The 54,615-nt window shown below is 64.8% G+C and carries 55 protein-coding genes (1 of these 55 only partly in view); 24 read left to right on the forward strand and 31 right to left on the reverse strand.

Annotation, left to right across the window (positions count from 1 at the left end):
• Positions 1–33 carry the 5' end (the start) of a DUF4164 domain-containing protein gene (locus tag GPJ75_RS03320; RefSeq protein WP_159587569.1) on the reverse strand. Its footprint begins 240 nt before the window's first position, so only the first 33 of its 273 coding nucleotides appear in the window; the start codon lies at positions 31–33; its stop codon lies beyond the left edge, outside the window.
• Between the two features lie 263 nt (positions 34–296).
• Here GPJ75_RS03320 and tkt point away from each other — a divergent pair, with 263 nt between their 5' ends.
• The 5 genes from tkt (at position 297) to GPJ75_RS03345 (ending at position 7,813) form a co-directional block, all read left to right on the forward strand.
• Positions 297–2,288 carry a transketolase gene (tkt, locus tag GPJ75_RS03325; protein ID WP_163265133.1) on the forward strand — a complete coding sequence of 664 codons (1,992 nt, stop codon included), beginning with the start codon at positions 297–299 and terminating at the stop codon, positions 2,286–2,288.
• A 132-nt stretch (positions 2,289–2,420) separates the two neighbouring features.
• Positions 2,421–3,434, forward strand: coding sequence for a type I glyceraldehyde-3-phosphate dehydrogenase (gene gap, locus GPJ75_RS03330; protein WP_163265135.1), 1,014 nt, complete (start codon positions 2,421–2,423; stop codon positions 3,432–3,434).
• 123 nt (positions 3,435–3,557) lie between these two features.
• Positions 3,558–5,411 carry a potassium/proton antiporter gene (locus GPJ75_RS03335; protein ID WP_163265137.1) on the forward strand — a complete coding sequence of 618 codons (1,854 nt, stop codon included), beginning with the start codon at positions 3,558–3,560 and terminating at the stop codon, positions 5,409–5,411.
• Positions 5,412–5,484: 73 nt separating this feature from the next.
• On the forward strand, positions 5,485–6,681 hold the full coding sequence (locus GPJ75_RS03340; protein ID WP_163265139.1) for a phosphoglycerate kinase: 1,197 nt from the start codon (positions 5,485–5,487) through the stop codon (positions 6,679–6,681).
• A gap of 106 nt (positions 6,682–6,787) precedes the next feature.
• The gene (locus GPJ75_RS03345; protein ID WP_163265141.1) at positions 6,788–7,813 is read left to right on the forward strand and encodes a class I fructose-bisphosphate aldolase; all 1,026 of its coding nucleotides are present in this window, start codon (positions 6,788–6,790) and stop codon (positions 7,811–7,813) included.
• A gap of 12 nt (positions 7,814–7,825) precedes the next feature.
• Here the strand turns inward: GPJ75_RS03345 and GPJ75_RS03350 are convergent, their stop codons facing one another.
• On the reverse strand, positions 7,826–7,990 hold the full coding sequence (locus GPJ75_RS03350) for a hypothetical protein (protein WP_163265143.1): 165 nt from the start codon (positions 7,988–7,990) through the stop codon (positions 7,826–7,828).
• A 156-nt stretch (positions 7,991–8,146) separates the two neighbouring features.
• Between GPJ75_RS03350 and GPJ75_RS03355 the strand changes: the two genes are divergently transcribed.
• The 5 genes from GPJ75_RS03355 (at position 8,147) to GPJ75_RS03375 (ending at position 10,984) form a co-directional block, all read left to right on the forward strand.
• A complete protein-coding gene (locus GPJ75_RS03355) occupies positions 8,147–8,938 on the forward strand; it encodes an SDR family NAD(P)-dependent oxidoreductase (protein WP_163265145.1) in 792 nt (263 codons plus the stop codon).
• 84 nt (positions 8,939–9,022) lie between these two features.
• Complete coding sequence (locus tag GPJ75_RS03360; protein ID WP_163265147.1) at positions 9,023–9,187, forward strand: hypothetical protein; 165 nt, start codon at positions 9,023–9,025, stop codon at positions 9,185–9,187.
• Between the two features lie 28 nt (positions 9,188–9,215).
• On the forward strand, positions 9,216–9,803 hold the full coding sequence (locus GPJ75_RS03365; RefSeq protein ID WP_163265149.1) for a DJ-1/PfpI family protein: 588 nt from the start codon (positions 9,216–9,218) through the stop codon (positions 9,801–9,803).
• A 95-nt stretch (positions 9,804–9,898) separates the two neighbouring features.
• Positions 9,899–10,267 carry a VOC family protein gene (locus tag GPJ75_RS03370; RefSeq protein WP_163265151.1) on the forward strand — a complete coding sequence of 123 codons (369 nt, stop codon included), beginning with the start codon at positions 9,899–9,901 and terminating at the stop codon, positions 10,265–10,267.
• 12 nt (positions 10,268–10,279) lie between these two features.
• Complete coding sequence (locus GPJ75_RS03375) at positions 10,280–10,984, forward strand: helix-turn-helix transcriptional regulator (RefSeq protein ID WP_159587579.1); 705 nt, start codon at positions 10,280–10,282, stop codon at positions 10,982–10,984.
• A gap of 35 nt (positions 10,985–11,019) precedes the next feature.
• Here GPJ75_RS03375 and GPJ75_RS03380 read toward each other — a convergent pair whose 3' ends face one another.
• From GPJ75_RS03380 to GPJ75_RS03395, 4 genes are all read right to left on the reverse strand, one after another.
• A complete protein-coding gene (locus GPJ75_RS03380; RefSeq protein ID WP_163265153.1) occupies positions 11,020–12,240 on the reverse strand; it encodes an argininosuccinate synthase in 1,221 nt (406 codons plus the stop codon).
• A gap of 149 nt (positions 12,241–12,389) precedes the next feature.
• Complete coding sequence (locus GPJ75_RS03385; RefSeq protein ID WP_163265155.1) at positions 12,390–12,890, reverse strand: invasion associated locus B family protein; 501 nt, start codon at positions 12,888–12,890, stop codon at positions 12,390–12,392.
• Positions 12,891–13,137: 247 nt separating this feature from the next.
• Positions 13,138–13,506: a YkvA family protein gene (locus GPJ75_RS03390; protein ID WP_163265157.1), complete on the reverse strand. Its 369-nt coding sequence runs from the start codon at positions 13,504–13,506 to the stop codon at positions 13,138–13,140.
• Between the two features lie 67 nt (positions 13,507–13,573).
• The gene (locus GPJ75_RS03395; protein WP_163265159.1) at positions 13,574–13,870 is read right to left on the reverse strand and encodes a 4a-hydroxytetrahydrobiopterin dehydratase; all 297 of its coding nucleotides are present in this window, start codon (positions 13,868–13,870) and stop codon (positions 13,574–13,576) included.
• A gap of 29 nt (positions 13,871–13,899) precedes the next feature.
• On the opposite strand from GPJ75_RS03395, the gene GPJ75_RS03400 reads away from it, so the two are divergent.
• Positions 13,900–14,442 carry a low molecular weight protein-tyrosine-phosphatase gene (locus tag GPJ75_RS03400; protein WP_163265161.1) on the forward strand — a complete coding sequence of 181 codons (543 nt, stop codon included), beginning with the start codon at positions 13,900–13,902 and terminating at the stop codon, positions 14,440–14,442.
• Here GPJ75_RS03400 and thpR read toward each other — a convergent pair.
• Together thpR and GPJ75_RS03410 are read right to left on the reverse strand one after the other, a co-directional pair.
• A complete protein-coding gene (gene thpR / locus GPJ75_RS03405; RefSeq protein ID WP_163265163.1) occupies positions 14,343–14,942 on the reverse strand; it encodes an RNA 2',3'-cyclic phosphodiesterase in 600 nt (199 codons plus the stop codon). The two genes, GPJ75_RS03400 and thpR, sit on opposite strands and share 100 nt — an antisense overlap.
• Positions 14,943–15,024: 82 nt before the next feature.
• Entirely contained in the window at positions 15,025–15,705 is a 681-nt protein-coding gene (locus GPJ75_RS03410; RefSeq protein WP_205602458.1) for an arylesterase, read from the reverse strand.
• Positions 15,706–15,768: 63 nt separating this feature from the next.
• On the opposite strand from GPJ75_RS03410, the gene GPJ75_RS03415 reads away from it, so the two are divergent.
• The 4 genes from GPJ75_RS03415 to GPJ75_RS03430 all read left to right on the forward strand — a co-directional run bounded on the left by GPJ75_RS03415 (position 15,769) and on the right by GPJ75_RS03430 (position 20,661).
• On the forward strand, positions 15,769–16,467 hold the full coding sequence (locus GPJ75_RS03415; protein WP_163265165.1) for an ABC transporter ATP-binding protein: 699 nt from the start codon (positions 15,769–15,771) through the stop codon (positions 16,465–16,467).
• A 105-nt stretch (positions 16,468–16,572) separates the two neighbouring features.
• Positions 16,573–19,092 carry an ABC transporter permease gene (locus GPJ75_RS03420; protein WP_246248912.1) on the forward strand — a complete coding sequence of 840 codons (2,520 nt, stop codon included), beginning with the start codon at positions 16,573–16,575 and terminating at the stop codon, positions 19,090–19,092.
• A 165-nt stretch (positions 19,093–19,257) separates the two neighbouring features.
• Positions 19,258–19,989 (forward strand): Bax inhibitor-1/YccA family protein, encoded by a 732-nt coding sequence (locus tag GPJ75_RS03425; RefSeq protein ID WP_163265169.1) that lies wholly within the window; start codon positions 19,258–19,260, stop codon positions 19,987–19,989.
• 102 nt (positions 19,990–20,091) lie between these two features.
• A complete protein-coding gene (locus GPJ75_RS03430) occupies positions 20,092–20,661 on the forward strand; it encodes a GNAT family N-acetyltransferase (protein ID WP_163265171.1) in 570 nt (189 codons plus the stop codon).
• 104 nt (positions 20,662–20,765) lie between these two features.
• Here GPJ75_RS03430 and GPJ75_RS03435 read toward each other — a convergent pair whose 3' ends face one another.
• From GPJ75_RS03435 to tesB, 8 genes are all read right to left on the reverse strand, one after another.
• Positions 20,766–21,152, reverse strand: a complete 387-nt coding sequence (locus tag GPJ75_RS03435) for a DUF2794 domain-containing protein (protein ID WP_163265173.1) — start codon at positions 21,150–21,152, stop codon at positions 20,766–20,768.
• Between the two features lie 390 nt (positions 21,153–21,542).
• Complete coding sequence (locus GPJ75_RS03440) at positions 21,543–22,307, reverse strand: DUF1223 domain-containing protein (RefSeq protein WP_163265175.1); 765 nt, start codon at positions 22,305–22,307, stop codon at positions 21,543–21,545.
• Between the two features lie 135 nt (positions 22,308–22,442).
• Positions 22,443–23,243, reverse strand: coding sequence for an exodeoxyribonuclease III (gene xth, locus GPJ75_RS03445; RefSeq protein ID WP_163265177.1), 801 nt, complete (start codon positions 23,241–23,243; stop codon positions 22,443–22,445).
• 180 nt (positions 23,244–23,423) lie between these two features.
• The gene (locus GPJ75_RS03450; protein ID WP_163265179.1) at positions 23,424–24,074 is read right to left on the reverse strand and encodes an outer membrane lipoprotein carrier protein LolA; all 651 of its coding nucleotides are present in this window, start codon (positions 24,072–24,074) and stop codon (positions 23,424–23,426) included.
• Between the two features lie 111 nt (positions 24,075–24,185).
• Positions 24,186–26,675: a DNA translocase FtsK gene (locus tag GPJ75_RS03455; RefSeq protein ID WP_163265181.1), complete on the reverse strand. Its 2,490-nt coding sequence runs from the start codon at positions 26,673–26,675 to the stop codon at positions 24,186–24,188.
• 240 nt (positions 26,676–26,915) lie between these two features.
• Positions 26,916–28,280 (reverse strand): ammonium transporter, encoded by a 1,365-nt coding sequence (locus GPJ75_RS03460; RefSeq protein WP_163265183.1) that lies wholly within the window; start codon positions 28,278–28,280, stop codon positions 26,916–26,918.
• A 29-nt stretch (positions 28,281–28,309) separates the two neighbouring features.
• Positions 28,310–28,648 (reverse strand): P-II family nitrogen regulator, encoded by a 339-nt coding sequence (locus GPJ75_RS03465; RefSeq protein WP_159587595.1) that lies wholly within the window; start codon positions 28,646–28,648, stop codon positions 28,310–28,312.
• Between the two features lie 219 nt (positions 28,649–28,867).
• Positions 28,868–29,734, reverse strand: a complete 867-nt coding sequence (gene tesB / locus GPJ75_RS03470) for an acyl-CoA thioesterase II (RefSeq protein WP_163265185.1) — start codon at positions 29,732–29,734, stop codon at positions 28,868–28,870.
• 94 nt (positions 29,735–29,828) lie between these two features.
• On the opposite strand from tesB, the gene GPJ75_RS03475 reads away from it, so the two are divergent.
• The 3 genes from GPJ75_RS03475 (at position 29,829) to GPJ75_RS03485 (ending at position 32,900) form a co-directional block, all read left to right on the forward strand.
• Positions 29,829–31,076, forward strand: a complete 1,248-nt coding sequence (locus GPJ75_RS03475; RefSeq protein ID WP_163265187.1) for a ubiquinone biosynthesis hydroxylase — start codon at positions 29,829–29,831, stop codon at positions 31,074–31,076.
• Between the two features lie 23 nt (positions 31,077–31,099).
• Positions 31,100–31,537, forward strand: a complete 438-nt coding sequence (locus GPJ75_RS03480; protein ID WP_163265189.1) for an OsmC family protein — start codon at positions 31,100–31,102, stop codon at positions 31,535–31,537.
• Between the two features lie 241 nt (positions 31,538–31,778).
• The gene (locus GPJ75_RS03485; RefSeq protein WP_163265191.1) at positions 31,779–32,900 is read left to right on the forward strand and encodes a Leu/Phe/Val dehydrogenase; all 1,122 of its coding nucleotides are present in this window, start codon (positions 31,779–31,781) and stop codon (positions 32,898–32,900) included.
• Between the two features lie 2 nt (positions 32,901–32,902).
• Here the strand turns inward: GPJ75_RS03485 and GPJ75_RS03490 are convergent, their stop codons facing one another.
• The 9 genes from GPJ75_RS03490 to GPJ75_RS03530 all read right to left on the reverse strand — a co-directional run bounded on the left by GPJ75_RS03490 (position 32,903) and on the right by GPJ75_RS03530 (position 38,752).
• On the reverse strand, positions 32,903–33,160 hold the full coding sequence (locus GPJ75_RS03490; protein ID WP_163265831.1) for a DUF302 domain-containing protein: 258 nt from the start codon (positions 33,158–33,160) through the stop codon (positions 32,903–32,905).
• Positions 33,133–33,336 (reverse strand): DUF302 domain-containing protein, encoded by a 204-nt coding sequence (locus GPJ75_RS03495; protein WP_163265193.1) that lies wholly within the window; start codon positions 33,334–33,336, stop codon positions 33,133–33,135. The genes GPJ75_RS03490 and GPJ75_RS03495 overlap by 28 nt, the downstream gene beginning before the upstream one ends.
• Positions 33,337–33,390: 54 nt before the next feature.
• Positions 33,391–34,026, reverse strand: coding sequence for a peptide-methionine (S)-S-oxide reductase MsrA (gene msrA / locus GPJ75_RS03500; RefSeq protein ID WP_163265195.1), 636 nt, complete (start codon positions 34,024–34,026; stop codon positions 33,391–33,393).
• 88 nt (positions 34,027–34,114) lie between these two features.
• Entirely contained in the window at positions 34,115–34,894 is a 780-nt protein-coding gene (locus GPJ75_RS03505) for a succinate dehydrogenase iron-sulfur subunit (protein WP_163265197.1), read from the reverse strand.
• A gap of 12 nt (positions 34,895–34,906) precedes the next feature.
• Positions 34,907–36,739 (reverse strand): succinate dehydrogenase flavoprotein subunit, encoded by a 1,833-nt coding sequence (sdhA, locus tag GPJ75_RS03510; RefSeq protein WP_163265200.1) that lies wholly within the window; start codon positions 36,737–36,739, stop codon positions 34,907–34,909.
• Positions 36,740–36,746: 7 nt separating this feature from the next.
• Entirely contained in the window at positions 36,747–37,130 is a 384-nt protein-coding gene (gene sdhD, locus GPJ75_RS03515; RefSeq protein WP_163265202.1) for a succinate dehydrogenase, hydrophobic membrane anchor protein, read from the reverse strand.
• A gap of 1 nt (position 37,131) precedes the next feature.
• Positions 37,132–37,539 carry a succinate dehydrogenase, cytochrome b556 subunit gene (gene sdhC / locus GPJ75_RS03520; RefSeq protein ID WP_163265204.1) on the reverse strand — a complete coding sequence of 136 codons (408 nt, stop codon included), beginning with the start codon at positions 37,537–37,539 and terminating at the stop codon, positions 37,132–37,134.
• Between the two features lie 163 nt (positions 37,540–37,702).
• Positions 37,703–38,140, reverse strand: a complete 438-nt coding sequence (locus GPJ75_RS03525; protein WP_163265206.1) for a DoxX family protein — start codon at positions 38,138–38,140, stop codon at positions 37,703–37,705.
• 150 nt (positions 38,141–38,290) lie between these two features.
• Entirely contained in the window at positions 38,291–38,752 is a 462-nt protein-coding gene (locus GPJ75_RS03530; protein ID WP_163265208.1) for a GNAT family N-acetyltransferase, read from the reverse strand.
• A 154-nt stretch (positions 38,753–38,906) separates the two neighbouring features.
• On the opposite strand from GPJ75_RS03530, the gene GPJ75_RS03535 reads away from it, so the two are divergent.
• The 3 genes from GPJ75_RS03535 (at position 38,907) to GPJ75_RS03545 (ending at position 40,461) form a co-directional block, all read left to right on the forward strand.
• A complete protein-coding gene (locus GPJ75_RS03535; protein ID WP_163265210.1) occupies positions 38,907–39,254 on the forward strand; it encodes a hypothetical protein in 348 nt (115 codons plus the stop codon).
• 6 nt (positions 39,255–39,260) lie between these two features.
• Positions 39,261–40,091 carry a COG3904 family protein gene (locus tag GPJ75_RS03540; protein ID WP_163265212.1) on the forward strand — a complete coding sequence of 277 codons (831 nt, stop codon included), beginning with the start codon at positions 39,261–39,263 and terminating at the stop codon, positions 40,089–40,091.
• Between the two features lie 64 nt (positions 40,092–40,155).
• Complete coding sequence (locus GPJ75_RS03545) at positions 40,156–40,461, forward strand: hypothetical protein (protein WP_163265214.1); 306 nt, start codon at positions 40,156–40,158, stop codon at positions 40,459–40,461.
• Between the two features lie 4 nt (positions 40,462–40,465).
• Here the strand turns inward: GPJ75_RS03545 and GPJ75_RS03550 are convergent, their stop codons facing one another.
• Both GPJ75_RS03550 and GPJ75_RS03555 read right to left on the reverse strand, forming a co-directional pair.
• Positions 40,466–40,921 (reverse strand): cyclic nucleotide-binding domain-containing protein, encoded by a 456-nt coding sequence (locus tag GPJ75_RS03550; RefSeq protein ID WP_163265215.1) that lies wholly within the window; start codon positions 40,919–40,921, stop codon positions 40,466–40,468.
• 56 nt (positions 40,922–40,977) lie between these two features.
• Positions 40,978–41,661: a response regulator transcription factor gene (locus GPJ75_RS03555; RefSeq protein WP_163265216.1), complete on the reverse strand. Its 684-nt coding sequence runs from the start codon at positions 41,659–41,661 to the stop codon at positions 40,978–40,980.
• Positions 41,662–41,730: 69 nt separating this feature from the next.
• Here GPJ75_RS03555 and GPJ75_RS03560 point away from each other — a divergent pair, with 69 nt between their 5' ends.
• The 3 genes from GPJ75_RS03560 to GPJ75_RS03570 all read left to right on the forward strand — a co-directional run bounded on the left by GPJ75_RS03560 (position 41,731) and on the right by GPJ75_RS03570 (position 48,719).
• Positions 41,731–42,363: a L,D-transpeptidase family protein gene (locus tag GPJ75_RS03560; RefSeq protein WP_163265217.1), complete on the forward strand. Its 633-nt coding sequence runs from the start codon at positions 41,731–41,733 to the stop codon at positions 42,361–42,363.
• Positions 42,364–42,537: 174 nt separating this feature from the next.
• Entirely contained in the window at positions 42,538–47,325 is a 4,788-nt protein-coding gene (locus tag GPJ75_RS03565; RefSeq protein ID WP_163265218.1) for an NAD-glutamate dehydrogenase, read from the forward strand.
• Positions 47,326–47,342: 17 nt separating this feature from the next.
• On the forward strand, positions 47,343–48,719 hold the full coding sequence (locus tag GPJ75_RS03570; protein ID WP_163265219.1) for an MFS transporter: 1,377 nt from the start codon (positions 47,343–47,345) through the stop codon (positions 48,717–48,719).
• Positions 48,720–48,723: 4 nt separating this feature from the next.
• Here GPJ75_RS03570 and purH read toward each other — a convergent pair whose 3' ends face one another.
• The 4 genes from purH to htpX all read right to left on the reverse strand — a co-directional run bounded on the left by purH (position 48,724) and on the right by htpX (position 54,547).
• Entirely contained in the window at positions 48,724–50,337 is a 1,614-nt protein-coding gene (purH, locus tag GPJ75_RS03575) for a bifunctional phosphoribosylaminoimidazolecarboxamide formyltransferase/IMP cyclohydrolase (protein WP_163265221.1), read from the reverse strand.
• Between the two features lie 78 nt (positions 50,338–50,415).
• Positions 50,416–52,128 (reverse strand): heparinase II/III family protein, encoded by a 1,713-nt coding sequence (locus GPJ75_RS03580; RefSeq protein ID WP_205602465.1) that lies wholly within the window; start codon positions 52,126–52,128, stop codon positions 50,416–50,418.
• An 83-nt stretch (positions 52,129–52,211) separates the two neighbouring features.
• Positions 52,212–53,597: an RsmB/NOP family class I SAM-dependent RNA methyltransferase gene (locus GPJ75_RS03585; RefSeq protein ID WP_425483110.1), complete on the reverse strand. Its 1,386-nt coding sequence runs from the start codon at positions 53,595–53,597 to the stop codon at positions 52,212–52,214.
• Complete coding sequence (htpX, locus tag GPJ75_RS03590) at positions 53,588–54,547, reverse strand: zinc metalloprotease HtpX (protein ID WP_163265225.1); 960 nt, start codon at positions 54,545–54,547, stop codon at positions 53,588–53,590. Before htpX ends, GPJ75_RS03585 begins: the two co-directional genes overlap by 10 nt.
• Between the last annotated feature and the right edge of the window lie 68 nt (positions 54,548–54,615).

A 54,615-nucleotide genomic window follows, 5' to 3' on the forward strand; every position in this document is an offset into this window, starting at 1 on the left:
GATTACTTCTCTGAGTGTGGTATCACCGTTCATTGCAACCCATTCCCAGCCCGCCCGCCTGCGAATTGTGCGCAATCATAAGATTTTACCCTTGAAAGATTACGCGGCGGATGAACCCGGCGTCAACACACTTGGCGGCTATCCCCCGATTTGCTTTTGCTTGTCGAACGGCGGCTGAACTTTCCGGCCTTGCCGCCGTTTATTGACTTGGGCAGCGCACCTGCTATGTGTCGCCTGCTTTCTCGGGCGACACCGCCCAATGCCTGAAAATGCCGGCAGCCGATCAGCGAGCAAAGATGATTTCACGCGAAAAACACGACCGGATGGCGAACGCGATCCGCTTTTTGTCCATGGACGCCGTCGAAAAGGCGAAGTCCGGCCATCCCGGCCTGCCGATGGGTGCGGCGGATATCGCCACGGTGCTCTTTACGCGCTTCATGACGCACGACCCGAAGAACCCGCACTGGGCGGACCGCGACCGTTTCGTGCTGTCGGCGGGCCATGGGTCGATGCTGCTCTACTCGTTGCTTTACCTGCTCGGCTACGAAGACATCACCATCGACGAGATCAAGAATTTCCGCCAGCTCGGCTCGCGCACGGCCGGCCATCCCGAATATGGCGAGGCAGCGGGCATCGAGACGACCACCGGGCCGCTCGGCCAGGGCTTTGCCAATGCGGTGGGCATGGCGCTTGCCGAACGGCTGCTCAACGCCCGTTTCGGCGACGACCTCGTGGACCACTACACCTATGCGCTCGTGGGCGACGGGTGCCTGATGGAAGGCATCAGTCAGGAGGCGCTGGCGCTTGCCGGGCATCTGAGGCTCAGCAAGCTGATCGTGCTGTTCGACGACAACCAGATTTCCATCGATGGGCCGGTCTCGCTTGCCGATTCCACCGACCAGTGCGCGCGTTTCGAGGCGTCGGGCTGGAACACGATGCGGGTGGACGGGCACGACCCGGACGCCATCACAGCTGCCATCGAAGAGGCGCGCGGGTCCGACCGGCCAACGATGATCGCCTTCCGGACCACCATCGGCTGGGGTGCGCCGACCAAGGCGGGCACCAACAAGGCGCACGGCTCGCCGCTGGGTGCCGACGAGATCGCCAAGACGCGTGAGGCGCTCGGCTGGGACGCCGACCCCTTCGTCGTGCCATCGGATATCCTGGACGATTGGCGGCTTGCAGGCCTGCGCTCGGCCAAGGAGCGCAAGGCGTGGGAGACGCGGCTGGCGGCAACGGATGCGGAGACGCGCGGCGAGTTCGAGCGGCGCATGCGCGGCGACCTGCCGGAGGCGCTGCCATCGGCGATCGCCGAGTACAAGAAGAAGCTGGCGCGGGAAAACCCCAAGGTTGCCACGCGCAACGCCTCGGAGATGGCGCTCGATGTCATCAATGACTGCGTGGTGGAGACCATTGGCGGGTCGGCGGACCTGACCGGCTCCAACAATACCAAGACAAGCCAGACGGTGGATGTGACGCCGGGCGACTATTCCGGCCGCTATATCCGTTACGGCATCCGTGAGCATGGCATGGCGGCGGCGATGAACGGCATTGCGCTGCATGGCGGCCTCATTCCTTATGGCGGCACGTTCCTCACCTTTTCCGACTATGCGCGGCCGGCCATGCGGCTTGCCTCGCTGATGGGCATCCGCACCATCTTCGTCATGACGCACGATTCCATCGGGCTGGGCGAGGATGGGCCGACGCACCAGCCGGTGGAGCATCTGGCGGCGCTCAGGGCGATCCCGAACCACCGCGTCTTCCGCCCGGCCGACCCGGTGGAGACCGTCGAATGCTGGCAGCTTGCCCTCGAATCGAAGAAGGCGCCCTCCACCCTGGCACTGACGCGGCAGAAGCTGGAGCCGGTGCGCCACGAGTACCGGGAGGAGAACCTGTGCGCGCGCGGTGCCTATGAGCTCTTGCCCGCCGGCGACGAGGCGAAGGTGACGCTTTTCGCCAGCGGTTCGGAAGTCGAGATCGCGGTCGCCGCGAAGGCGCTTCTGGAAGAGCGAGGGCACCCGACGCGCGTCGTCTCGGTGCCTTGCTTCGAGCTGTTCGAGGCGCAGGACGAAGATTATCGCGAGGCGATCATCGGCAAGGCGCCGGTGCGCGTCGCCGTGGAGGCCGGCATCCGCCAAGGCTGGGATCGTTTCATCGGCTCCGACGGCGCCTTCATCGGCATGACCGGCTTCGGCGCCAGTGCGCCGGCGCCGGATCTCTACAAGCATTTCGGGATTACGGCAGAGGCCGTAGTGGCGGCGGCGGAAGCACGCTTAGCCACCACTTAAGAATTTTTAAGGCGCGACGCTGGACCACACTTTGGTGTCGGCAAAGCCTGTTATTCTGTGTCGGGCGTCGCTATTAAGCGGCGTCTTCCCGCCGTGCCTTTGGGCACGCATCACGTTCGCCGGAGGTAGTTCATGACCGTTAAAGTAGCCGTCAACGGATTTGGCCGCATCGGCCGCAACATCGTGCGCGCCATCTATGAGTCCGGCCGCAAGGATATCGACATCGTCGCCGTCAACGATCTCGGTCCGGTGGAGACCAATGCGCATCTTCTGCGCTATGACAGCGTGCACGGCCGTTTCCCCGGCGATGTGAAGGTTGAGGGCGATACGATCGTTGTCGGCTCCGACTCCTTCAAGGTGCTGGCCGAGCGGGATCCCACGAAGCTGCCGTGGAAGGATCTCGATATCGACATCGTGCTCGAATGCACGGGCATCTTCACCTCCAAGGAAAAGGCTTCCGCGCATCTGACGGCCGGTGCCAAGCGCGTGCTCGTCTCCGCACCCTCGGACGGCGCAGACCTCACGGTGGTCTACGGTGTCAACCACGACAAGATCACCGCCGAGCACCGCGTTATTTCCAACGCCTCCTGCACCACCAACTGCCTGGCCCCGGTCGCCAAGGTGCTGAACGATGCCTTCGGCATCGAGAGGGGTTTCATGACCACGATCCATGCCTATACGGGCGACCAGCCGACGCTGGATACCATGCACAAGGATCTCTACCGCGCCCGCGCGGCGGCCATGTCCATGATCCCCACGTCCACGGGTGCGGCCCGTGCCGTGGGCCTGGTGCTGCCGGAACTCAACGGCAAGCTCGACGGCGTATCGATCCGCGTGCCGACGCCCAACGTCTCCGTCATCGACTTCAAGTTCGTGCCGAAGAAGAAGGTGACGGTCGAAGAGGTGAACCAGGCGCTGGTGGCGGCGACCAAGGATGGGCCGCTCAAGGGCATTCTCGCCTATACGGACGAGAAGCTGGTCTCCGTGGACCTCAACCATAACGACGCTTCCTCGACCTTTGCACTCGATCAGACCAAGGTGATCGAGGGCGAATTGGTCAGGGTGATGTCCTGGTACGACAACGAGTGGGGCTTCTCCAACCGTATGGCCGACACGGCGGTGGCCTTCGGCAAGACGATCGGCTGATTAAGCCTTCTTTCCGGTTTTCTGCCATAACGCCCGGCCAAGCGGCCGGGCGTTTTTCTTTGGCTCTTGCCTATACTGCCCATTCACCGCAATTTGGCCTCGAATCGCATTTCAGAGAGGGTAATGGATCAAGGCATCTACCTGATAACGCTCATCGGCACCGCACTAGTGCTGTTTGCTGCGTTCTCCAGCCTGATCGCCTTTCGCTTCGGCGCGCCATTGCTGCTCGTCTTCCTCGGCATTGGCCTTGCCGCGGGCACGGACGGGCTGGGGCTCGACTTCGACAACGCCTCGGTGGCTTTTTTCATCGGCTCGCTGGCGCTGGCGGTGATCCTGTTCGATTCCGGTTTCGGCACGTCCTTCGCCAGCTTTCGCGCCGCGGCACTCCCCGCCATCATCCTTGCCACGTTCGGCGTTCTCTTGACGGCGGGGCTGGTGGGGGTTGCCACCCACTACGTGGTGGGCTTCGATTGGCTGGAATCCTTCCTGCTCGGCGCCGCCGTCGCCTCCACCGACGCGGCCGCCGTCTTCTTCCTGCTGCGCGTCGGCAATATCTTCGTGCGCGACCGCGTGCGCTCGACCCTGGAGGTGGAGTCGGGATCGAACGACCCGATGGCGATCTTCCTCACCCTTTCCCTCGTCAGCCTGATCGCCGCCGGCGCGCCGCTGGAGCCGGGCCAGCTTGCCGGCGACGTGGCGCTCGGCTTCCTGCTGCAGATGGGCATTGGGCTTGCCGCCGGGCTTGCCGGCGGCTACCTGATCGTGCGGCTGGTCATGCGGCTCAAGCTCGAGCAGGGGCTCGTGCCCATCTTCGTGCTCGCGCTGTCGCTCCTGGTCTTCGCCCTTACCGGCGCGCTCGGCGGCTCCGGGTTTCTCGCCGTCTACGTGGCGGGGCTCGTGGCCGGCAATGCGCAGATGCGCTCGACGGGGATGCTGAAGCGGTTCCAGGATGGGGTGACGTGGCTGGCGCAGATCATCATGTTCCTGGTGCTGGGGCTTTTCGCCACACCCTCGCAGTTCGCCGAGATCGCGCTGCCGGCGCTGTTCATCGGGCTGTTCCTCATCTTCATCGCCCGGCCGGTGGCCGTCGCGCTGTGCCTAGCGCCGTTCCGCTTCTCGCGCGCCGAGACGGCCTTCATCTCATGGGTGGGGCTGCGTGGCGCCGTCTCCATCCTGCTCGCCATCACGCCGCTCATCGATGAGCTGGAAGGCGGCCGCAGCCTGTTCAACATCGTCTTCATCATCGTGCTCGTTTCGCTGCTGGTGCAAGGCTGGAGCGTCGGGCCACTCGCCCACCGGCTCGGGCTGGTCGTGCCGACACGCACCGGGCCGGTGGACAAGGTGGAGCTGGAACTGCCGGGCTCGGCGCATCACGAGCTCTTGGCCTATCGCGTCGTCGCCGGCAGCCCGGTCGAACGCGGTGAGCGCATCCCCCGCTGGGCGCGTCCCTCTCTCGTGGTGCGCGACGGTCGCTCGATGGGCTTTCACTATGCCGGCAGGCTGCAGGCGGGCGACCGCATCTATATCTTCGTGCCCGACCGCTATCCCAGACTGCTCGACCGGCTTTTCGCAAGTCCGGCGAGGGTGGATCCGGAGGATGCTGAGTTCTTCGGCGCCTTCGCGGTGGACCCGGAGCGCCCCGCCGCCGACATCGAGGCCGCCTATGCACTCGGCCTCGATGCGGAGGATCAGGCGCTTTCCATCGCCGAATTCGTGCGCAAACGGTTGGGCGGACGGGCGGAGTATGGCGACCGCGTGCCACTCGGCAGTATCGAGTTGATCGTGCGCGAGGTGAACGAGGAAGGCCGTATCGTCGGCATCGGGCTGTCCGTCGACCCGCCCGCGCAGCCCGCCAAGGTGCCGGTCTTTATGAGCGTCGGCGAGGCGGCGGAGCGGCTTTGGGTATTCTTCCGGCGCTGGTGGAAAGACCGGCGCCGGCGCGCGCCGACGGAGACGGCCGAGCTGCCGGACGAGTGATAGCGGTCTTGCCTCGCGCGCCGTGGCCTGTATGTTCGCCAGCGCAATCACCACATTTCGAGGCAGCAGATCGATGGCCGACTTCAGAACCCTGGACGACCTCAAGGATATCGCCGGCAAGCGCGTGCTTGTGCGTGTCGACTTGAATGTGCCGATGAAGGAAGGCGCGGTGACCGATGCGACGCGCATCGAGCGGATCGCCCCGACCATCATCGGGCTTTCCGACCGCGGGGCAAAGGTCATCCTGCTCGCTCATTTCGGGCGGCCGAAGGGGAAACCGGCCGCGGAGTTCTCGCTCAAACCGGTGGCCAACGCCGTTGAAGCCACGCTCGACCGTCGCATCTATTTTACCGCCGACTGCGTGGGCGAGGCCGCCAAGGAGGCCGTAGACGAGATGAGCGATGGCGACATCCTGCTTCTCGAGAACACGCGCTTTCACCCCGGCGAGGAGAAGAACGACACGGACTTCGCCAAGGCGCTCGCAGAGAACGGCGATATCTATGTGAACGACGCCTTCTCCGCCGCCCACCGCGCGCATGCTTCCACTGAAGGCCTTGCGCATCTCCTGCCGGCCTATGCCGGGCGTACCATGCAAGCGGAACTGGAGGCGCTGGAGAAGGGGCTGGGCCAGCCGAAGCGGCCGGTGCTGGCGATCGTCGGCGGCGCCAAGGTCTCCACCAAGATCGACCTGCTCCTGAACCTTGTAAAGAAGGTGGACGGGCTGGTGATCGGCGGCGGCATGGCCAATACCTTCCTCGCCGCGCGCGGCACGAAGGTCGGCAAATCGCTGTGCGAGCATGATCTCGCCGAAACGGCCAAGCAGATCATGATCGACGCGGCCACCGCCGGCTGTGCGCTTATCCTGCCGGTGGATGCAGTGGTGGCGAAGAAGTTCGAGGCGGGGGCGGAGAGCGAGGTGGTCGACGTGTCCGCCGTGCCCGAGGATGCGATGATCCTCGATGTCGGGCCGAAGAGCATCGAAGCGGTCAACGAATGGCTCGACCGGGCCGACACTGTGGTGTGGAACGGGCCGTTGGGCGCATTCGAGATCAAACCGTTCGACAAGGCGACCGTGGCCGCCGCGCGCCATGCGGCGGAGCGCACGCGCGAGGGGCTTCTCGTTTCAGTCGCCGGAGGCGGAGATACGGTGGCCGCCCTCAATCAGGCTGGCGTGGCCGACGATTTCACCTATGTGTCGACGGCAGGCGGCGCTTTCCTGGAGTGGATGGAGGGCAAGATGCTGCCCGGTGTGGCGGCGCTATCGAAATAAGGCAAAGTTTCTTTTTATTTCAATCGATTAGGGGACTTCGACCCGCATTCCGTTTTGTCCTTTCATCTGGTAACGGCTTCTAGAGCGTGTATAGGAGGCATGGAAGATGAGCGAACGGCTTGAAGACATCGCCGCCAGGATGACAGCTGGCGGCAAGGGTATTCTGGCGGCGGACGAAAGCACAGGAACCATCAAGAAGCGTCTCGATTCGATCGGTGTGGAATCCACCGCCGAGACGCGCCGCGACTATCGGGAAATGCTGTTTTCCGCCGAAGAGGCGATGAGGAACCACATCTCCGGCGTCATCCTCTATGACGAGACGGTCCGCCAGCAGGCGAGGGACGGGACGCCGCTGGTGGAGATCATCGCCAGCTCGGGCGCTGTCCCCGGCATCAAGGTGGACAAGGGCGCGAAGCCTCTGGCGGGGCTCCCGGACGAGAAGATCACCGAGGGGCTGGACGGCTTGCGCGAGCGGCTTGCCGAATACTACGAACTCGGCGCGCGCTTCGCCAAGTGGCGAGGCGTCATCGCCATTTCCGACGATTTGCCGATATGGGGCGCGGTGAAGCAGAACGCCCAGGCATTGGCGCGCTATGCGGCGCTTTGCCAGGAGGCGGGGATCGTGCCTATCGTCGAGCCGGAAGTGCTGATGGACGGGGCGCCCGGCGACCATTCCATCGACCGCTGCTACACGGTCACCGAATGGGTGCTGAAGACGGTGTTCCAGGAGCTCTACGACGCCCGCGTCTCGCTGGAAGGCATGGTGCTGAAGCCGAACATGGTCATCGACGGCAAGAACGCCCGCAAGGCGAGCCGCGAGGAAGTGGCAGAGAAGACGGTGCGTTGCCTGAAGGCCACCGTGCCGGCGGCCGTGCCCGGCATCGCGTTTCTCTCCGGCGGCCAGTCGGACGAGGAGGCGACGGCGCACCTGTCCGCCATGAACGCCGGATACGACGTGCCATGGACGCTGACCTTCTCCTATGGCCGTGCGCTGCAGGCGGCGGCGCTGAAGGCTTGGGGCGGCAGGCAGGAGAACGTCGCCGCCGGTCAGCGCGCCTTCGCCCACCGCGCAAAGATGAACGGGCTTGCCGCACGCGGCGATTGGAAAGAAGAGCTGGAGAAGGCTGCCTGAGCCAAGTCGCGCTCAGCCGCGGCCGTGGCTGAGCGCGACTGTGAGCATGATGGCGGCGAGCGCCACGATGGCGAGCTTCCAGAAATCGCTGCGTTTTTTCAGGCCGGGAAGGCCGAGCGGCCGGATGATATGCAGGATCATCATGGCCACGATCAGAAGCGAGAGGATTTTTGTCATCGGGCGCCCGGCACTGGGTGAAGGTTCGCCCTTGTGCCCTCCTTTCGACCGCCGTGTCAAAAGCGGTTGCCGCGCTCAACGCTTCACCAGAAGCAGCTTGACCTGGCGCCGGCGGCGCCGCAGGTTCCGGCCGAATGAAACGATCGAGGTGAGACCATGGCACTGGACGGAAAGACGGCAATCGTGACGGGCGCTGCCGGCGGCATCGGCTATGCCATCGCCGAGCGCTTCCTGCGCGAGGGTGTGCGGGTGGTGATCGCGGATGTCGACGCCGAGAAGGGCGCCAAGGCGATCAAGGATCTGGAGAAGCTCGGCGAGGTCGATTTCGTCAAGACAGACGTGGGGAAGAGCCTCGACGTGCACAATCTCGTCGCCTCGACCATCGATTCGCTGGGCGATATCGATATCCTGGTCAACAATGCCGGCGTCGTGCACGGTGCGGATTTCCTCGATCTCAAGGAAGAGGACTTCGACCGGGTGTTGCGGATAAACCTGAAAGGCGCCTTCCTGGTGGGCCAAGCGGTCGCCCGCTATATGGTCGACAAGGTAAAAGGTGGTGGGGCGCCCGGTGTCGTCATCAATATGTCGTCGGTCAATGCTGTCTTCGCCATTGCCAACCAGGTGCCTTATTCCGTCTCCAAGGGCGGCATGAACCAGCTCACCAAGGTCATGGCGCTGTCGCTCGCCCCGCACGGCATCCGCGTCAACGCCATCGGGCCAGGCTCCATTATGACGGAGATGCTGGCAAGCGTGAATGCCGACCCGGCGGCTCGCGACCGTATCCTCTCCCGCACGCCCCTGGGGCGCATCGGCGATCCGCGGGAAATCGCCTCCATCGCCGCGTTCCTCGCCTCCGACGATGCCAGCTACATAACCGGCCAGACCATCTACGCCGACGGTGGGCGGCTGCCGCTCAACTACACAGTCGAGGTGCAGCCGCAGGAGTAGGCGACCCTGCAAGGCTCCTGACAAAACGCTGGCAGTACGGCCGTGCGATACTCCTCCGGCAATCACGTTGGAGGATGAGAGGCCATGACCGCTACACGCTATTCGATCTCGCGCACCGTTCACCGCTGGGCCAGCGCCTATCAGAGGCGCAGGCGCCGCAAGCTCACCGAACGGATCATGAACGACTTGCCGCCCAGCCTGCAGAGGGATATCGGTTGGCAACCGTCGGGGCCGACGCGGCAGCGCTGAACCCCGTCGAGCCGAAGAGGAGGGTGCCATGGAACAGTCGAAGACAGTCGGTCTCGTTTTCATCGAGAACTTCGCCGATTGGGAATTTGGCCTCCTGGCTGCTTCCGCTGTCGAGTGGTTCGGCGCACGCGCCGTCGCGCTTACGCCCGAAGCAGGCTCCGTGCGCTCCATCGCCGGCTTCCAGCTTGCCGGCGAGCGTGGGTTGGCGCCGCAGGAGAATAAGGATCTCGACGCCGTGGCGCTGATCGGTTCGGACAACTGGGCGTCTCCGGATGCGCCTGACGTGACGCCGCTTCTCAAGGCGGTCGCCGGGCGCGGCGGGGTCGTCGGCGGCATATGCGCCGGCACGCTGGGGCTGGCGCGCGCCGGCCTTTTCGAGGGCCGGCACCACACCAGCAACGGCCGCGAATGGATCGACAGGCACGCGCCGGGCTATGCAGGCGCGGAAGCCTATCAGGACGTGCCGCACGCGGTGAGTGACGGCAGTATCGTCAGTGCGCCGGGTTCGGCACCCGGCACCTTCGCCGCCATCTTCCTGGAGGCGCTTTTTCCCGAACGCGCCGAGACGGTTGGCGAGATGCGCAAGCTGTTCGCGCGCGAGCACGCCGCGGCCTGATCGCGTCATCCTTATCCCGCCCGCTGACAGGCTCCTGACGGGATGTTGTCAGGAGGGGTGTGCCACTCTGGCGGCATACCGAAGAGGAGAGATCGATGACACCGTTTTTGCCCGCCCACGCGGCCGTTTGGTTTGAAATCCCGGTGAGCGATATAGGCCGCGCCAGAGAGTTCTATGGCGCAGTGCTTCAAAACGAGCTGACGGACATGGAAGGGCCAAACCCGATGGCTCGTTTCGCGGCAAAGGAGGAAAACTCCGTCGCTGGCCATCTTTACCCCGGAAAACCTGCTTCCGAGGGCACCGGCATCACCATCCATCTGGCCGTTTCCGCGCCTCTGGAAGAAGCCATGGAGCGGGTGACGGCGAATGGCGGCAAGGTAGTTTCCCCCGTCGTCACTATTCCTGCGGGCCGTTTCGTGTATTGTCTCGATCCGGACGGCAATAGCTTCGGGCTGTTTACGTAAGGAGCGGCCTTCATGCGGCGTGCGGACCGGCTCTTTCAGATCGTTCAACATTTGCGCGGCGGACGGCTTGTGACGGCGCGTCTTCTCTCGGAGCGGCTAGAGGTCTCCGAGCGCACCATCTACCGCGACATTGCCGACCTGCAGTCGACGGGCGTGCCCATCGACGGCGAGGCCGGCGTCGGCTACCTGATGCGCGAAGGCTTCGAGCTGCCGCCGCTGATGTTCACGCGCGATGAGATCGTGGCGCTGGTGGCCGGCGCGCGCATGGTGCGCGCCTTCGGCGGCGCTGCCATGGCGCGCGCGGCAGAGGAAGCACTGATCAAGATCAGCACAGTGCTACCGGAAAACGAGCGGGAGCGCATTTCGCGCACCGAGATCCACACACCCAACTGGGTGATCAGCGACGCCGAGCGCCAGGCCATCGATGCGCTGGAGCACGCGGTGGAGAGCCGGCGCGTACTTCGCCTCGACTACCGCGACGAGGCTGGGCGCATGAGCCAGCGCGACGTGCGGCCGCTCGGCCTGTGGTTCTGGGGCAAGGTATGGACGCTGGTCGGCTGGTGCGAGCTGCGGGACGATTTCCGTGCTTTCCGCATCGACCGCATCGTCGTCATGCAAGAGGCCGGGCGCGGCTTCAAGCCGGAGCGCGGCAAGCAGCTCGGGGATTTTTATCGGCAACTGGAGCTGCGCGAATGCTCAGGCAACGGGCATGCGTGAAGCATGCCCTTCCTTCCGCAAGGGCAAGGAAGCGGTTAGCCCCGCTTCCTTGCCGCGAGCGTCCTCAACCGCAGAGCATTGAGGCGGATGAAGCCTTCGGCGTCCTTTTGATCGTAGGCGCCGCGGTCGTCCTCGAAGGTCACCAGGGCGTCGGAATAGAGCGACTTGTCGGACTTGCGGCCGGTGACGATGACGTTGCCCTTGTACAGCTTCAGCCGCACCTCGCCCTCGACGTCTTCCTGGCTCTTGTCGATCGCCGCCTGCAGCATCTCGCGCTCGGGTGAGAACCAGAAGCCGTTGTAGATGAGTTCCGCATAGCGCGGCATCAGCTCATCCTTGAGGTGCGCCGCACCCCGGTCGAGGGTGATCGATTCCATGGCGCGGTGGGCGGCAAGAAGGATCGTGCCCCCCGGCGTCTCGTAGACTCCGCGCGACTTCATGCCGACGAAGCGGTTCTCCACTAGGTCTATGCGGCCGATGCCGTTGTCGCGGCCGAGATCGTTGAGGGCGGCGAGCAACGTGGCCGGCGACATGGCTTTCCCGTTGAGCGCGACCGGATCACCGAACTTGAACCGCAGCGTGATCTCCATGACCTTGTCCGGTGCCTCCATGGGCGAGATGGTGCGCTGGTGGACGAATTCCGGGGGTTCGCTCCACGGATCCTCCAGCACCTTGCCCTCCGACGATGAGTGCAGGAGGTTGGCGTCGACCGAGAATGGGGCCTCGCCCTTTTTGTCCTTCGGCACCGGAATCTGGTGCTGCTCGGCGAAATTCATGAGGTCGGTGCGCGACTTGAACGCCCAGTCGCGCCAGGGCGCGATGACCTTGATGTCGGGGTTCAACGCGTAGGCTGAAAGCTCGTAGCGTACCTGGTCGTTGCCCTTGCCGGTTGAGCCATGGGCGACCGCATCGGCGCCGGTCTCGGCGGCAATCTCGACAAGGTGCTTGGCGATCAACGGCCGCGCGATCGAGGTGCCGAGCAGGTAGATGCCTTCATAGACCGCGTTGGCGCGAAACATCGGGAAGACGAAGTCGCGGACGAACTCTTCGCGAACGTCTACAATCCGGATGTCCTTGATGCCGAGCATCTCGGCCTTCTTGCGCGCCGGCTCAAGCTCGTCGCCCTGGCCGAGATCGGCGGTGAAGGTTACGACCTCCGCGCCGAGCTCCGTTTGCAACCATTTGAGGATGATGGAGGTGTCGAGGCCGCCCGAATAGGCCAGAACGACCTTCTTTACGTCTGTGTGCTTCGCCATGGTCTTTTCCGGTGATTGGGATGCCCGGCGCGCCCTGGGCCGGTTTGCGCGGGCACTATTATCAGGAAAAGACAAAGGGGCAAGCCGCCCCCGCAAGAGCGACCTTTCCGCGAACCCACGATTGGAGGCTGCAGGCGCGGCCGCGCCGCCTACTGGCAGTTCTGGATCGAATCGAGCGCTGCCGTCATGCCCAGAAGCGAGAAGGTGTAGCGGGTGTCGTTGCCGCGGCCGGACTTTGCCGCCACCGTCATGTCGGAGCCGGACTTCATGGCGGCGATGAGCTGTGGTTCCTCCGCGGCGTTCTCCAGCCACGCCGACTTTTCCTGCGTGAACATGCTGAACGACCGGCCGCCCACCGTCACCGTGACCTTCGAGCCTTCCTGGAGACTATAACCGGCGATGAATTGCGGTTCGTAGGCGACGTTCTGGCCCGGCTTCTGGCTGACGAAGAAGAAGATGTCGCCGTGATCCAGGCTTGACGGTTCCTTCTGCTTCGGCACGCTCATCACATAGCAGACCTTACCGTTACCAGACTGGTAGCTATAGGTGCCCCAGTCGCGGTGCTGCCCGACGGCTGTCGCCTGCGCGAAGGCCGGTCCTGCGGCCGCGACCGCGCAAAACAGAAAGAGCGACGAAAAAATCCCACGCATTGTCCCTGACCGTATCTTTGTCTGCCGTGTGTTTGTAAAGCACATCAGAGGCTTACGCCCGATGGCTTCATTTTTATTTAATCTGGGTTACCAAAGAGTGAAGCTGCATGAAATATCGCCCACCTCTTCTCAAAAGAGTTCACCGAGCGATCCTGCCGGCCGCTTCACACCCCACGTAGAAGTTTGAATCGGATGAAAAAGGCGAGAGTTTGACCCCGGCAGCGCGGCGTCGGATGCCCGCCGTCCTTCATTCGGCATCTTCGAGGGCGCGCTTGGCAGCCAGCCGGTGGGCGGGGGTGATGTGCGAGCGCACGGCGCCGAGCGCTGCTGCCAGAACAGCCATATCATCCGTGAAGCCGAAACCGGCGAGGAAGTCGGGCACCATGTCGAGGGGCAAGACGAAATAAGCGAGTGCGGCGAGCAGGATGCCGCGCACGCGCGGCGGCGTTTCGCGGTCAAGCGCGCAATAGTAGCCGGCGATCACATCTTCCATGAACGGCACCTGGCGGGCCGCTTTCTTGGCAGTGCGCCAAAATTTACGGCGAACATCCTCTTCGCGGCTGCGCTCGTCGGCGCTGCCGGGAACAAGGATCTCGCCGATTTTCACGTCGTCCATGACTGTCGCTCCTTGCCGGGATGATGTGGGAAGGCCGGCGCCCGGATGCAATGCCATATGGGGCCGGCTATCGGGCGGCGAAGGCGTTCATCCTCTTCGCCAGCTTGACGTCCAGCTCGGTCAGGCCGCCGGCGTCGTGGGTGGTGAGGATGACGTCGACGGTCTTGTAGACGTTCGACCACTCGGGATGATGGTCGAGCTTCTCGGCGGCCAGCGCTGCCCGCGTCATGAAGCCGAAGGCTTCGTTGAAATTGGCGAAGACGAAGCGCCGCTTAATGGCCGCGCCGTCGCGCGCGAGGCTCCAGCCTTCGAGTTCCGCCAGTGCCTCTTCCACCTGCTTGTTCCCGAGTTTCTCCCTTGCCATGAAACCTCTCCGTGCTATCGCGTAGTGGCATGAAGGATAATACACCTCGCGCCGGCGAACAGGCCCGCACAGCCATCCTTTTCGTTTGCCTCGGCAATATTTGCCGTTCGCCGCTGGCGGAAGGCATCTTTCGTGCCGTCGTTTCCGAGCGTGGCCTGGAGCATGCTTTCCATCTCGATTCGGCCGGCACCGGCGCCTGGCACGCGGGCTCGCCGCCGGATCCACGGTCGGTGGCTACCGCGCGCCGCTTCGGCCTCGACATTTCCGGGCAAAGGGCGCGCCAGGTGGAGCCCGAGGATTTTTCCCGCTTCGATATCATACTGGCCATGGACCGCGCCAACGTCGGCGCGCTGCGCCAGCGGGCGCCGAAGGAGGCGCATGAGCGCATCCATCTATTCCTCGACTATGCGCTCGGCAGGCCGGAGGAAATACCGGATCCCTATTACGGCGGGGATGACGGCTTCGCCGCAGTCTACCGCACGATCCGCGAAGCTTCCGATGCGCTGGTGGCGAGGCTTGCCGAGCGCGACGGCTCCGCCCGCATCAGCGGCCAGGCTTCCTCGACGATATAGGGTCCGCCGCCGACCGAATCGCGCGCCGACATCAGGACGAAACGCCCGACCCGGAACGGCACCGTAGCGAAATTGCCCCGCGCCGACAGATAGGCAGCGACTTCGTGGGGGCTCGTGCTTTTCAGCCGTGCGAGCGTTACATGCGGTGTGAACTTGCGCGGATCCGGGGCGAGGCCGAGCCGCTGGCAGATGCGCTCGATTTCGCCTTGCAAGGCATAGAGGTCCGGCGAAGCGGCTACACCCGCCCATACCGCGTGCGGCTTCTTCTGGCCGAAGGCGCCGACGCCGGAAAGCGTGAGCGAGAAGGCCGGCCGCCGCACCCGGTCGAGGGCGTTGGCGACCTCGTCGGCCACGTGGCCTTCGACATCGCCGATGAAACGCAGGGTGAGGTGGTAGTTCTCGACATCGACCCACCGGGCTCCCGGCAGGCCGCCGCGCAGAAGCGAAAGGGACAGCGCCGCATCGCGCGGAATCTCGAGGGCGGTGAAAAGTCGCGGCATGGCAACCTCCTCGAATCTCTATGTCTATCGTCAGCGAATCATCGATTGAGCACCGGGGCAAGCGCTTTCTGGCGCCTGCGGCTCACATCTTGGGCTTTTCCCCTTCGACGAGGGCCTCGACACGGGGGAGTATGCGCTCCACCATCAGGTCCACACCCTTTGCGTTGGGATGCATACCGTCCTCGAGCAGCAGCGAGCCGTTGGCCGCTACGCCGTCAAGGAAGAACGGGACCAGCGGCAGGTCGTGTTTTTCCGCCAGTCGCGGGTAGATGGCGTTGAACGCCTCTTGGTAGTCCGGCCCCAGATTAGGCGCGGCGTACATGCCGACGAGCAGCACGTCGATGCCGCGCTGGCGAAGCCGGGTAACGATCTCGTCCAGGTTTTTTTCCGTGGCGGCAGGGGAGAGACCGCGCAGCATGTCGTTGGCGCCGAGCTCCAGGATCACAAGGTCCGTACCTTCGGGGACCGACCAGTCGAGCCGTGACAGGCCGCCGCTGGTGGTATCGCCGGAGACGCCGGCATTCGCCACGGTGACGTCGTTGCCGTTGTCACGCATCGCGGTCTCCAGCTTCTCCGGAAAGGCTTCTCCCGGTGCCAGTTGGTAACCGGCCATCAAACTATCGCCGAAGCCGACGATGTCGAAGGCCTCGGCCCACGCCGGCCGCGCACCGGGCATCAGCAGAAGGACGAGGATGAGCGCCGATGACATTTTCGTGAGCGACACGATAGCACCGGAAATCTTGTCCAAAGGTTTGAATAGCATGAAACTCAACCCATATCTGCCGAAGCCGCGCCCGCGACATCTCTCATATAGGACGCCCCGCCCGTGACCAAACCCGTCATCGATCTGGATAACGTTTCCCTGACGCTCGGTGAGGGTGCATCCTCCGTCCACGTGCTCAAGGGCGTCAGCCTGGCAGTCGAACATGGCCAATCCACGGCCATTGTCGGCCCTTCCGGCTCCGGCAAGTCGACATTGCTGATGGTGATCGCCGGGCTGGAGAAGGTGGACAGCGGCACGGTGCGCGTTGCCGACCGGACGCTCAACGGCTTGAGCGAGGATGCGGTTGCAGCCTTCCGCGGCCGCACCATCGGCATCGTCTTCCAGTCTTTTCACCTCATCCCCAACATGACGGCGCTGGAGAACGTCGCCGTCCCGCTGGAACTCGCCGGCCATGACGATCCCTTCGGTCTCGCCGAGAAGGAGCTTGAAGCGGTGGGGCTGAAGGACCGTTTGACCCACTATCCGGGCGAGCTTTCCGGCGGTGAGCAACAGCGCGTGGCGATTGCCCGCGCGCTGGCGCCGGAGCCGGCCATCATGATTGCAGATGAGCCCACGGGCAATCTTGACCAGGCGACGGGGCGGCAGATCGTCGATCTGTTGTTCGAGACGGCGCGCGAGCGCGGCACGACACTGGCACTGGTGACCCACGATCCCGCACTCGCCGCGCGCTGCGACCGGCAGGTGGCGATGCGCTCCGGCCGGATCGAGGAGGCCGCGCCCGAACCCGCTTCGGCCGGCTGAGGCGCCCCCATGTTTCGCTCCGACGCCACGGCCATCGACGGGAAAACGGACAGCCTCTCCGCCGGGCGCGCCGAGAGGCGTGGCGGGGCCGGGCCTCAACTGGCGATGCGCTTCGCCCTGCGCGAGATGCGCGGTGGGCTTTCCGGCTTTTTCATCTTTCTTGCCTGTATTGCGCTGGGAGTGGCGGCTATCGGCGGGGTAAACTCCGTCGCTCGCGCCATCAGCGCGGGTGTCGCCTCGCAGGGCCAGGAATTGCTCGGCGCCGACATCCGCTTCGAGCTCAACCAGCGCCGCGTCGACGCGGCCGAACACGCCTGGCTGGCGGGTCTCGGGCGGCTTGCCGAAAGCGCCAATATGCGCTCCATGGCCCGTCTTACCGATGGTTCCGATCAGGCGCTGGTCGAGGTGAAGGCGGTGGACGAGGCCTATCCGCTCTACGGGGCGCTTGTCACCGAGCCAGCACTTTCCCACGATGCGCTCTTCGGCCTCGCGGATGGCGCCTACGGCGCGGCCGCGCCTTCGCTTCTTTTCGACCGGCTGGGGCTTTCCATCGGTGACCGGCTGATGCTCGGCGGGCAGGCGTTCGAGCTGCGCGCCGAGCTTGTCACCGAGCCGGATGCCGTTTCCGATGGCTTCGGCTTCGCTCCACGCCTGATGGTCTCGCTGGAGGGGCTCGGTGCCGCCGGTCTCGTGCAGCCCGGCAGCCTGGTGGAGCACGCCTACAAGCTGCGCCTTGACGGCAATCCCGGCAATGCGGAGTTGCGCGCCCTGCGCGAGGAGGCGAGCGAGCGCTTCCCCGAGGCGGGGTGGAGCGTCCGTACGCGGCTTAACGCTGCCCCGTCGCTGTCGGCCAATGTCGAGCGCTTCTCACAGTTCCTCACCCTTGTCGGGCTGACCGCGCTGGTGGTCGGGGGCGTCGGCGTGGCCAACGCGGTGCGCGCCTATCTCGACGGAAAACGCGCCGTCATCGCTACCTTCAAGAGCCTCGGCGCGTCGGGCGGCTTCGTTTTCTCGGTTTATCTCATGCAGGTCCTCATCATCGCCCTGATGGGGATCGGCGCCGGCCTGGTGCTCGCCGCGCTGATGCCTTTTGCGGCGGGTGCTGCGCTTGCCTCGGTCCTGCCGGTGCCGAGCGAGGGCGGCATCTATCCTTCCGCGCTCGGGCTTGCCGCGCTGTTCGGCGTGCTGACGACGCTTGCCTTTGCACTGCTGCCGCTCGGCCGGGCGCGCGACGTGCCGGCGACGGCGCTGTTCCGCGAGATGGGGATCGACGCCAAGGGCTGGCCGCGTCTCTTCTACGTGGTGCTGGCAGTTGCTATCGCTGCGATACTTGCCCTTCTCGCCATCCTTTATTCCGAGGAGCGGCGCATCGCCGCGATTTTCGTCGCCGCCGCCATTGCCGCCTTCCTGGTGCTGCGCGGCGTGGGCTGGGCGGTGCAGGCCGTCGCCCGCCGCGCCCCACGCGTGCGCTCGACCGCCCTCAGGCTTGCTGTCGGCAATATCCATCGTCCCGGTGCGCTGACGCCGTCGGTCGTGCTGGCGCTCGGCCTCGGCCTCACCCTCATCGCCACCCTTACGCTGATCGACGGCAATCTGAGGCGGCAGATCGCCGGCAACCTGCCGGAGGTGGCGCCGAACTTTTTCTTCGTCGATATCCAGGCGGACCAGGTGGAGGATTTCGCTTCGCTGGTCGAGGCGCAGGCGCCGGACGGCAAGCTCATCCGCGTGCCGATGCTGCGCGGGCGCATCATCGCGCTCAACGACGTCAGTGTGCGCGACATCGAGGTGCCGCCGGAAGGCGGCTGGGTGCTTCGCGGCGACCGCGGCATCACCTACTCCGACAACAAGCCGGAAAACGCCACGCTGACGCAGGGCGAATGGTGGCCGGCCGGCTATGAAGGAGAGCCGCTCGTCTCGTTCACCGCGGAGGAGGGCGCCGCGCTCGGCCTGCGGCTCGGCGACACCCTGACGGTGAATGTGCTCGGCCGCAATGTCACCGCGCGCATTGCCAGCTTCCGCCAGGTGGAGTGGGAGACGCTGGCCATGAACTTCGTCATGGTCTTCTCTCCCAACACCTTTACGGGCGCGCCCCACGCCTGGCTGGCGACGCTGACCGACGCCAGCGCCACGAGTGCCGACGAATCGCGCCTTCTGAACGCCGTCACGCGCAGCTTTCCCACCATCACCACTGTTCGCGTGAAGGATGCGCTTGACGTTGTGAACCGGCTCGTCGGGCAACTTGCCACCGCCATAAGGGCGGCGGCGGCGGTGGCGCTCATCGCTTCGGTGCTCGTTCTCTCCGGAGCACTCGCGGCGGGCAACCGCGCCCGCGTGCACGACGCTGTGGTTCTGAAGACGCTGGGGGCGACGCGGCGTACGCTGATTGCCGCCTTCGCGCTGGAATACCTCCTGATCGGCCTTGCCACAGCACTCTTCGCGCTGGCCGCCGGCGGTGTGGCGGCCTGGTATGTGGTGACCCGCATCATGACGCTTCCCTGGAGCTTCCTGCCAGAGGTGGCGTTGTCGACCGTCGTCATTGCCTTGGTGTTGACGGTTGGCTTCGGGCTCGTCGGCACATGGCGCGTGCTCGGCCACAAGGCTGCGCCGGTGTTGCGGAACCTGTGAGATAGAAAGGGGTCGGCCTTCTGCAGCGTGCGCTTTTCCGCTGCTGAAGGTCTTGCTCTTGTCGCGAACAGACATCATATTTGAACGACGCATGCTGGACTCCCGCCAGCGGCGAGCGGCTGTGTGGCCGACACCCGACGGGAGAGTAGCGAGAAAGAGGAAACAATGGCTGACCTTCGCAATTACCAGGCCCGCGTGGCGACCGGCGCACGCGCGGACGCGGCCATCGACGAGGGCCTGCGCGCCTATATGATCCGGGTTTACAACCTCATGGCTCTCGGGCTGGGCATCACCGGTCTTGCGGCATGGGGCACCGCACAAATGGCGATGACGAACCCGGCGTTCGCACAGGTGATGTATGGAAGTCCGCTGCGCTGGGTGGTCATGCTCGCTCCGCTAGGCCTCGTTTTCTTCCTGAGTGCGCGCATCCACAAGATGAGCGTATCTGCGGCACAGACGAGCTTCTGGGTCTTCGCGGCCCTCATGGGCCTTTCGTTGTCATCGATCTTCCTCGTCTTCACCGGCGAGAGCATCGTGCGGACTTTCTTCATCACGGCCGCCTCCTTCGGCGCGCTGTCGCTGTGGGGCTACACGACGAAGCGTGATCTTTCCGGCATGGGCTCCTTCCTCTTCATGGGGCTCGTCGGCATCATCATCGCCATGATCGTCAATATCTTCTTGGCATCTTCGGCACTGCAGTTCGCCATCTCGGTGATCGGCGTGCTGATCTTTGCGGGTCTGACGGCCTACGACACGCAGCAGATCAAGGAAATGTATTACGAGGGCGACGACCAGCTTGTGGCCGGCCGCAAGGCCATCATGGGCGCGCTCAGGCTCTACCTCGATTTCATCAACCTGTTCATGTTCCTGCTGCAGTTCCTCGGCAATCGCGAGTAACGGATAGAACTGGAACGATCAAGAAAAGGCGGCTTTCGAGCCGCCTTTTCTTTTGCCCGGTATCCTGCCATGAAGATGGAAACCACACCGAACGAACCGCCGATGACCGCTATCACCATTCGCCCTTCGGTATCCGCCGACATTCCCGCCATCACACAGATCTACGCCCACGCCGTTGAAAGCGGCACGGCGAGCTACGAGCTGGAGCCGCCGGGAGAGGAGGAGATGGCCTCGCGGCACGAGGCGCTGGTCTCCCGCGGCTATCCCTATCTGGTGGCAGAGGTGGAAGGACGGGTGCTCGGCTATGCCTATGCCGGGCCGTTTCGTCCGCGCCGCGCCTATCGCTTCATGGTCGAGGATTCCGTCTATATCGCGCCGCAGGCACAGGGACGCGGCATCGGCCGGCAGTTGGTAAAGGCGCTGATCGAGGAATGCCGGAAACTGGGTTTCAGGCAGATTGCCGCCGTCATCGGCGACGGCTCACCGGAGAGCGCATCCGTACGGCTGCATGAGGCCCTTGGCTTCCGCCATGCCGGCGTTCTGGAAGGCAGCGGCTACAAACATGGCCGCTGGCTGGACACAGTCTTCATGCAGCTCGAACTCAACGGCGGCGCGACAAGACCGCCGGATGCTGAATCTCTACCCGAGAGGCTGTTCCGAGAAGGGCGTTAGATCGCATCATCGATTCCGTGAAACGATGATCCGATCAACCTTGGCTGGCCGCATTCCGGAGGGAAGCCGGTTTCCACTTTTCCTGGAATTGCTCCAGGTATCGCTCACGCCCGCACGAGTTTGAGCTTGCGGTCGAACACCGTCAGCACTCGGCTCAACTCATGTCCGCGTTTCAGAATGGCGCCGGTGGTGGCGATGACACTGTAGGCACCCTGTTTGCGGGCGAGTTTGGGTGTTTTGACGATCTGGAACAGCGGCACCTCGCTGGTGCGGCGGAAGACGGAGAATACCGCTCTGTCTCTCAGGTGGTCGATGGCGTAATCACGCCACTCGCCGGTGGCCACCATCTGCCCGTAGAGGCGCAGTATCTGGTCCAGCTCGCGACGCTCGAAGGTCACCGGCAGTTCAAGCCGTGCCCGCCGCGCCTCGCTGAGCCGGACGAGAACTCCGGAATCGTCGCCGTCCTCCCCGGCGCTTGCAAAGTCAGTCATGTTCAGTTCGCACCCTCATGACGGTTTATGACAAGAAAGTTGGCGCGCCGCGCCGGGAAATGCAACCCCGTTTGCCCGGGATGGTGCGCCATCTTTCTTTCACGAACACAAAACGCCCTGTCGGATTTGGTGATCGTCTGCCTTATTCTCGCCGTCTTCTTTCCAAGCTCCCGCCTGATTTTGAAGCCAGCATTCCTGTGTTGCCTGAGACGGTTCGATCCGGAGGCGGCGCCGTACCCCAAGCCCCCCCGCCCACGGTGTCGTAGCCGGATCGAACCAACTCTGGTGCTCTTGCGCCAATCTCGCAAAGGCAACGATCCCGAACTGGATCAGCGCCGGTACAGGCTAGCGCCGTACCGGCGTTTTTTCCTTGCAGGAACGTGTGGGCGATTACCAGCTTTCGGCGGCATCTGCGGCACCCAAAATTGCGCCGGGCCGCCCTTCGGCATCGAAGGTTTGAAGCAGCACCGCGCAGCGGCCGCCATTCTTCATGATCTCGCTCTTCGGCAACTCGAGGCGCATGGAACGTCCGTGCCACATGCCGATGGTCTGGAAGCTGGTGACGATGTTGCGGTAGTCGATCGATTGCCCGCGGTTCTCGCCGCCGCCGATCGAAACCACTTGACGTGGCTGGTAGTAGACGATGACGATGTGCGCGTCGGCCGGGGCCGCTTTCGCCGCGGTGCCGACATCGACAAAGACGCTCCCGTCGCTGGAGGAGATGTCGACATCGACACTCAGCGCCGCGGCATCTTCCGATCCCTTGTCGATAGCTGCATAAACATCCTTACGGTGCGAGCCGACGATATCCCGCCGCCCGTTGACAACTGCCTGCGGGGTGTAGACCGAGCGGTCGAACGTCTCTCCGTAGGCGCGCTGCCGGGCGGTATTTTCCGGTGTGGCCAGTTCGTCCTTCCAGCCAAGATAGTCCCAATAGTCGACGTGGTAGGCAAGCGCCACCACATCATCCCGCTCAGCCAGCTCCGCCAGCAGCGCGTCCGCAGGCGGGCAAGAGCTGCAGCCCTGGCTGGTGAAAAGCTCGACCACTCCCGCAGGCCTCTCCGCAGCCTGCACGTGGAACGGCGCTATAAGCGCCAGAAGGAGGATGATCAGCTTCATCGCGCTCACATGGATGCGCGCGGGAGAGGTTCGCATATCCTTTTCGCCTGTCGGTCCGTGTCTACCCCAGTCGCACGGCAAGGTGCCGGCTCCGCCGTCTTTCAGCATTCATGCAGCGTAGCGGCTGCCGGGCTTCCTTGGGAAGTCACGTTGCGGTGAGGCTCTGGTGCTTCAGCCTAGCTCGGCGATCACCGGTACGTGATCGGAAGGGCGCTCCCAGCTGCGCGCCTCGCGCAGGACCTCGATGCGCCGCAGCGCCGGCGCGAGGTTGGCGGAGGCCCAGATATGATCGAGCCGTCGTCCGCGGTCGGATTGGTCCCAGTCCTTGGCGCGGTAGCTCCACCAGGTAAAGAGCTTTTCCTCCGGCGGGACATGCGTGCGCACGAGGTCGATCCAGCCTCCCTTGTCACGCAGATTGTCCAGCCCCTCGGTCTCAACCGGCGTGTGGCTCACGACGTTCAGGAGTTGCTTGTGTGACCACACGTCCGTCTCCAGCGGGGCGATATTGAGGTCGCCTACCAGAACCGTCGCCGTATCGGCGTCCTCGGCGGGGCGCACCGCGTGCATTTCCTCGATGAAGTCGAGCTTGTGGCGGAACTTGGTGTTGATCTCAGGGTCCGGCTCGTCGCCGCCAGCCGGGACGTAGAAATTGTGCAAGAGGATGCGCCTTCCCTCCACATCCAGCATGGTCGAGACGTGCCGGCTGTCAACGATGCCGCAGAAGCCGCGCTTTTCCACTAGCCGCATGGGCCGGCGCGAGATTGTCGCCACGCCGTGATAGCCCTTCTGGCCATGGATCTCGATGTGCCCGTAACCGAGCTTGCGGAAGGCGGCCAGCGGGAACTGGTCGTCCGGGCACTTGGTCTCCTGCAGGCACAGGACGTCCGGCTGCTGTTCTTCCAGAAAGCGCTGCACCAGCGGCAGGCGCAGGCGAACGGAATTGATGTTCCAGGTGGCGATCTTGAGGGGCATTCGGCGCTCGGCTTGCAGCTTCTTCGGACAGAGCGGCAATAGCGCAATTCCAGGAAAAGTGGAAACCGGTTTTCCCTCCGAAATTGCGACAAGCAAAAGCCTAGATCGGATAATCGATTCCCTGAACCGATGATCCGGTCTAGCGCGCCGGACGAGCCGATGGCAAGCGCGGTGCTGTCATCAACGGCCGCGGTTCAGCTCGTTGACACGGCGGTAATCGATCTCAAACACGCTGGGATCGAAGGTGACGCCCGCTTGCACGTTATAGATCATCACCGTCGTATCCTTGCCCTGGGCATCGGTGATGGTCCACTGGCGCAGCTCGTAGGAACCGGCATCGAACATCATGGTGATGGTCGAGCTGCCGAACAACTTCCGGTCGGCCAGCCTGATGGTCGTCAGATCCTCGTCCTCCTGGACGCTCTGCACCTTTTCGCCGGAAAGATCGATACGCTCGTCGAGGAGCAGCTTTAAAGGCGTTTGCGACAGCGGATAGACGTCCGCGGTGTTCATCCTCTTGTTCCGTACCACCACGGTTGTTCCGTCGGAGACAACCCGAAAACCAGCCGAACCCTCATAGTCGAAGCGGAGCTTTCCAGGCCGCTCGATGTAGAACTTGCCGCCGGTCTGTTCGCCACGGGGACCGAACTGCACGAATTCGCCGGTCATCGTACGCACGCTGGAGAAATGCGCGGCTATGCGCTCGGCTGAATCCGCCGCTGCCTGCGCCGCGCCGGCCGTCAGAACACCCAGGGCAAGAGCGAGGAGGGCGGCCAAGGGGCGAGACCTCGGGCGGGGGGCGGCGGTGTTGCGCTTGGCTGGAATGGCCATGCTTTCTGCACTCCGAAACGATTTGTCATTTGACGAGACGCTATCGCCTCAACTGGGCCGAAATTGGGCTCCGGGCCTGAACGTCCCGGCGTCGCGCGCAGCCTTCGGCTCTCAGACGTCCTCTTCTTCCGTCGGCACGAGGATCTCGCGCTTGCCGGCGTGGTTGGCCGGGCCGACGATGCCTTCCTGCTCCATACGCTCGATGATGGAGGCGGCGCGGTTGTAGCCGATGCCCAACCGCCGCTGGATATAGCTCGTCGAAGCCTTGCCGTCGCGCAGGACCACGGCGACCGCCTGGTCGTACGGGTCTTCCGAATCGCCCAGATTGCCGACATCGCCACCGCTGCCCCCGGGGGGATCGTCGCCGTCGTCTTCCGTCACGGCATCAAGATAGTCCGGCGCGCCCTGGGTTTTCAGATGTGCGACGATCTGCTCCACTTCCGTGTCCGAGACGAAGGGGCCGTGCACGCGCTGGATGCGCCCGCCACCGGCCATATAGAGCATATCACCCATGCCCAGGAGCTGCTCAGCGCCCTGCTCACCCAGGATGGTGCGACTGTCGATCTTGGAGGTGACCTGGAAGGAGATGCGGGTCGGGAAATTGGCCTTGATGGTGCCCGTGATCACGTCGACCGACGGGCGCTGGGTGGCCATGATGACGTGGATGCCGGCAGCGCGCGCCATCTGCGCCAGGCGCTGCACCGCGCCCTCGATATCCTTGCCGGCGACCATCATGAGATCCGCCATCTCGTCGATGATGACGACGATGAAGGGCATCGGGTCCAGATCCAGGTCCTCGGTCTCGTAGATCGCCTCGCCGGTCTCGCGGTCGAACCCGGTCTGCACCGTGCGGGTGATCGTCTGGCCCTTCTTCTGGGCCTGGGCGACGCGCTGGTTGAAACCCTCGATGTTGCGCACGCCCACCTTGGACATCTTGCGGTAGCGGTCCTCCATCTCCCGCACTGTCCATTTCAGCGCCACCACCGCCTTCTTCGGGTCGGTGACGACGGGGGTGAGAAGATGCGGGATGCCGTCATAGACGGAAAGCTCGAGCATCTTCGGGTCGATCATGATCAGGCGGCATTCCTCCGGCGTCATGCGGTAGAGCAGCGACAGGATCATCGTGTTGATGGCGACCGACTTGCCCGAGCCGGTGGTACCGGCGACGAGCAGGTGCGGCATCTTGGCGAGGTCGGCGATCACGGCGCTGCCGTTGATGGTCTTGCCCAGGCCTAGCGCCAGCTTCGTCTTGGTGGTCTCGAACTCGCGACTGGCCAGAAGCTCGCGCAGGAACACCATCTCGCGGGTCGCGTTGGGCAATTCGATGCCGATGGCGTTGCGCCCAGGCACCACGGCAACGCGCGCGGCGATCGCGCTCATCGAGCGGGCGATGTCATCGGCAAGGCCGATAACGCGCGAGGACTTGATGCCCGGTGCAGGTTCCAGCTCGTAGAGCGTGACGACGGGGCCGGGCCGGACATGGATGATCTCACCCTTGACGCCGAAATCTTCCAGGACCCCTTCCAGAAGCCGCGCATTCTGCTCCAGCGCTTCCTTGGAGAGGGTCGCGTCCTTGGCCGCGGCCTTGGGTTCGGCCAGAAGATGCAGGGCGGGAAGCGTGAACTCGCCAGAATCGAGAAACGAGGGCTGTGCCTCGCGGCGCACGCGCGCGCCGGGTGCCGGGCGGGGCGCGGGGTTGCCCACGCGCGCCGCGGGCTGCTGCGCTGACGGGCCTGTCGGCTCGGGCGCGATGGAAAGACCGTCGAACGGTTCGGCGCCGAAGCCGCCAGCGTCGAAATCGGGCTCGATGCGCGCATCGTCCATCGCTGCCGGCTTGGGCATCGGAGTGTCGAACTCCGGCGCCAGGGGGTCGACATGCACGGCAAAGCGGCGACGCCAGAAGGCGCGCACCGACAGCCACCAGTGCACAAGCACACCGAGCGCGACGAAGCCGCCATCCTCCTCGTCTTCGTCGATGTCGTCGAAGGTGTCGACCTCCGGCTCGGCGGCGGGTGCGGGGGGCGCGGAGCGGCCGAAGATGCCGGCGCCGTAAAGGGTCAGCCATACGGCGGGCGCGGCGAGCAGCCCCGCCACCACGATGCCGAACCAGCCCTGCGGATAAGCACCGCTGAGCATGGCGGGGGCGGCCAGAACCACATCGCCGAAAACGCCGCCGAGCCCGGTGGGCAGCGGCCACGTCTCCGGCGGAGTCATGCAGCCGGCCACGCCGGCAGCCAACACGCTGCCGCCAAACCAGGCGGCGGAGCGTCGCCAGGGCCTGTCGATGCCGCGCGCAGCAAAGAGGAAGATGCCCCAGAAGACAGCCGGCACGAGGCCCGCCACCGACGCGAGGCCGAAAAACTGCATGGCGATGTCGGAGTAGACCGCGCCAGGATAGCCCATGGCGTTGGTCACCGGGTTATCAGTCGCATAGCTGAAGCTCGGATCGGCGACGTTCCACGTGGCAAGGCTCGCCAGGCAGAAGGCAACGAGCGCCAACGTCAACAGCCCAAGCCCGCGCGCCGCTTGCCTCCGTAAGAAGCCGTGCACCCCGAAACCGCCGTCATGCATGGCAAACGCCGCGGAAGAACCGGAACTCATTCGCATTTCCCCGTCCACAGTCATAGATGACGCGCTCGCGCGCGCTCCGACACCGGGCCTAACCTAGACGGGGGAAGGTTAAGGCTGCATTAACCATGGGAGTGGCGAGGAAATGGGAGAATACAGGAGCAAGGCAGCGGGGTGGCACTCCGACCGCCTTACAGTCTTGGTCCCCTAAAAAAATGAGGCCCGGCTTGCGCCGGGCCTTGTGGCATCTCGGGAAGGAAGATGCAGCCGGAACTACGTGGTGTAGTGGTAGGCCGCCTCGCCGTGCGAGGTGAGGTCGAGACCCTGGGTCTCGGCTTCTGGCGTTGGGCGCAGGCCGACGATAGCATCGACGACCTTGTAGAGGATCGCCGAGATGATGCCGCACCACAGGACGGTCACGAGGACGGCGACAAACTGCACCCACACCTGCGAGGCGATGGAGAAGTCCTCGCCACCCGTACCGCCGAGCCACGGCGCGGTGAAGATGCCCGTGCCGAGCGCGCCGACGATGCCGCCGATGCCGTGGATGCCGAACACATCCAGGCTGTCGTCATAGCCAAACTTGTTCTTCACGACCGCCACGAAGAAGTAGCAGACGGCGCTGGCAATCGCGCCGAGCACGATGGCGCCGACCGGGCCAACCGTGCCGCACGCCGGCGTGACTGCAACCAGACCCGCCACCAGACCCGAGACTGCGCCCAGCATGGAAGCTTTGCCGCGATGCAGCGCCTCGATCACGCTCCAGCCGACAATCGCGCCTGCCGTCGCCGTGAAAGTGTTGATCATCGCAAGCGCCGCGCCGCCATTGGCTTCCAGATTGGAGCCGGCATTGAAGCCGAACCAGCCGACCCACAGGATCGAGCCGCCCACCATGGTGAGCGTCATGGAGTGCGGGGCCAGGATCTCTTTGCCATAGCCGTTGCGCCTGCCGACCAGGATGCAGCCGACCAGGGCCGCGATGCCCGCATTGATGTGGACGACCGTGCCGCCGGCGAAATCGAGCGCGCCAAGGTTGAAGAGATAGCCGCTGCCGTCCCACACCATGTGTGCGATCGGGAAATAGACGAAGGTCACCCACAAGATGGTGAACAGCATCACCGCCGAGAACTTGATGCGTTCGGCGAAGGCACCGACGATCAGCGCCGGCGTGATGACGGCGAAGGTCATCTGGAAGACGATGAACACATATTCGGGGATGACCACGCCGTCGGTGAAGGTGGCCGCCTCCGAATCAGCGGTGACACCGGCCAGGAACAGCTTGCCGAATCCGCCCCAGAACGGGCTGGTGCCGCCGCCGAAGGCGAAGGAGTAGCCCCACAGCACCCACACGACCATCACCACGGCGGCGATCATGGTGCACTGCATGAGGACGGAAAGCGCGTTCTTGGTGCGCACGAGGCCGCCATAGAATAGTGCCAGGCCCGGCATGGTCATGAAGAGCACGAGCAGGCTTGCCGTCATCATCCAGGCAACGTCGCCCTTGTCCATGACGGTTGCCGCTTCGGCAGCTTCCTCGGCCGCCTCCTGCGCCAAAGCCGGCAGGGCCGCAAAGGCTGCCAGTGCAAGCGCGCCCGCCCCGGACGCGCATCTTGCGAAAGCGTTGTTCGGAAATCTCATTTTACTCTCCCTGAAAAGGCCGGAGTCGCTCACAGCGCGTCGGCGTCGGTCTCGCCGGTGCGGATGCGCACGGCTTTCTCGATGTTGTGGACGAAGATCTTGCCGTCGCCGATCTGGCCGGTCTTGGCGGCGGTCGTGATGGCATCGACGGCCTTGTCGGCCGTATCGTCGTCCACCGCCACCTCCACCTTGACCTTCGGCAGGAAGCTCACCGCATATTCGGCGCCGCGATAGATTTCCGTGTGCCCCTTCTGCCGCCCGTAGCCCTTAACCTCGGTGACGGTCAGCCCCTGAATGCCAAGCTCGGTCAGCGCTTCACGCACCGCCTCCAGCTTGAACGGCTTTATGATTGCCATGACGAGTTTCATCAGGTTTCACCCCTGCCTCTGCGGATGGACCGCGTTGCATGTGCCGCCGACGCGCCAAAAGGCAGCCGACAGTGGCAAAGGTGATTCAAGTGCCGTGCCAATTGCGTGACATCGCACTCAAACCTCTTAAATCGTTGAGGAAAATCGGCCGTGACAGAAGCGGCAGGTGGTCTATTCACAGAGGAGCAGGTCAAAAACTAGGCAAAAACTCAAAATTGCCTATTTTTTGCGCAGACGCACGAGTCCCTCTTGGGCCACGGAAGCGATAAGCGTGCCTTCACGCGAGTAGATGCTGCCGCGAGAAAACCCCCGGGCGCCACCCGAAGAAGGACTGTCCTGGGTGTAGAGCAGCCAATCGTCGAGCGGATGCGGCCGGTGGAACCACATAGCATGATCGAGACTGGCCATCTGCAGCTCGGGATCGAAGACCGAACGTCCGTGAGCGAAGGTGGAGGTGTCGAGCAACGTCATGTCGGACAGATAGGCGAGCACTGCCGCCTGGATGGCGCGGTCCTCGGGCACCGGGCCCGTCGCCCGCAGCCACACATCCTGGAAGGGCGGCAGCTTATCGTGCGTCGTGTAGTGCTTAATATGGACGGGGCGGATCTCCACCGGGCGCTCGCGCTCCCAATAGCGGCGGATGTTTTCCGGCACTTGGTCGCCGAAGGTTGCGAGGAACTCCCGCTGCGGGCGCAGCGTCTCTGGCGCGGGAACCTCTTCCGGCATCGGCAGTTGATGCTCCAGCCCCGCCTCGTCGACCTGGAAGGAGGCGGAAAGCGAGAAGATGGCATGGCCATGCTGGATGGCGACGACGCGTCTTGTGGCGAAACTGCCGCCGTCGCGGATCCGGTCCACCTCGTATATGATGGGCACTGCCGGGTCCCCCGGACGCATGAAATAGCAATGCAGGGAATGCACGTGGCGGTTCTCGGCCACGGTGCGCTGCGCGGCAACCAGTGCTTGGCCGATCACCTGCCCGCCGAATACACGCTGCCAGCCCACTTGCGGGCTGCGACCGCGAAACAGGTTGTGTTCGAGCGCCTCGAGATTAAGTATGTCGAGGAGCGCCTGCATGGCCGACGACATGTGGACTGGACCCCTCTGGTAGCGTTGCGGTAGCGGTGACAAACCGAAGGGCGAGGCGCAAGTCAAGGCAGCAATGTACCACGGAGGAAAACCCATGGCCGGCAAAAACAAGGGCGAGCGCTTCTCCGACCGCCTCGATGTGGTGATTGCAGGTGCCGGCTATGTGGGGCTGGCTATCGCCGTTTCGCTCGTCCAGGCGCGGCCGGGCTTGAAGGTACTGGTCGTCGATGCCGCGCCCGAGGGCGTTTGGCAGCGTGACGGCCGTGCCTCGGCCATAGCGGCGGCGGCGGCGCGCATGCTGCGCCGGCTCGGCTGCTGGGATGAGATCGCGCCGGAAGCCCAGCCGATCGTCGATATGGTCATCACCGATTCGCGCACGTCCGATCCGGTGCGCCCGGTCTTCCTGACCTTCGGCGGCGAGGCCGCGCCCGGTGAACCCTTCGCTCATATGGTCATGAACCGCGATCTTACCGGTGCGCTGCGCCGACGCGCCGGTGAGTTGGGGGTCGATATCGTGCAGGGTGTGGCGGTCGAGGGGTTTGAGACGGAGCCGGCCGAAATCGTTATTCGCCTTGGGGACGGCGCCGGGCTGCGCACGCGTCTTCTGATCGCCGCCGACGGGGTGAAATCGCGCCTGCGCAACATGGCCGGCATCCGCACGCTGAACTGGGAATACGGCCAGTCGGGCATCGTCTGTACCGTTGCGCACGAGCGTCCGCACGAGGGCCGCGCGGAAGAGCATTTCCTGCCCGCCGGCCCCTTCGCCACGCTGCCGCTCAAGGGCAACCGCTCCTCCATCGTGTGGACCGAGCGCACGAAGGACGCCGAGCGGCTGGTGGCCGAAGACGATCTCGTCTTCGAGCATGAACTCGAGCAACGCTTCGGCCTCAAGCTCGGTGAGATCCGGGTCGAGGGGCCGCGCCGCGCGTGGCCTCTGGGCCTGACTCTGGCGCGCGACTTCGTGCGCCCGCGTTTTGCACTTGCCGGCGATGCCGCCCACGGCATCCACCCCATTGCCGGCCAGGGCCTCAATCTCGGCTTCAGAGACGCCGCCGCGCTTGCGCAGGTGGTGGTTGAAGCGGACAGGCTGGGCGAAGACATCGGGGCGCTCGACGTGCTGCAGCGATACGAACGCTGGCGCCGCTTCGATACGGTGCAGATGGGGGTGACGACGGACGTGCTGAACCGCCTTTTCTCCAACGATATCGCGCCGCTCAGGGCGGTGCGCGACATCGGTCTGGGTCTGGTGGACCGCATGCCCGGCATGAAGAGCTTTTTCGTCCGCCAGGCCTCCGGCCTGTCCGGTTCCGCGCCGCGCCTGCTCCAGGGCGAGGCAATCTGAGCGCAAACACAAGGAGACGAAGGATGAAGCGTCACGCGAATGCCATCTGGAAGGGATCGCTTACCGAAGGCTCCGGCAGGCTCGACACCCAGAGCCAGGCCATCGGCGACCTGCCGATCAGCTTCAAGGCCCGCTTTGAGGACGAGACCGGAAAGGCCGGCACCAACCCGGAGGAGCTGATCGCCGCGGCACATGCGAGTTGCATCGCCATGCAGCTTGCCCATATGCTGGCCGAGAACGGCACGCCCCCCGAGACGCTTTATTCCAAGGCCGAGGTCGACCTGCAGCCGGCCGAGGGCGGCGGCTTCGAGATCCGCTCGAGCGCCATCACGATGATCGGCAAAGTGCCGGGGATGGAGGAAGACAAATTCAAGGAGATCGCCGCCAAGGCGAAGGAAATCTGCCCGGTATCCAAGGCGCTCGGGGCCATCGACATCACCCTTGAGGCGAAGTTTGCCTGAACTCGGCACCTACAGCGCCGTGCGTTCTTTCGGACGCACAAAGGGCGCTGTAGCGTATTGAATCCACGCATCGTGCTTTCCGAAAATCGATTCCGATTTTCGGGCCGATGCTGAGCGACAGTTTTGCGATGGTTTCTTGCCGCGAACGCAATGGTCGGTCGCGGCAAGGCTTTATTTCGCAACCAAAAATCCGCCGACAGGCCTACATTTATATGCAGACGAGTCGTTCCGGAGGAATGCCATGCTGCATGTTCGTGAACCGAGGACGCTGAAGAAGCCCGCCGGCAAGTCCACACTGTCCATCTCCGACATCACAGCGGATGCCGCCCTCCTTCCCGCATACGACAGTCACGAGCGCATCTGGCTTGGCCGTGACGATGAAAGCGGGCTTACCGCCATCGTTGCCATCCACAATACCGTGCTGGGCCCGGCGCTCGGCGGCACGCGTGTCTGGCCGCACGAAAGCTTCGAGGCCGGGCTCACGGACGCGCTGCGCTTGTCACGCGGCATGACCTACAAATCCGCCATCGCCGGCACGCCCTTCGGCGGCGGCAAGGCGGTCATCATCGCCGATCCCAAGACGGAGAAAACGCCGTCTCTGCTGTCGTCCTATGCGGATATGCTGGCAGCGCTCGAGGGCCAGTTCTTCACGGCCGAGGATGTCGGCCTCACACTGGCGGACGCGGATTTCCTGCGTACGCGCGCGCCCAACGTGGTCGGCACCAAGAGCGGCAGCGGCAATCCTTCGCCTGTGACGGCGTATGGCGTCTTTCTCGGCATCAAGGCGGCGCTCAAGCACCGCCGGGGCACCGAGAGCCTGAAGGGGGTAGACATCGCCGTGCAGGGCCTCGGCTCCGTCGGCTGGTCGCTGTGTGAGGATCTGCACGAAGAGGGCGCCGCACTGATCGTTACCGATATCGACACAGCGCGCGTCGAAGAGGCAAAGAGAGCGTTCGGTGCGGCGGCGCTGGCGCCCGACTCCATCCTCTCCGCCGAAGCGGATATCTTCGCCCCCTGTGCGCTGGGCGGTGTGATCTCGCGCGAGACGATCCCTTTACTGAAGGCCGAGATCGTCGCCGGCTCTGCTAACAACCAGCTTGTCCGGCATGAGGACGCCCGGCTCTTGATGGAGAGCGGCATCCTCTACGCCCCGGATTACGTCATCAATGCGGGCGGTCTTATCAACGTAGCCGCCGAACTGGCGCCCGGTGGCTACAATCGTGCCGCGGCGATGGCCAAGGTTGCGCAGATCCCGAAAACACTGAGCGATATCTTCACCCGCGCACAGGCGCAGGGACGGCCGACCAACGATGTCGCCGCCGAGATCGCCATGGAGCGTATAAGAACCGCCGCCGCCGCATAACCCTACTTCGCCTGGACAGCCTTTTCGGTGATGGTGTCGAGTGCCTTCGCCATAGCGTCCAGCGCCTCATCGGCGCCAGAAATGCCGTAACGCTCCTGCAACGCTTCGGGCGAGAGATAGCCAACGCGCGTCTGCCCCCCGTCGTCCCATACGAGCACGCGGATGGGCAGATCGAAGGCGGCTTCCGGCGCGGCCTGCATGATGGGCGTGCCGACTTGCGGGTTGCCGAAGATCAGGACGGTGGCCGGTGCGAGCTCCAGTAGGCCTGATGATCGATGCGGGCGACCAGCGTTGCAGGGCTGTTGTCGATGATTGTTTCAAGACGATCGGCGGTGATGCTCACATCGTGCGGACTGTCCAGCACGATCCACCCCTCGGCGGCTTGGGCGACAGCGGCACCGGCCAAGAGGGCCGCGGCGGCAAGTATGGTGCGCATGTGAAACTCCCTCCGGTCATGACACGCCCCATGCCCACGCCGCAACGGCGTACGCTACTTTGCGATGCCGCGTAAAGCTGTCTCTCCCCACACCTCTTGCAAGCGCCGGTCGCGCCCGCAGCCTTCGCGGTAGCCGTTGTAGGCGTTCGCCTTGGTGACGAAACCGAAGCGCGTGAGGACGCGCTCATCGCTTCGATAATAGTTTTGATGATAGTCCTCCGCCGGCCAGAAGGCCGGCGCGGGCACGATCGGCGTTGCCACGGGCTGGCCCAGCTCGGTCTCAGCCGCTTGCTTGGCTTCCTCCGCCGCCTTTTTCTGCGCATCGTCGAGCACGTAGATCGCCGTGGTGTAGCCGTGACCGCGGTCGCAGAACTGGCCACCGGCGTCGGTGGGATCGACGGAATGGAAGAAGACATCCAGAAGATGCTCGTAGCTTACCTGGCTGTCGTCATACTCAATCTCCACCGCCTCGCGATGGCCGCCGGATTCATAATTGCGGTAGCTGGGATTTTCCGTCTTGCCGCCAGTATAGCCGGAGACGGTGGAAAGCACCCCCTGAACCTTGTCGAAGTCCGCTTCGACGCACCAGAAGCAGCCACCGGCAAAGATGGCTGTCTTCGTTTCCGCCGTGGCGGGATTGGCTAGGGACGCAGCGAGGAAAAGCGCAGCTGCAGCAGCAATTCGGATCATGACAGGTTTCCCCTTTTTCAGGGCGAGACCTACTCCACCGGGCGGCGATTGCAAATTCAATCCGCTACACGCTTGCGTGAGCAGCAAGTCAGACCCGCCGCTCCACCATCATCTTCTTGATCTCGGCAATCGCCTTGGCCGGATTCAGCCCCTTGGGGCAGGCCTGCGTGCAGTTCATGATGGTGTGGCAGCGGTAGAGCCGGAAAGGGTCTTCCAGGTTATCGAGCCGCTCGCCCGTGGCCTCGTCGCGCGAATCGATGAGCCAGCGGTAGGCCTGCAGCAGCACCGCCGGACCCAGGTAGCGCTCGCCGTTCCACCAGTAGCTGGGGCACGAGGTCTGGCAGCAGAAGCACAGGATGCACTCGTAGAGCCCGTCGAGCTTGGCCCGGTCCTCGTGGCTTTGAAGCCACTCCTTGGCCGGCTCCGGCGTCACCGTCTGCAGCCACGGCTCGATGGAGGAAAGCTGAGCATAGGGCACGGAGAGGTCCGGCACCAGGTCCTTCACCACCGCCATATGCGGCAGCGGGTAGACCTTCACCGCGTCGTTGATCTCGTCCATGCCCTTGGTGCAGGCGAGCGTGTTGGCGCCGTCGATGTTCATCGCGCACGAACCGCAGATGCCCTCGCGGCAGGAGCGGCGGAAGGTGAGCGTCGGATCGATCTTGTTCTTGATCCAGATGAGCGCGTCGAGCACCATCGGCCCGCAATCGTCCATGTCGACATAGTAGGTGTCGACGCGCGGGTTTTCGGTATCATCCGGCGACCAGCGGTAGACCCGATACTGGCGCAGATTGGTCGCGCCTTCGGGCTTCGGCCAGACTTTGCCCTCTTTGACCTTGGAGTTCTTGGGAAGCGTGATTTCAACCATGTTTTCCTCGGGTCAGTAAACCCGCGCCTTGGGCGCGATCTTCGCTGGGTCGATGCCGCCGTTCTCCGGCTTCAGCATCGGCTCGGTGTGGACCGGGCGGTAGTCGAGGCTGACCTTGCCGGCCTCGTCCACCCAGGAAAGCGTGTGCTTGCGCCAGTTCTTGTCGTCGCGTTCGGAAAAATCCTCTCGAGCGTGGGCGCCGCGGCTTTCCTTACGCGCCTCGGCCGAATAGACCGTTGTGACGGCGTTCGCCATCAGGTTTTCGAGCTCAAGCGTTTCCATCAGGTCCGAATTCCAGATCATCGAGCGGTCGTGGACCTTGATGTCCGAAAGCTCCTCCCACACGGCAGAGATGCGCTTGCAGCCTTGCTCCAGCGTCTCTTGCGTGCGGAAGACGGCGGCTTCCTCCTGCATGGCGCGCTGCATCTTCTCGCGGAGTGCCGCCGTCGGCGTGCCGCCGTTGGCATGGCGCAGCTTGTCGAAGCGGTCCATGATCTTTTCGCAGGCGGTATCGTTGACCGGGGGTACCTTCGAAACGCGGTCGACCACCTTGCCGGCACGGATGGCCGCCGCGCGGCCGAAGACGACGAGGTCGATGAGGGAGTTGGAGCCGAGCCGGTTGGCACCGTGGACGGAGGCGCAGGCGGCCTCACCGACGGCCATCAGGCCGGGGGCGACGGCGTCCGGGTTGTCCTTGGTCGGGTTCAGCACCTCGCCCCAGTAGTTGGTGGGGATGCCGCCCATATTGTAGTGCACGGTCGGCAGCACGGGGATGGGCTCGCGGGTGACGTCGACGCCGGCGAAGATGCGCGCCGATTCGGCGATGCCGGGCAGGCGCTCGTGGATCACCGCCGGGTCGAGATGGTCGAGATGCAGGAAGATGTGGTCCTTCTCCTTGCCGACGCCCCGGCCTTCGCGGATTTCCACCGTCATGCAGCGTGAGACGACGTCGCGCGAGGCGAGATCCTTGGCCGACGGTGCATAGCGCTCCATGAAGCGCTCGCCCTCGGAATTGACGAGATAGCCGCCCTCGCCGCGCACGCCCTCGGTGATAAGGCAGCCCGCGCCGTAGATGCCCGTCGGGTGGAACTGCACGAACTCCATGTCCTGCAAGGGAAGGCCGGCGCGCGCGATCATGGCGTTGCCGTCGCCGGTGCAGGTGTGCGCCGAGGTGCAGGAGAAATAAGTGCGGCCGTAGCCGCCGGTGGCCAGCACCACCATCTTGGCGGCGAAGCGGTGGATGGTGCCATCTTCCAGGTTCCAGGCGACCACGCCGGTGCAGGCGCCGTCGGTCATGATGAGGTCGAGCGCGAAATACTCGACGAAGAACTGTGCGTGGTTCTTCACCGACTGGCCGTAGAGGGTATGAAGGATCGCGTGGCCGGTGCGGTCGGCGGCGGCGCAGGTGCGCTGCACGGGCGGGCCGTCGCCGAAATTCTGCATGTGGCCACCGAAGGGGCGCTGGTAGATCTTGCCTTCCTCGGTGCGGGAGAAAGGCACGCCGTAATGCTCTAGCTCGTAGACGGCGGCCGGCGCCTCGCGCGCGAGATACTCCATGGCGTCCACGTCGCCTAGCCAGTCGGAGCCCTTCACCGTGTCGTAGAGGTGCCACTGCCAGTGGTCCGGCCCCATATTCTTGAGCGAGGCGGCGATGCCGCCCTGGGCGGCCACCGTGTGCGAGCGGGTGGGGAAAACCTTGGTGATGCAGGCGGTCTTCAGGCCCTGCTCGGCCATGCCCAGGGTGGCGCGCAGACCGGCGCCGCCGGCACCCACCACCACCACGTCGAAGGCGTGGTCGACAAACTCGTAGGCCGCGCCGGCCTTCTTCTCAGTTGCGTCAGCCATGTGGGAATCAGGCTCCGAAAGCGATTTTCAGGAGGGCGTAGAGCGCCGCGGCGCCAACGACGAGGGGGAAGAAGGTGTTGAGCACGATGAGGACGATCTTCGCGCCCTCGCCGTGAACATAGTCCTCGATGATGACCTGCATGCCGAGCCGCATGTGATAGAGCACCGAGAGCAGGGCGAAGACGATGATGAGCGCCACTGCCGGCTGGGCGAGTGCGGCGCGCACTTCTTCGTAAGGCGCGCCGCTGTAGGCAACGACGAAGCCGATGAAGAACAGGACGAGCGGCAGGTTGGCGATCGCTGTCAGGCGTTGGCGCCAGAAATGATCCGTGCCTTCCTTGGCCGAGCCGAGGCCGCGGACGCGGTTCAAGGGTGTGCGCATATCGGCCATCTCAGAACCCTCCCCTGAAAGCATAGCCGACGATCCAGACAAGGAGCGTCAGTACGACCGAGCCGATCAAGTTGGCGGTCGCAATGCGCGACGACGTCTGCTTGCCCAGCCCATGACCGGTATCCCAGATGAGATGGCGAATGCCGCCCAGCATGTGGTGCAGCAGCGCCCAAGTGTAGCCGAAGAGCACGAGCCGGCCGAGGAAAGAGCCGAACAGACCGTTGACGAAGTCGAACTGTTCCTTAGAGCCGGCCGCAGCCATCAGCCAGACGGCGAAGAGCACCATGCCGAAATAGAGCGCCCCACCGGTGATGCGGTGCAGGATCGACATCAGCATGGTGGGTGTGAAGCGGTAGATTTGCAGATGCGGCGAGACAGGCCTCGCCCGGGTGGCTGTGGATTTGCTCATGGCTTCCCCGTTTCATCGCCGAAGGAACCATGGCGCATCAGGCAGCAACTGCCAGGCCGCCCCAAGCCTCCGGCACGAGGCTTTCTAATGCGCTTTTCGCAGTGCGTCAAAGCCGCAGAGATGCCGGAGGGTGCTTGAATCGATTGAAGCTTCTGGTCGCGCCTCAGTTTGAAGCTTGTCGACCCTCGCCGGGCAACTGGGGCTGCCAGATGAAGCCCCTCCGGAGGGCCAGCCTGTCGCCGGGCCCGTGCACCGCCGCGAACAGGAGGCCAGCGACGAAGATAAAGTGATCGACAAAGAAGCCGAATTTCATCGGATCATCGCTCCATTGCGACGGACCGTAGAAGGCAAAGCCCAGGAACAGCACGTAGGCGGCCGCAATGAGCGCGGCTTCGGAGAAGAACACACCGGTCAGAAAGGCAACAACAAGGGCAACCTCAAAAAAGGCGGCGATCCATGCAAGCAGCAGCGGAACGGGGAAGCCTATCGACGCTATTTGGGCCGCTGTCTCCTCCATCCCGGCAAACTTGAAGCCCGCGGCCATGGCAAAGGCGCCCGCGAAAATTAGCCTTGCGATGATAATTGCAATGGTCTTGCTCATTTGATTTCCCTCCTCCTCTCAAAATCACAATGCAAGCAGAGGACGTATGAGGGGCGCTTATTCCGACACCGCGCAGCCCATGCTAGCATCCCGCCGTCGGTATGCTTTGAGCGTGGCCGATGAAATCGCGCAAAGCGCCTCTGCGCTCACTCACTTTTCGTCGAAGCGAATCACATGGCTGGTCCAATCGGCCGGCGCGGCGACCTGGCCGTAGAGTCTGCGGCCTTCGGACGGCTCGCGCGGCGCGTTCAGCACCATCCTCGCCCATCCCCGATCTTCCGCCTGATCCCCCACCACGTCGATCAGTGCCTTGGCGATGCCCTTTCCGCGATGTTCATGATGCACATAGACGTGCTCCAAGAGCCCGTAGCGCATGCCGGAGACGGGGTCGGGCAGATCGTAGAAGACGGCGAAGGCCACCAGTGCCCCGTCCATGCGCGCCCCGACGATCTCCGCCACCCGGTCCTGCAACAACGTTTCGGCGTAGAACTCGTCCGGTCGGCGCGGTGCGCCGCGCTTCAGCGACTGGGTGTAAGCGGCAAGAAGCGGCGCCAGCGCATGCGCATCCTTCAGCCGCAGCGGTGCGATGTCGATCCTTTGATCCTCGCTCATGCCATTCAGACCCTTCTCCCGATCCCCAATCATTCGACGAAATTAACCACGTCTGTCAACGGTGGGGGACGAGGGCGCCAGCCGGCGTGACAACGGTTAAGAAAGCGTTAATCTTGCCGGCAAGGAGGCTGCGACAATGAAGGAGCGTTGCCCCATGTCTTTAAGCCGACTCTTGGTCCCCACCGCGCTTGCGGTGTTCCTGGCGGCGGCCACGCCCGCTTTCGCCGGCGGCGAGAATATCTATGCCGACAGTTTCGGCAACCTCGTCGTCCACAGTCCTGCCGGCTACAAGCGCATCGTCGTCGGCAAGGGATATCTGGCCGGGGACCTGGCCTATGGCGGCCATGGCGAGCCCAAGGTTGTCTATCTCGAAGAAGATCGCGGCGCACTATACCTGCGCAAGCGCGAAAGCTGCCGCTACGGCGCGCTTCTGCATGGGCGCAGCTACATGTACGGCCTGCCGGACAATGTCGTCCCGGTGCCGACGGTCTCCTGTCGCTAGATTAGCATGAGCGAGCGCCTCGCCCGAGCCATGAACGCCGTGCTGTACGATGAGCAGGCGCGACCCCATGGGCGCTTCGATGAGCGGGTGCCGACGCGCTGGCTCCTCATCGCCCTCGTTCTGGGCGTCGCCGTCCTTTTCGGCATGGGTCTGCGCGAGATCGTCGACGGGAACGGGGGCTTCGGGCTGCGCGAGACTTTGTCGCCGGAACGTCTCTGGCCGGTTCCCGGGCGGATGGAGGATACGGATCAAAGCCGCCTGCCGCCTGCCGGTCCGCGCCAGCCCGCCATCGCCGACAGGGAGATGTTGCGCCGGCCGATGTCCTTCGTGTTCGCCGCCGACGGAACGCTGCGGGCGACCGGCAGTATTGAGCCGGGTGCGGTAGGAAGGCTTGAAGAGGAACTCGATATGCGCGGCGCGGCTGTTCGGCGGGTCAGCCTCAATTCGCCAGGTGGCGCGCTTGACGATGCCGTCGCCATGGCGCGCATGTTGCGCGCGCGTGGTATTGCCACGGTGGTGGAGGACGGGGCTATCTGCGCCTCCTCCTGTCCGCTGGTGATGGCCGGCGGGGTAGAACGCACGGTCGGGCGGCGCGCCCTTGTCGGCCTGCATCAGTTCTACATCGCCGGCGATACGATCAGCGATCCGGCCCGGGCCATGGCCGACGCGCAGATGACGACGGCGCGCGTATCCCGCCTCCTCGGCAGGATGGGCGTCGATCCGGCTCTCTGGCTGCATGCGCTCGATACGCTGCCGGGCGCGCTCTACTATCTCAGCGCAGAGGAAATGCGGCGCTACCGCCTCGTCACCTCCCCGGAGAGCATGGTGCAGGGATAGAGGCCGGGATGCGGAACCGCACCCTGCCGTGAGCGTTGGAGAGGAACCTTCGAGGAACTCTCCCATGGCCGACACGAAACTGCTCACCGACCACAACGACATCCGCGAATGGGCCGCCGCGCGCGCCGGCCAACCGGCTCTGAGCGATCCCACGCCCGGCATGGCGGAGAGCGAGCCGATCCTCTCGTTCGCCTTCGGCCAGCGCGCCTATCAGGATACCGACGAAGGCGCGGACCGGCCCGGAGGCGTGCAGCCTGTCGAATGGGACGAGTGGTTCCGCCTCTTCGAGGAGAGGCGGCTGGCGCTCGTGGTGAGCCGGGACGTGCCCGGCCAGCGCGAAGAGTTCCACGAATTCGTGCGCAGGCCGTGATGGCTTACTTGGACAGCCGCGAGGCGACGGTGCCGATGCGTGTCAGCATGGCTTGCAGGTTGGCGGCGATGCGGCGGTGGAGCTTGACCGCGGTTTCCGGAAATTCCTCCAGGATGCGGCGGAACATCGAGCGGCTCAGGCGAATCACCTTCACATCCGTCTGGGCGACAGCGCCGGTGAGGCGCTCGCTCTCGGCGATCAGCGCCAGTTCCCCAAGCATTGCACCGGGGCCGTGGACGGAGATGATCTCGCGCCTGTCGCCCTGCTGATGGTAAAGAGCCACCTGTCCTGAGGCCACAACGAAGGCGCAGTCGGCGGGGGCACCTTCCGCATAGAGCTTATGGCCGGCGGCGAGCGAGATGGTCTCGGCGCCGAAAGCCATGAGGCGCAACTGTTCGTGCGTGAAGCCCTCAAAGAGTCCCACGCCGGACAGAACGCGAATATCATCGTCCAGCGCCATGCGGTCGTCGTCCCCGCTCGTTCCCAGCTGCTACTGGCGCCCCCAAACACCGAATCTCAAGGAACGAGTTTGTATCCGCCGCTTTCTGTCACAAGAATTTCAGCTTTGGAAGGATCGCGTTCAATCTTTTGCCGTAGCCGGTAGACATGGGTCTCCAGTGTGTGTGTGGTGACACCTGAATTATAGCCCCAGACTTCTTCCAAAAGAACGTCCCGCGTCACCACCTTCTGCTCGGCGCGGTACAGGTATTTTATGATAGCGGCTTCTTTTTCCGTCAGGCGGATCTTGCCGCCGCGCTCGTCGAGCAGCAGCTTCTGACCCGGCTTGAAGGTGTAGGGCCCGACGGTGAACTTGGCGTCCTCGCTCTGCTCATGCTGGCGCATCTGTGCCCGGATGCGCGCCAAAAGCACAGCGAAGCGGAAGGGCTTGGTGACATAATCGTTGGCGCCAGCTTCCAGCCCGAGGATCGTATCGGAATCGGTGTCCTGTGCCGTCAGCATGATGATCGGTGCACGATAGCCGCCCTTGCGCAGCAGCTTGACCGCCTCACGACCGTCCATGTCCGGCAGGCCGACATCCATGATGGTGAGATCGACCATCGAGTTGCGCGCGGCGTGGATACCGTTGGCGGCCGTCGCCTCCTGGAGGAGATCGAACTCCTCGTAAAGCGCCAGCTGCTCGACGAGCGTGGCCCGCAGATCCTCGTCGTCGTCAACGATCAGGATGGTTCGTGGCGTCATATGTCAATCCGTTGATTTGTAAAGCCGATACCATTGACCCCGCCCATTTTTTCGCCGAACGTTCCATTTATGCGCAACAAGGCCGACAAGAAAGACCATAGCGGCTATTTGTTCGATAAGACAATTATATCGCAGAATTGCGGCTGGGACAGCGGGTTGCGCAAAGGGCGGCGAAAAGCCCCCGTCATTGCCGTGCGAGCGCGGCCCGGGAACCCCACACAAGGGCTCCTTTCCATCAACGGCCGTGTCTTTGCATGTGCACTCGGGCGCGGCAGCATCAGCGCGGCGAAGCGTGAAGGCGACGGCGCGACGCCGCTGGCCACGCTGCGTCCGCTGGGCATCTTCTATCGATCCGACCGACGGCCCTCCGCCATCACCCGCACATCGCTGAAGACGGCCCCGATCCGTGCCGATACCGGCTGGTGCGACGCGCCAGGCGACCCGAACTACAACCGTCCAGTGCGCCTGCCCTACCAAGCCTCGCATGAAGAAATGCTGCGCAGCGACGGGCTCTACGACGTGTGTATCGTACTCGACTGGAACATGCGGCCGCGCCGCCGCGGGCGCGGCAGCGCCATCTTTCTTCATATGGCCAGGCCGGGCCTGAAGCCTACGGAGGGCTGCATCGCCGTCCCTCCGCATACGATGGCCAGGCTCCTGCCGCTCCTGTCGCGGCGGACACGGCTCGTGGTGCAGCGTTAGATGTCCCGCCACTTCCTGCCGAACGTGGATCGCGTCATCAATATTACGCCGCATCGGTATTACATCTGTGCGCGGGAAAGGGCGGCTCTTTACCGTCCGCAGCAATCGTGGGATCGTCGGCCCGGCATCAGGGGCATATGATAGCGGTAACTACCGAGGGAGAGGGAAATCCGCATGACGGCCAAGGCAAAGCTCATAAAATCCTCGAAACCCCGTTTGGCCGACGTGAAGGCGCCCGACGCGGAGCGCCTGCGTGAACTCCTGATCTCCCGTGCTCCGGCGGAGGACCTGGAAAGCTATGACCGTGCCGCGCTCGACCGTTCCGTCGAACTTGTGCTGACGGCGCTGAAGAAGCATCGGCCGGGCAAAAGTGTGGTCGAGGTAGAGGCGTCACCGGGGATCGAGCGTGCGGGCCGCAACGTCACGACGGTCACGCTCATCAACGACAACATGCCCTTTCTGTTCGATTCGGTGCTAGGCGAGGTCACCGAGTCGGCGGGAGAGCCGGCGCTTCTGCTGCACCCGGTGCTTCTGGTGCGCCACGGCGAAGACGGAATCAGCGAGATTCTCGGTGATGCGGCGGCCAAGGCGGCGCGCAACGCAGACCAGGTCAGCGTTATCCACGTCCACCTGCCCAGGCTGTCGCCAGACCAGTGCACGGCGCTGAAAGCGCGGCTTGCCCACATCCTCGCCCAGGTGCGGGCAGCGGTCAGCGATTGGAAGCCGATGCTGGCCCGCCTCGACCAGGAGATCACGCAACTGCGTTATGCGCCGGTGCCGCTTGATGCCGAGGCGGTGACCGAGGCGATCGCCTTTCTCGAGTGGCTGCGCGACGACAATTTCACCTTTCTCGGCATGCGGGAGTTTCGCTACACGGGTGGCGAGAAGAGCGGCACGCTGGAGCGCGCGCACAAGAAGGGCCTCGGCATTCTGGCCGATCCCGACGTGCTGGTGCTCAGGCGCGGTTCGGAGGCCGTCTCCACCACGCCGGAAATCCGCGCCTTCCTGCACGGGCCGGAACCGCTGATCGTCACAAAGGCGAATGCCAAGTCGACGGTGCATCGCCGTGCCTATCTCGATTATGTCGGGGTGAAGACGTTCAGCGACGACGGCAAGCTGACGGGCGAGTTGCGGATCGTCGGCCTGTTCACCTCGACTGCCTATACGCGCTCGGTGATGAAGATTCCCTATCTGCGCTCCAAGGCCGAGGCGGTGATTGCCCGCTCCGGCTTCGCGCCGACGGACCATTCCGGCAAGGCGCTCACCAATGTTCTGGAATCCTACCCGCGCGACGAGCTTTTCCAAATCGGTGTGCCGCGGCTGCGCAAGCATGCGGAGGCTATTCTGGGCCTCGGCGATCGGCCGCGCGTACGCGTTCTCTACCGCATCGACCAGTTCGACCGCTTCGTCTCCGTCATCGTCTTCGTGCCGCGCGACCGCTACGATTCTCGTGTGCGCATGGAGATCGGCGAATATCTGAAGACGTCCTTCGATGGGCGCCTGTCAGCCTACTATCCGGCGTTTCCGGAAGGCTCGCTGGCGCGCGTCCACTTCATCATCGGGCGCTCGGGCGGCAGGACGCCGCGCATAGAGACGGAGAAGCTGGAGGCCGGCATCCGCGACATCGTGCGCACCTGGGACGATGCACTGCGCGAGGCTGTGGAGGATGCGGGCGCGGACGATACCATTGCGGCTGCAGCCGCCGGCTTTCCCGAGAGCTACCGCAACAGCTTTAAACCGGCGACCGCCCTTGTCGACGCCGGGCGTATCTTGGGCCTCTCCTCCGCCAACCCCATCGCCATCGACTTCCACCGCCATGGCGACCAGAAGCCGGACCAGGCAGCGCTGAAGATCTACCATTTCGGCACACCCGTGGCGCTCAGCCGGCGCGTGCCTCTCCTCGAAAACATGGGCTTCCGGGTCATCAGCGAGCGTACTTTCGAAATCGGCGGAGAGGGCGAGGGCCATGTCTTCCTGCACGACATGGAGCTGGAGAGCGCTTTCGACAACGCCATCGACCTGACCGACAATGGCGCCCTCTTCGAGGAGCTGTTCCTCGCCGTCTGGCACCAGGAATACGACAACGACAATTTCAACGCGCTGGCCCAGACGGCGCGGTTGAGGGCCTCCGAGATCGCCGTGCTGCGTGCCTACAGCCGCTTCCTGCACCAGGCGAACATCCCGCAGAGTCAGGGCTTCATCGCCGGCACGCTGAACCGTTATCCGCAGATCGCCGACAAGCTCTTCCGCCTGTTCGTCACCCGTTTCGATCCTCGGCGCGGGGGAGGCGATGCCGCCGAAGCGCGGGAGCGGGACATGGAGGAAGAGATCGAAAGTGCGCTCGACGGCGTGCCGAGCCTCGATGACGACACCATCATCCGCCGCATCCTCAACCTCGTCAAATCGACCCTGCGCACCAATTTCTTTGCCGGGCGCGCCCTGCCGGGCAAGCGTTCGCTGGCGCTCAAGTTCGATTCACAGGCGGTCGAGGGTCTGCCGCAGCCGCGCCCCTGGCGCGAGATCTTCGTCTACGGGCCGGAGGTCGAGGGCGTGCATCTGCGCTTCGGCCCGGTGGCGCGCGGCGGCCTGCGCTGGTCCGACCGGGCGCAGGACTACCGCACGGAGGTGCTTGGCCTGGTCAAGGCGCAGCAGGTGAAGAACGGCGTCATCGTGCCGGTCGGCGCCAAGGGCGGCTTCTACCCCCGGCAGCTGCCCTCCGGCGGCAGCCGCCAGGAGGTTTTCGAGGCGGGGCGGCAGGCCTATATCAATTTTGTTTCCAGTCTGCTCTCCATCACCGACAATCTGGAAGGCGACCAGGTGGCGCCGCCCGAGGCCGTCGTGCGCCACGATCGCGACGACCCCTATTTCGTGGTCGCCGCCGACAAGGGCACCGCCACCTTCTCCGACACGGCCAACGAGATCAGCCAGGCGCACGGCTTCTGGCTCGACGATGCCTTCGCCTCCGGCGGCTCGGCCGGCTATGACCATAAGAAGATGGGGATTACCGCGCGCGGCGCCTGGGAAGCGGTGAAGCGGCACTTCCGTGAGATGAACCGCGACATCCAGAAGGAGCCCTTCACGGTGGTCGGCGTCGGCGACATGTCCGGCGACGTGTTCGGCAACGGCATGCTTCTGTCGCCCGCCATCCGGCTCATCGCGGCTTTCGATCATCGCGATATCTTCATCGATCCCGATCCTGATACGGCGGATTCCTATGCCGAACGCAAGCGGCTGTTCGAAATGGGCCGGTCGAGCTGGCAGGACTACGACAAGTCCAAGCTTTCCAAAGGCGGCGTCATCGTCTCGCGTACGCAGAAGCAGATCGAGCTCAGCCGCGAGGCGGCAGCCGCCATCGGTCTGGAGGGCACGACGGGCTCTCCGGCGGAGATCATGCGCGCCATCCTGAAAGCGCCGGTCGACCTTCTATGGTTCGGCGGCATCGGCACCTATGTGCGCGCGTCGGCCGAATCGAACGCCGACGCCGGCGACCGCGCCAACGACACCATCCGCATCACGGCGCGGGAAGTGGGCGCCAAGGTGATCGGCGAGGGTGCCAATCTCGGCGTCACCCAGCGCGGGCGCATCGAGTTCAACCTCGCCGGCGGGCGCTGCAACTCGGATGCCATCGACAATTCCGGCGGCGTCAACTCCTCCGACCTGGAGGTCAACATCAAGATCGCGCTGGCCGGCGCCATGCGCTCCGGCTCGCTGGTGCGTCCGGCCCGCGACAAGCTGCTTTCGGCGATGACGGAGGAGGTGGCCGGCCTGGTGCTGGACAACAATTACCGGCAGACGCTGGCTATCTCGCTGGTCGAGCAGCGCGGCCTTTCCGACCTGCCGCACCAGGCACGCATGATGACGGTCTTCGAGAACGAGGGGCATCTCGACCGGGCGGTCGAGTTCCTGCCCGGCCCGCAGGCCACTTCCGAGCGCGAGAGCCGCGGCGAGCCGCTGACGAGGGCGGAGATCGGCGTGCTGCTCGCCTATGCCAAGATCGTGCTGTTCGACCAGCTTGTGGCAAGCGGGGTTCCGGACGAGCCGCATTTCGAGACGGACCTGTTCGCCTATTTCCCCGACAGGATGCGGCAGAAATACGCCACCGAGATCCGCGGTCATCGGCTGCGCCGGGAGATCATCGCCACCGAGCTTGCCAATGACGTGATCGACCGGGGCGGGCCGACTTTCATCACACGCCTGCAGGATATGACGGGCCGGCCGGCGCACGAGATCGTCGCGGCCTATGCCGTGGTACGCGACGGCTTTGGGCTGCGCGCGCTGCAAGCGGCCATCGACGCGCTGGACACCAAGATCGACGGCCATGTTCAGCTCGCGCTTTACCAGCGGGTCTGGCGGCTGATCGTCGCCGCCACGGCCTGGCAATTGAAGAACGGCGCCGGCGAGGCTGAGGTAGGCAGCCGCATCGAGCGGCTTTCCGCGGCGCGCAAGACGCTGGAGCCGAAGCTCGGGCGCGTGCTGCCCGCCTTTCTCGGCGAGCGGATCGCCTCTGAGACGGCACGGTTCAAGGCGGAAGGCGCGCCTTCGTCGCTGGGCGAACGCCTCGCCTTCCTCGACGTTTCCGAATTGGTGCCCGACATCGCGCTTGCGGCGGACACGGCGGGCGCGGAGCTTGCCAAGGCGGCGAGCGCCTTCTTCACCGTCACCGAAGCCTTCCGTGTCGGCCGTATCGAGACAGCGGCGCACTCCATCACGCCGTCCGATTATTACGACGGGCTGGCGCTTGCCCGCGCTATCGATACGATCGATGCGGCACGGCGTAGCATCACCATCGCCGCACTCGGCACCCACCGCGATGCCGACAACCCGGCCGCGCAGTGGGTAAGCGCTGGCGGTGAACGGGTGGGGCGCGTACGCGAGAGCCTGCAGACGCTGACGGATGCCGGTGAGATCACCGTTTCGCGGCTGACCGTCGCCGCGGGTCTTCTGGCGGACTTGACCGCTTGAGTGGGACAGGGGCGACCATGGAAGGGGCGGTCACGCGGGCCAGCCGCGGCGGCATCTGGGGCTGGATGTTCTTCGACTGGGCGCAGCAGCCCTTTCACACGCTCATCGTCACCTTCGTCTTCGCGCCTTATTTCGCTTCCGCCGTAGCGCCCGACGCGGCGCGCGGTCAGGAGCTGTGGGGGCTGGCGACCGGTATCGGCGGGCTGATGATCGCCTTTTCCTCGCCGGTGCTCGGCGCCATTGCCGACGCATCGGGACCGCGCAAGCCCTGGATACTCGGCTTTTCCATAATCGGTGTTGTGGCCTGCACCGGGCTCTGGTTGGCAACGCCGGGTATGGAGAACCTGTGGCCGGTCCTCGTGCTTGTGTCGGTCGCCGTCTTCGGCATGGAGTTCGCCGCAGTTTTCAACAATGCGATGATGCCCGGCCTCGTGCCGCGCGCCGAGCTCGGCCGGCTGTCCGGCTCGGCCTGGGGGCTGGGCTATCTGGGCGGGTTGGTCTCGCTCGTGCTGGTGCTCGGCTTCATGGCCGCCTCGCCGGACAGCGGGCGTACGCTTCTGGGCGTCGAGCCCGTTTTCGGCCTCGACGCGGAAACACGGCAAGGCGATCGGGCGGCGGGCCCCTTCACCGCACTGTGGTACGTCGTCTTCGTTCTGCCGATGTTCCTGTTCACGCCCGACCAGCCGCGCCGCAGCGCGACAGGCGCCGTGCGGAAGGGGCTGCGCCAGCTCGGCATGACGCTTCGCCGTCTGCCGTCGGAGCGCAGCTATTTCAGCTTCCTTGCCTCGTCCATGTTCTACCGAGACGCTCTCAACGCCCTTTACGCCTTCGGCGGCATCTACGCCGCCGGCGTGCTCGGCCTGTCCATCGTGCAGATCGGCCTGTTTGGTATCCTGGCGAACGTCACGGGCGCTCTTGGAGCCTGGATTGGCGGGCGTATGGACCAGGCATACGGGCCGAAGCCGGTGGTCAGCATCTCGATCCTGACCTTGAGCCTCTGCTGCCTGCTGGTCATCTCCACCACCAGAAGCGAAGTCCTGTTCGTGCCACTCGGCACGGCGGGTTCGCAGCTTCCCGTTACCCTGTTCTTCATCGCCGGCGCGTTCATCGGCGCAGCCGGTGGCGCCATTCAAGCCGCCTCGCGCACGCTCCTGGTCGATCAGGCGCCGCGGGCGCAGGTGACCGAGGCTTTCGGGCTTTATGCGCTCTCCGGCAAGGCGACCACCTTCATCGGCCCGCTATCGGTGGCCGCAGCGACGGCCTACTTCTCCAGCGGCGCGTTCTCCCCTGAAGACGCGCAACGGCTGGGGGTGACACCGATCCTGGTGCTTTTTGTTCTGGGCCTGGTGCTCCTGCCCTTCGTGAGAAGCAGTCGGGACGCGACGGCCGCCTAGCGCCCTAATGCCGAAAATGCCGCATCCCCGTGAAAACCATGGCGATGCCGTGCTCATCGGCTGCCGCGACCACTTCCTCGTCGCGCATGGAGCCGCCGGGCTGGATGACGGCGGTCGCGCCGGCCTCCACCGCCGACAAAAGCCCGTCGGCGAAGGGGAAGAAGGCGTCCGAGGCCACCACGGACCCTTTGGTCAGCAGTTGGCCGCCAGCGGCCTCGGCTGCGTCCTCGGCTTTCCGCGCCGCGATGCGGGCCGAATCGACGCGGCTCATCTGACCGGCGCCTATGCCCACCGTGGCAAGACCCCTCGCGTAAACGATGGCATTCGACTTCACGTGCTTTGCGACGCGGAAGGCGAACCTCAGGTCCGCCATCTCCTTCTCGCTGGGTGCGCGCTTCGTCACCACCTTCAGTTCCAGGTCGTCGACGGCGCCGCTGTCGCGGGTCTGCACGAGCAGGCCGCCGGCGACGGTCTTGGCGCTGAGTCCCGGCTGGCGGGGATCGGCCACGCCGCCGGTCAGGAGCAGACGCAGGTTCTTCTTCGCGGCGATCACGGCTATCGCCTCCTCGCTGGCATCCGGCGCGATGATGACCTCTGTAAAGATCCTGGCGATCTCTTCAGCCGCCTCGGCGTCGAGCGTCCGATTCAGCGCGACGATGCCGCCGAAGGCGGAGACGGGATCGCAAGCGAGCGCCTTGCGGTAGGCCTCGGCGAGCGAGGCGCCTTCGGCAACGCCGCAGGGGTTGGCGTGCTTGATGATGGCGACGGCGGCGCCCCTGTCGGGGTCGAATTCCGAGACCAGCTCGAAAGCGGCGTCGGTGTCGTTGATATTGTTGTAGGAGAGCTGCTTGCCCTGCACTTGGCGCGCCGTGGCTACACCCGGCCGCTGCTCGCCCGTGACGTAGAAACCCGCCTCCTGATGCGGGTTCTCGCCGTAGCGCATCACCTGTTTCAGGCGCCCGCCGAAAGCGCGCCATTCCGGCGTGGGGACGGAAAGGGTCTCGGCAAACCATTGCGAGATTGCCGCATCGTAGGCGGCGGTCCGGGCATAGGCCTTGGCCGCCAGCTCCTGGCGTAGACGATAGGGCAGCGCACCGTCGTTCTCACCGAGCGCCGCCAGCACCTTTTCATAATCCGCCGGGTCAGTGACAACGGCGACATAGGCGTGGTTCTTCGCTGCCGCGCGCAGCATCGCCGGGCCGCCGATATCGATGTTCTCGACCGTGGCGGCGTAATTGCCACCGCCGAAGCGGACGTCCTCGAAGGGGTAGAGATTGATGACCACGAGGTCGATCGGCTGGATCGCGTGCGCCTCCATCGCCGCCTTGTGCTCCGCGTCGTCGCGGATGCCGAGAAGGCCGCCGTGAACGGACGGATGCAGGGTCTTGACCCGCCCGTCCATGATCTCCGGAAAGCCCGTCAGATCGGAGACGTCGCGCACGACAAGGCCCTCCTTGGACAAGGCCGCCGCCGTACCGCCCGTCGAGACTAGCTCGACGCTTCTGTCCGCCAGTGCGCGGGCGAAGTCGGCGATGCCCGTCTTGTCGGAAACGGAGATCAGCGCCCGGCGGACGGGCACGATGTCGGGCGCGGGGATGTTCTTGGCGGAAACGGTCATTGACGTGCTTTCTTCCGTGGGCAGGCCGCTGGACTAGCACAGAGAACGCTCAAATCAAGCCGCCGCTGGGTCGCAGTGTCAATTCCGCTCCGCGATGCTGTGGGTGCGTAGGAATTGCCAGCGCACTTCCGGCAGCTCCGGTGCGGAGAAATGCAGCACGATCTGTCGGCTGCGGCAGGGGCCGGCGACGGCGGCGAAGAAAATCGACTCCTCCACCACGGGCTCCACGTCATCGCAGGAGAACACCCAGGTATCCGTGCCTTCGCCAGCAAGGATGAGCAGGCCCTGATCGTCGCGGTAGAGCTCGATGTCCGGGTGGATGTGAAAACGCACGGCGACGGCGCAGGGTTGTCCGGCCGAATAGCCGTTGGCTGCCTGGAATCGATCGAGCCCCTCAAGAAGCGCGCCGTCCTGCGAGAGCGCCAGCTCGCGCTCGTGCAACAGACCGAAGCGCTGCACATAGCCGTCGTGACTGGCGGCGAATGCCTGCGTGTCGGGCGTGTCCGTGCGCCGGCGCTCCACCTTGCGCGGGCCGCTGATGAGCGGCGTGCCGATCCAGTCGTCCCAGCCGCTCGACAGCGCGAAACGCGCCTGGGAGGTGTCGTCCAGCGTTGCCGTGGAGTGCGCCGCGGTGGCTCGGGCCAGCGGCCGAAAGGCCTCGGCGCCGAAGCTGTCGACGCCGCAATTGACGATGAACTGGTGCCGCCCCGACGACATCTCGAAGGAAAGGCAGCCGGCATGGGCGTGGTTGGAAAGCTCCGGCGGCGGGGGTGCGGCGGTGTCGGCGATCGCCGTCGTCGTCCCCATGGCCAGCCGCTCGTAGCCCGAATAGGGCGCCTGGGAGAGCGGCGCACCGCCCGTATCGTCATGGCGCAGGATGGCCGCCACGCGGTCGTGGATGGTCACGCCCATGCCGTTGAAGCGGGCAAGACTGCCGTCGCGGTGGCGGAAGAAGCGCAGGGCCGGCAGCATGCGCTCCACGGCGCCGACCAGCGCGTCGGGAGGCGATTCGGCCTGGTTCGCATAGGTCTGACGCAACGGCAGGAGGTCGGCCAGAAGCTCCATGACGGCGCGCGGGTTGCGCGAGATATGGCCGCCGTCGGGCAGGATCTGCCAGTCGAGCTCGATGCCCAGATTGCGCGTGGCGGAGCGGAGGGCGGAGACCGGCGCGGGGAGCGACAGGGCGGCGAAGGCGAGTGCCACACGGGCACGCAGTTTTTCTTCGCCGTCCGGCATCTCCGGCGCCATGGAGCGCAGATAGCGCACCTGGATGGCGAGCACCTTCAGGAACTGGCGATAGAAGGCCAGATCCGCCCCTTGCAGCACGACGGCCGAATGCTGCAGCCAGGCGATGATGCGCCGCGCGGTGATGGAGGGGGCCCAGGCGAGACCCGTGATGCGCCGGCCGTGGAGCCCGATCCAGTCGGCAACCAGGGCGCGAGCGTTGGCGGCGGCAAGCTCGGACTGGGCGGCGTTGAGATGACGCAGCCAGCGGAAGTCGTGCAGGCTCTCCAGCCAGGCCTGGTTGCGGACCTGCAGATGAAACGGCGACTGGCCGCCCGTTTCCACCAGTTGGCCGGAAAGCAGGAACCGCCCATGATAGATCTCGCGGGCGATCTCCGGGTCGGCCAGCCGCAGGTCCGGCGGCGCGATCAACACGCGTTCGGGCGTGCGCCCCGTATAGCGCCAACGATAGGCTGGCCCAGCGCGCAACCGCCGGCGAAGCCGCCGCCAGCCCTCACGCATCGCCAGGTTCCACAATAGCGGACTATAGCCGCCGGCCATCGTCAACGAACGCACCTATTCCTCGAAATACCTCCCGCCCCCATCAAGAGTCTAAGTGATTCAACGGTTTGTGCGAAGGAGAAATGTTACTACCTCAAACGCCGTAGGCGCGCGGCGAAAAAGCCGTCAACATTGTCGAGGCCATCCCGTCCGGCAGGTGTCGTGCGCAGCCAGCCCTCCGGCGTGATGAAATGCTCCGCGCCCGGCAATTCTTCGGGTCCGATCCGGTCGAGCACTACATCGTTTCTTTGCTCGATGAGGCCTGCCACCAGCGCCTCGCCTTCGGCGGGATCGAGGGAGCAATTGGAGAAGACGACCGTGCCGCCCGGACGGACGAAGGAAAGTGCACGCTCGAGAAGCCGTTTCTGCAAATCCGCCAGTTTGGCGATGTCCGCGGGCGTCTTGGTCCAGACGACGTCGGGATGGCGGCGCACGGTGCCGGTGGAAGAGCAGGGCGCATCGAGCAGCACCGCGTCGAAAAGCCGTTCCGGCTGCCATGTCAGAATATCGGCTTCGACGATACCTGCCTCAAGCCTGAGCCGCTCCAGATTGGTCCTCAGCCGTTTCAGGCGATTTGCGGACTGATCCACCGCCGTCACACGGGCGCCCGCGAGGGCGAGTTGGGCGGTCTTGCCGCCTGGGGCGGCGCAAAGGTCTGCCACGGCATCCCCCGCGACAGCGCCCAGGAGCCGTGCCGGCAGGCTGGCGGCGGCATCCTGTACCCACCAGGCGCCTTCCGCATATCCAGGAAGTTCCGGCACCGGCGCCGCCAGCCGCTCGAGGCGTACCGAGCCGTTGGGCAGCACGCGCCCGCCCAGCCGCTCGGCCCAAAGGTCGGGCTCGGATTTGACGGTGAAGTCCACCGGCGGCTCCAGCCGGTGTGCCTTGACGATCGCGTCCGCCTGCTCGGCGCCATAGGCGGCGGCCAAGCGCTCGGCGAACCATGCGGGGGCATCGCTGGCCTCCGACAGCGCGCGCGGCAGCGCTTCCTCCTTGTGGCGGGCGATGTTGCGCAAGATCCCGTTCACCAGTCCCGAAAAGCGTGCCGTGCGTGGGTCGGCGCCGGCCTGGGTCACGGCAAGGTCGACGGCGGCGCTGTCCGGCACGTCGAGGAACAGGATTTGCGCCGCGCCGACATGCAGGATGTGCGACAGGGCATGGGCGCCCGCCGGCAGAGGGCGTTGCAGCCGCTCGCTTACCAGTTTCTCTATGGTGCAGCGATGGCGCAGCGCGCTTGCCAGGATGGCGCGGGTGAGCGCGCGGTCACGCGGCTCAAGGGCAAGGAACTGCGGGTGGCCGTGCTCGCCGTCGGTCAGCGCGTCGAGCGGCGTGCGGGCGTCGATCACCGCGCCAAGCAGCTTGGCGGCGGTGCGGCGGGCGGCAAGGCCGGGCTTGTCCTCGCCCACCCGCGGTCCCGGGCGCTTTCCTTGCGGTGTCTTGCGCGAAAGAGACGCTTTGGCGGCCTTCACGACCACGGGCCCTTGCGGCCACCGGAGCTGCGGCCCCATGGGCCAGCCGCGGAGCCGCCGCCCCAGGGTCCGCCGGCACCGGGCTCTTCGTAGGGCATCTCACTTCCAAGTCCCGCTTCCTGTGCCATCGCCTGCAGGGCGGCGATGCGGTTTTCCGTGGCGGGATGGGTGGAGAAGAGGTTGTCCATCCTTTGCCCGGAGAGCGGGTTGATGATGAACATGTGCGCGGTGGCCGGGTTGCGCTCGGCATCCTGGTTGACAATCTGTTGCGCGCCGCGCGCGATCTTGCCGAGTGCCGAGGCCAGCCACAGCGGCTGGCCGCAGATCTCCGCGCCGCGCCGGTCGGCGGCGTATTCGCGTGTGCGGCTGATCGCCATCTGCACCAGCATCGCCGCCAGCGGCGCCACGATGATGGCGACAAGCACACCGATGAAGCCGAACGGATTGTTGTTGTTGCGGCCACCGCCGAAGAAGAGCGCGAAATTGCCCAGCATCGAGATCGCACCGGCCAGCGTGGCGGTGATCGTCATTGTCAGCGTGTCGCGGTTCTGCACGTGCGCCAGCTCATGCGCCATGACGCCGGCCACCTCCTCCGGGGACAGGCGGCTCAAAAGACCCGTCGTCGCCGCGACCGCGGCATTCTGCGGATTGCGGCCGGTGGCGAAGGCGTTGGGCTGCGGGTTGTCGATAACATAGACGCGCGGCATGGGCAGGCCGGCATTCGCGGCAAGGCCGCGGACAATGCGGTAGAACTCCGGTGCCGTGCGCTCGTCCACCTCTTTCGCATGGTGCATCCTGAGCACCATCTTGTCGGCGTTCCAGTAGCCGAAAAGGTTCATGCCGGCGGCGATGACGAAGGCGATCGCCATGCCGCCCGTCCCGCCGACGAGATAGCCGACGCCCATGAAGAGCGCCGTCATGAACGCCAGAAGCATTGCCGTGCGAATCATGTTCATGCCAGTGGCTCCGTTCGCCGCCCGACCGGCCAAGGCAGGTAAGGGCGCATGCATCCATTCCGCCGCGG

Source organism: Chelativorans alearensis, assembly GCF_010993735.1.
Taxonomy (GTDB): domain Bacteria; phylum Pseudomonadota; class Alphaproteobacteria; order Rhizobiales; family Rhizobiaceae; genus Chelativorans; species Chelativorans alearense.

What these genes read in the sequence shown, in the direction of transcription:
- tkt (WP_163265133.1), top strand. Translation starts at nt 297, where the DNA reads ATGATTTCACGCGAAAAACACGACCGGATGGCGAACGCGATCCGCTTT.
- gap (WP_163265135.1), top strand. Translation starts at nt 2,421, where the DNA reads ATGACCGTTAAAGTAGCCGTCAACGGATTTGGCCGCATCGGCCGCAAC.
- GPJ75_RS03335 (WP_163265137.1), top strand. Translation starts at nt 3,558, where the DNA reads ATGGATCAAGGCATCTACCTGATAACGCTCATCGGCACCGCACTAGTG.
- GPJ75_RS03340 (WP_163265139.1), top strand. Translation starts at nt 5,485, where the DNA reads ATGGCCGACTTCAGAACCCTGGACGACCTCAAGGATATCGCCGGCAAG.
- GPJ75_RS03345 (WP_163265141.1), top strand. Translation starts at nt 6,788, where the DNA reads ATGAGCGAACGGCTTGAAGACATCGCCGCCAGGATGACAGCTGGCGGC.
- GPJ75_RS03350 (WP_163265143.1), bottom strand. Translation starts at nt 7,990, where the DNA reads ATGACAAAAATCCTCTCGCTTCTGATCGTGGCCATGATGATCCTGCAT.
- GPJ75_RS03355 (WP_163265145.1), top strand. Translation starts at nt 8,147, where the DNA reads ATGGCACTGGACGGAAAGACGGCAATCGTGACGGGCGCTGCCGGCGGC.
- GPJ75_RS03360 (WP_163265147.1), top strand. Translation starts at nt 9,023, where the DNA reads ATGACCGCTACACGCTATTCGATCTCGCGCACCGTTCACCGCTGGGCC.
- GPJ75_RS03365 (WP_163265149.1), top strand. Translation starts at nt 9,216, where the DNA reads ATGGAACAGTCGAAGACAGTCGGTCTCGTTTTCATCGAGAACTTCGCC.
- GPJ75_RS03370 (WP_163265151.1), top strand. Translation starts at nt 9,899, where the DNA reads ATGACACCGTTTTTGCCCGCCCACGCGGCCGTTTGGTTTGAAATCCCG.
- GPJ75_RS03375 (WP_159587579.1), top strand. Translation starts at nt 10,280, where the DNA reads ATGCGGCGTGCGGACCGGCTCTTTCAGATCGTTCAACATTTGCGCGGC.
- GPJ75_RS03380 (WP_163265153.1), bottom strand. Translation starts at nt 12,240, where the DNA reads ATGGCGAAGCACACAGACGTAAAGAAGGTCGTTCTGGCCTATTCGGGC.
- GPJ75_RS03385 (WP_163265155.1), bottom strand. Translation starts at nt 12,890, where the DNA reads ATGCGTGGGATTTTTTCGTCGCTCTTTCTGTTTTGCGCGGTCGCGGCC.
- GPJ75_RS03390 (WP_163265157.1), bottom strand. Translation starts at nt 13,506, where the DNA reads ATGGACGACGTGAAAATCGGCGAGATCCTTGTTCCCGGCAGCGCCGAC.
- GPJ75_RS03395 (WP_163265159.1), bottom strand. Translation starts at nt 13,870, where the DNA reads ATGGCAAGGGAGAAACTCGGGAACAAGCAGGTGGAAGAGGCACTGGCG.
- GPJ75_RS03400 (WP_163265161.1), top strand. Translation starts at nt 13,900, where the DNA reads ATGAAGGATAATACACCTCGCGCCGGCGAACAGGCCCGCACAGCCATC.
- thpR (WP_163265163.1), bottom strand. Translation starts at nt 14,942, where the DNA reads ATGCCGCGACTTTTCACCGCCCTCGAGATTCCGCGCGATGCGGCGCTG.
- GPJ75_RS03410 (WP_205602458.1), bottom strand. Translation starts at nt 15,705, where the DNA reads ATGCTATTCAAACCTTTGGACAAGATTTCCGGTGCTATCGTGTCGCTC.
- GPJ75_RS03420 (WP_246248912.1), top strand. Translation starts at nt 16,573, where the DNA reads ATGCGCTTCGCCCTGCGCGAGATGCGCGGTGGGCTTTCCGGCTTTTTC.
- GPJ75_RS03425 (WP_163265169.1), top strand. Translation starts at nt 19,258, where the DNA reads ATGGCTGACCTTCGCAATTACCAGGCCCGCGTGGCGACCGGCGCACGC.
- GPJ75_RS03430 (WP_163265171.1), top strand. Translation starts at nt 20,092, where the DNA reads ATGACCGCTATCACCATTCGCCCTTCGGTATCCGCCGACATTCCCGCC.
- GPJ75_RS03435 (WP_163265173.1), bottom strand. Translation starts at nt 21,152, where the DNA reads ATGACTGACTTTGCAAGCGCCGGGGAGGACGGCGACGATTCCGGAGTT.
- GPJ75_RS03440 (WP_163265175.1), bottom strand. Translation starts at nt 22,307, where the DNA reads ATGCGAACCTCTCCCGCGCGCATCCATGTGAGCGCGATGAAGCTGATC.
- xth (WP_163265177.1), bottom strand. Translation starts at nt 23,243, where the DNA reads ATGCCCCTCAAGATCGCCACCTGGAACATCAATTCCGTTCGCCTGCGC.
- GPJ75_RS03450 (WP_163265179.1), bottom strand. Translation starts at nt 24,074, where the DNA reads ATGGCCATTCCAGCCAAGCGCAACACCGCCGCCCCCCGCCCGAGGTCT.
- GPJ75_RS03455 (WP_163265181.1), bottom strand. Translation starts at nt 26,675, where the DNA reads ATGAGTTCCGGTTCTTCCGCGGCGTTTGCCATGCATGACGGCGGTTTC.
- GPJ75_RS03460 (WP_163265183.1), bottom strand. Translation starts at nt 28,280, where the DNA reads ATGAGATTTCCGAACAACGCTTTCGCAAGATGCGCGTCCGGGGCGGGC.
- GPJ75_RS03465 (WP_159587595.1), bottom strand. Translation starts at nt 28,648, where the DNA reads ATGAAACTCGTCATGGCAATCATAAAGCCGTTCAAGCTGGAGGCGGTG.
- tesB (WP_163265185.1), bottom strand. Translation starts at nt 29,734, where the DNA reads ATGTCGTCGGCCATGCAGGCGCTCCTCGACATACTTAATCTCGAGGCG.
- GPJ75_RS03475 (WP_163265187.1), top strand. Translation starts at nt 29,829, where the DNA reads ATGGCCGGCAAAAACAAGGGCGAGCGCTTCTCCGACCGCCTCGATGTG.
- GPJ75_RS03480 (WP_163265189.1), top strand. Translation starts at nt 31,100, where the DNA reads ATGAAGCGTCACGCGAATGCCATCTGGAAGGGATCGCTTACCGAAGGC.
- GPJ75_RS03485 (WP_163265191.1), top strand. Translation starts at nt 31,779, where the DNA reads ATGCTGCATGTTCGTGAACCGAGGACGCTGAAGAAGCCCGCCGGCAAG.
- GPJ75_RS03495 (WP_163265193.1), bottom strand. Translation starts at nt 33,336, where the DNA reads ATGCGCACCATACTTGCCGCCGCGGCCCTCTTGGCCGGTGCCGCTGTC.
- msrA (WP_163265195.1), bottom strand. Translation starts at nt 34,026, where the DNA reads ATGATCCGAATTGCTGCTGCAGCTGCGCTTTTCCTCGCTGCGTCCCTA.
- GPJ75_RS03505 (WP_163265197.1), bottom strand. Translation starts at nt 34,894, where the DNA reads ATGGTTGAAATCACGCTTCCCAAGAACTCCAAGGTCAAAGAGGGCAAA.
- sdhA (WP_163265200.1), bottom strand. Translation starts at nt 36,739, where the DNA reads ATGGCTGACGCAACTGAGAAGAAGGCCGGCGCGGCCTACGAGTTTGTC.
- sdhD (WP_163265202.1), bottom strand. Translation starts at nt 37,130, where the DNA reads ATGGCCGATATGCGCACACCCTTGAACCGCGTCCGCGGCCTCGGCTCG.
- sdhC (WP_163265204.1), bottom strand. Translation starts at nt 37,539, where the DNA reads ATGAGCAAATCCACAGCCACCCGGGCGAGGCCTGTCTCGCCGCATCTG.
- GPJ75_RS03525 (WP_163265206.1), bottom strand. Translation starts at nt 38,140, where the DNA reads ATGAGCAAGACCATTGCAATTATCATCGCAAGGCTAATTTTCGCGGGC.
- GPJ75_RS03530 (WP_163265208.1), bottom strand. Translation starts at nt 38,752, where the DNA reads ATGAGCGAGGATCAAAGGATCGACATCGCACCGCTGCGGCTGAAGGAT.
- GPJ75_RS03535 (WP_163265210.1), top strand. Translation starts at nt 38,907, where the DNA reads ATGTCTTTAAGCCGACTCTTGGTCCCCACCGCGCTTGCGGTGTTCCTG.
- GPJ75_RS03540 (WP_163265212.1), top strand. Translation starts at nt 39,261, where the DNA reads ATGAGCGAGCGCCTCGCCCGAGCCATGAACGCCGTGCTGTACGATGAG.
- GPJ75_RS03545 (WP_163265214.1), top strand. Translation starts at nt 40,156, where the DNA reads ATGGCCGACACGAAACTGCTCACCGACCACAACGACATCCGCGAATGG.
- GPJ75_RS03550 (WP_163265215.1), bottom strand. Translation starts at nt 40,921, where the DNA reads ATGGCGCTGGACGATGATATTCGCGTTCTGTCCGGCGTGGGACTCTTT.
- GPJ75_RS03555 (WP_163265216.1), bottom strand. Translation starts at nt 41,661, where the DNA reads ATGACGCCACGAACCATCCTGATCGTTGACGACGACGAGGATCTGCGG.
- GPJ75_RS03560 (WP_163265217.1), top strand. Translation starts at nt 41,731, where the DNA reads ATGCGCAACAAGGCCGACAAGAAAGACCATAGCGGCTATTTGTTCGAT.
- GPJ75_RS03565 (WP_163265218.1), top strand. Translation starts at nt 42,538, where the DNA reads ATGACGGCCAAGGCAAAGCTCATAAAATCCTCGAAACCCCGTTTGGCC.
- GPJ75_RS03570 (WP_163265219.1), top strand. Translation starts at nt 47,343, where the DNA reads ATGGAAGGGGCGGTCACGCGGGCCAGCCGCGGCGGCATCTGGGGCTGG.
- purH (WP_163265221.1), bottom strand. Translation starts at nt 50,337, where the DNA reads ATGACCGTTTCCGCCAAGAACATCCCCGCGCCCGACATCGTGCCCGTC.
- htpX (WP_163265225.1), bottom strand. Translation starts at nt 54,547, where the DNA reads ATGAACATGATTCGCACGGCAATGCTTCTGGCGTTCATGACGGCGCTC.